We start from the raw sequence: 56,636 nt of genomic DNA on the forward strand, positions 1-56,636 counted from the left end.
GGTCTCGCTGCCGGTACGTTCCTGTGGTTTTACACGCTGATCCTGCCGATTGCCGCGCACAGTCTTGGCTGGTCGCTGAGCAGTTTTCCCGGGCTGGCGTGGCTGCATAGCAACCCGCTGAACCTGCCAATCACGCCGCTGACTCAAGGCGTGGTGCTGTCGCTGGCCGGTAACTTCACCCTCTTCGCGTGGGTCTCGGTGCTGTCCCGCACACGCGTCTCCGAGCACTGGCAGGCCGGGCGTTTTATCGGTCAGGAAATCAGTGCCCGGCCGAGTGCGCGCTCAATGCTCGCGGTACAAATTGACGATTTGCTGCAACTGGCGGCGCGTTTTGTCGGTGAAGAACGCGCACGCCAAAGCTTCATTCGTTTCGCCTACCGCCAAGGCAAAGGCTTCAATCCGAATCAGAATGCCGACGGCGAATGGATCGCCCACACCGAACGTCTGCTGGCCGGTGTCCTCGGCGCTTCCTCGACACGCGCTGTAGTAAAAGCCGCCATCGAAGGACGGGAAATGCAGTTGGAGGACGTCGTCCGAATCGCCGACGAAGCGTCGGAAGTCCTGCAATTCAACCGAGCCCTGTTGCAAGGCGCGATCGAGAACATCACCCAAGGCATCAGCGTGGTCGACCAGTCACTGAAGCTGGTGGCCTGGAACCGTCGTTATCTGGAGCTGTTCAATTACCCGGACGGCTTGATCAGCGTCGGCCGGCCGATTGCCGACATCATTCGCTACAACGCCGAACGCGGTTTGTGCGGGCCCGGCGAAGCGGAAGTCCACGTTGCCCGCCGCTTGCACTGGATGCGTCAGGGCCGCGCACATACGTCAGAACGGCTGTTCCCCAACGGCCGGGTGATCGAACTGATCGGCAACCCGATGCCGGGCGGCGGTTTCGTCATGAGCTTCACCGACATCACCGCGTTCCGCGAAGCCGAACAGGCACTGACCGAGGCCAACGAAGGGCTGGAGCAGCGGGTGAGTGAGCGGACACAGGAACTGTCGCAACTCAACGTCGCACTCACCGAAGCCAAAGGCACCGCCGAGGCGGCGAACCAGTCGAAAACCCGTTTCCTCGCCGCCGTCAGTCATGACTTGATGCAGCCGTTGAACGCCGCGCGCCTGTTCTCCGCCGCCCTCTCCCACCAGGACGACGGCTTGAGCAGCGAGGCGCAGAAACTGGTACAGCATCTCGACAGCTCACTGCGTTCGGCTGAGGATCTGATCAGCGACCTGCTGGACATTTCCCGGCTGGAAAACGGCAAGATCAACCCGGATCGCAAGCCGTTTGCAGTCAATGAGTTGTTCGACACTCTCGGCGCGGAGTTCAAGGCTCTGGCGCAGGAACAAGGCTTGACGTTCCGTGTGCGCGGCAGCCATATGCGTATCGACAGCGACATCAAGCTGCTGCGACGGATCCTGCAAAACTTCCTCACCAACGCTTTCCGTTATGCCAAGGGCCCGGTGCTATTGGGCGTACGGCGACGCGGTGGCGAGTTGTGTCTGGAAGTATGGGATCGCGGCCCCGGCATTCCTGAAGACAAACAGCAGGTGATTTTCGAGGAGTTCAAACGCCTCGACAGCCATCAGACCCGCGCCGAAAAAGGCCTTGGGCTGGGCTTGGCAATTGCCGACGGTTTGTGTCGCGTGCTCGGCCACACGCTGCGCGTACGTTCATGGCCGGGACGCGGCAGCGTGTTCAGTGTCAGCGTGCCGTTGGCGCGCACGCAAACCGTGCCAGCCAGCCCCGTCGCCGAGTTGAATGGCAAATTAATGAGCGGCGCGCAGGTGCTGTGCATCGATAACGAAGACAGCATTCTGATCGGCATGAACAGCTTGTTGAGCCGTTGGGGTTGTCAGGTCTGGACCGCGCGCAATCGTGAAGAATGTGCGGCGCTGCTAAACGACGGAGTGCGCCCACAATTGGCGTTGGTCGACTATCACCTTGATCACGGCGATACCGGGACTGAGTTGATGGCGTGGTTGCGCACCACGCTGGGCGAGCCGGTGCCGGGGGTGGTGATCAGTGCTGACGGACGCCCGGAGATGGTGGCGCAGGTGCATGCGGCGGGGCTGGATTATCTGGCCAAACCGGTTAAGCCAGCGGCGTTGCGGGCGTTGTTGAGTCGGTATGTGCCGCTTTAAAAGCACAAGATCGCAGCCTTCGGCAGCTCCTACCTGCGATCTCTGGTCTTTATTCTGGCAACTCGACCAAGCCGTCGACATCGGTCATCGCCCGTTCCAGCAGATCCGCCGGCAGGCTCTTGCTCGCCCGCGCGCCCAGCAATTTCAGCTGTTCACTGCGGCTGACCAGGTTGCCGCGCCCTTCTGTGAGTTTGTTGCGCGCGGAGCTGTAGGCCTTGTCCAGTTGCTGCAAGCGATTGCCGACTTCGTCCAGGTCCTGAATGAACAAGACGAATTTGTCGTACAGCCAGCCGGCGCGCTCGGCAATTTCCCGGGCGTTCTGGCTTTGGCGCTCCTGCTTCCAAAGGCTGTCGATCACCCGCAGCGTTGCCAGCAGCGTGGTCGGGCTGACGATGACGATGTTGCGGTCGAATGCCTCTTGAAACAGGCTCGGCTCAGCCTGCAAGGCGGCCGAAAACGCCGCTTCGATCGGCACGAACAGTAAAACGAAATCGAGGCTGTGCAGGCCTTCCAGGCGCTTGTAATCCTTGCCGGCCAGGCCTTTGACGTGATTACGCAGCGACAGCACGTGCTGCTTGATCGCGATTTGCCCGAGGCTGTCGTCATCAGCCGCAACGTATTGTTGATACGCCGTGAGACTGACTTTGGAGTCGACCACCACTTGCTTGTCACCCGGCAGGTAAATGATCACGTCGGGCTGGAAGCGCTCGCCGTCCGGGCCCTTGAGATTGACCTGCGTCTGGTACTCGCGGCCCTTTTCCAGGCCGGCGTGTTCGAGCACGCGTTCGAGGATCAATTCGCCCCAGTTACCTTGGGTCTTCTGACCTTTGAGGGCTCGGGTCAGGTTGGTTGCCTCGTCGCTCAGACGCAGGTTGAGGGCCTGCAACCGCTCCAGTTCCTTGGCCAGCGAGAAGCGCTCACGGGCTTCGGCCTGATAGCTTTCTTCCACACGTTTTTCGAAGGATTGAATGCGTTCTTTCAACGGATCGAGCAACTGCCCGAGACGCTGCTGGCTGGTCTCGGCGAAGCGCTGTTCACGTTCGTCGAAGATCTTCCCGGCCAGCTCGGCGAACTGCGCACGCAGCTCATCGCGCGAGCCTTGCAGATCGTTGAGACGTTGTTGATGGCTGTCCTGCTGCTCACGCAGTTCGGCGTTCAGCGAAGCGGCCTGAGCGTCGAGGCGGCGCAGTTCGGCTTCTTTGCTGGCACGCTCGAGGTTCCAGGCATGGGACGCGTCACGGGCGTCGTCGCGCTCGATCTGCAGCAACTCGACTTCGCGACGCAGGGCCGCCAGCTCGGCCTGCTTGGCGGCATTGGCCTGACCAAGGTCGGCTACTTCGTCACGACTGGCTTCAAGCTGAGCGTTAAGGCCATCCTGCGCCAGTTGCGCCATGGCCAGGCGCTCTTCGAGCACGCCAACCTCGGCCTGCCCGGTGCTTGCCCGGCGCTGTAGTTGCCAGGCCAGCGCCAACAGCGGCAACCCTGCGCCTGCGAGACCGAGCAACACGCTGGTCAAGTCCATAGCCATAGCGACTCCTGCCGATCCGATAAAGCCTGAAGGTTAACCAAGGTGTCAGAGCTTGGACAGCTCAGTCTTCGATGAGGCCCAGTTCCTGTTGCGCACGCAGGTCGCCGGCGCGGGCAGCCTGGCGCAACAGGTCGTGGCCGATACGTCGGTCACGGGCATTGCCACACTCGCGGCACATCAGCTGGCCGAGGCGGCTTTGTGCAGCCACAACGCCTTCGCGCGCCGGTTGCTTGAGCAGGCGGCCGGCGAGGTGCTTGGCATTATGGCTGTCACTCAGGCGCGGGCTGTCGAGTAGCCATTCGGCCACACGCACGGAAAATCGCTTGGGCGGGGTAACAGGAGGGAGTTGTGAGGTAACAGAGTCTGATACTGAGCGAAACTTCATAAAGCACTGTGGGACAGATCGGAAGGCGCGCCACTCTACTCTCTTTTTCTTACAGGTAAAGTCGAAAAATAACCCGGCACGCCCGTGCTAGAGCAAGCGCTCGGGACAATCCACAGAAGCTGTGGATAACTCAGTGGACAACCGTCCTTCAACCCTCGCAAAGCCTTGTAGAATGGGGCCCGCAGTCAAACTGACGATTTTTTCACCAACAAAAAAAAGCGATGTTTTTCATTGACTTAAACTTTCGATGCAGGCAGCCACCGGAGTCAGGTTTGGTGTGACAGCGTTGTTACAGCTCGCGCAACTAATGTGCACAAGTACCTGTTACCCGGTTATATCGATGCGCTTTTTCGGGTCGTTTGGAGCCTCATCTGGGGATAAACCGGTCTGGCACGCCACTTCATGACAAATTCTTCACCGACCGATGGTCGATAAATGAGCCAATACGGGGCGCACTTGCAACGGCGCGAGCAGACCTTCGCGGCACTTGCAATGTTTTTTCAACAAGGATTTGCTTTAGCCATTTCGATCCGTTACTATCCGCGGCGTTAGTACCAAGCTGAAAGTCAATTCCGGTCGAACACATCCCCACGGTCAGCCTTCTTCCAAGAAGCCCCTACCGAAAACAGCGGGAACGACCCCTCGATGGTTTCCAGGTAAATCTTGCGACAGCACTGCCTTTGATAAATGCAAAGGGTGTTGCGAAGGCCACTTACTCTGACCGAACCAACCTGCAAATTGATCAGGATCTTCACCCCGGGCCCAGAACCTTTGCCCTTGATGTGTTGCCTGCCCTCCTAAGTACCTACCTGCCAGCCCAAGCGCGCCAACTTATAAGCGCTTCAAACTGGCTGCTTTGTTCCAGTCGGGTTCTTCGTTCGACCAATGGTGGTCGACGTTACTGGAACGTTTTAACGTTGCACGGTTCTTATCCGTGTCATTTGTAGGAACACCTAATAACTATGTCTACTCAAATCCATACTCAGGATGCCATTCGCACCCTAACTAACGCTTTTGCTCCGATGAACTGCCTGATCATGGCCGCTCGCAAAGGCTGCTTCAGCTTCACATTGGTCAACGAACACGGTATCGCCCGCCACAGCGAGCGTCTGTACCCAGATCAATACTCCAGCGCTGAACCGCTGCAGGCCGTGATCGACCGTACACGTCAGGCACTGGTTGCCTGAAAGCCGAAAAGGCTGCAAAAGCAAAAGCCCCGCACAAAATGCGGGGCTTTTTATTGCCCGATGTTTCACTTTTTGCCGCTGGCGCTTAAGCACCAACGGATATAACGGTTATAACTCGGAGCCGGAAATATTTTAAAAACAGGCCTTTACGTCGCGAATATGACACTACACTTCAACTCAAGCGGCGTGATCCGCTTGCGGCGAGCCTGAACCGATCCACTGCTGCCAAGCCCCCTTCAGGTCTCGCCATTAATAACAAGAACCGAGGGTTTTATGGGTATCGCTGCCAGCGAACTGTGCCGCTACGTGATCCGTCCCACGCTGATCTATCTGGGACGCCACAGCGCGACTGCCGAATCTCTGCTGCTGGGCATCGCCGCCAGCCAATCCGCTCTCGGCTCCGCCCTGCATGACCGCCGGGGCCACGGCCTGTACCGCATCGCCGAGCACCGTCACCAGGCCCTTTGGGATGATTATCTGGCGCTCGACCCGGAACGCGCCAGCCTGGTTCGCGGCCTCGCCAGCCAGCATGCTTTCCTGACCGGCCCGCACCTGGAACTGACGGTCAATCTGCGTTACGCCACGGCCATTGCCTGGCTGCTGGTCGAAGAGCAAAACCCCACCCTCCCCGACTCAAACGATTTGCTGGGAATGGCGCGTATCTGGCGCCAGACCTTTCAACCCCAAGGTCGTCTGCGCGACTTCACTTACGCCTGGCAAACCTGTGTTTCAACATTGAATCAGGTCGCTTGCTGACCGACTGGTTTCAAAAGATCTGCCAACAGGTCGCGATTCTGGTCGGATTGTCCTACAAAACCGCTCTAACTCAAGGCATACGGACTATAGCGCTGGGACGAAAATCTTGGTAATTTTCGCCCCGGTGATCACCAGGAGTTCTAATAATGAAAAAAGTAATGCTCAAAACCACCCTTAGCCTCGCCGTTACCATGGCATCCACCCAGATCTTCGCAGCTGGCTTTGCCATCAACGAACACAGTATCAGCGGGATGGGCACCGGTTACGCTGGGCGATCCTCTTCTGCCGACGACGCAAGCACTGTTTATGGCAACCCTGCCGGCATGTCGCGCATCGAGCGTGAACAAGTCACTGGCGGTGTTGCATTCCTCGACGCAAAAACCGATATCAGCGATGCCAGCTCCAGCCCTAACGGCGGCAGCAACAAAGGCGACATGGTGCCCTTCACCTCCGTACCTATGGGCTTCTACGTCAAACCGATCGATGAGCATTGGGCATTCGGTCTCGGCGTCTACGTGCCGTTCGGCCTGATTACCGACTACGAAAACAACTTCGCCGGCCGCTACTTCGGCAGCAAGTCCGAAGTACAAGTCATCACCTTCCAGCCAACCGTGAGCTACAAGTTCAACGACGTGGTGTCGATCGGTTTCGGTCCGACCATCAACCGCATCGACGGCACCCTGGAATCGAACCTGTCGATCACTCAGGCCGCTCCGGACGGCAAGGTCAAGATCAAGGGTGACGACACCGCACTGGGCTACAACATTGGTGTGCTGGTGCAAGCCACTGACACCACTCGCCTGGGTCTGACTTACCACTCGAAAGTCGACTACAAGCTCGAAGGCAACACCAAGGTCAACTACGGTGTGCTGGGCGCAATCGGCCTGGGCGCCAACCAGAAGTACGACGCTTCGCTGAAGATCACCACGCCTGAATCCGTGGACTTCTCGGTCACCCAGGCCATCAACGACCAGTGGAACGTCTATGCCGGTTCCACCTTCACCCGTTGGAGCCAGCTGAAAAAGATCACCGTAGAAAACTCGGGCGTTCAGCCGCTGCTGGCCGGTCAGTTTGGCGAGATCACCGAAGACCAGAACTGGCACGACTCCTGGGCTTACGCCGTGGGTACGTCGTACCAGTTGAACAAGGAATGGGTACTGCGTACCGGTCTGACCTTTGACCAATCGCCGACCAACAACGTCGACCGCTCGCCACGTATTCCTACTGGCGACCGGACAATCTTCAGCATCGGTGCCGGCTGGAGCCCGACCGAAGACCTGACCATCGACGTTGCTTACTCGTACCTGAAAGAAGAGTCGGTGAAGATCCACAACGAAAACGATCGTGGCCAGACCTACGACGCCAAGTATGAAAACTCGGCGAACGGTTTCGGTGTCGGCGCTACTTACCGCTTCTGATGCTGCGCGGCGAGGCTAACCCCTCGCCCACTGAAAAGCCCCGCTCTCTTTGCAGAAAGCGGGGCTTTTTCATGCCTTCGCAACGGCTCCCCTGTAGGAGCTGTCGAGTGACACGAGGCTGCGATCTTTGGATCTTGATCTCAACACCAGGATCAAAAGATCGCAGCGTGCCGCAGCTCCTACAGAGCTATCGCAGGGGCGCCGGGGTTATGGTTTGAGGGGTTTCGAGGCGATGGCCTTTTCGATCGCGGCAATAAACTCCGGATCATCCGGCTTGGTCAGGCTGGAGAAATTGGCGATGACCTTGCCCTGGCGATCAATCACGTATTTGTAGAAATTCCACTTCGGCGCGCTGCTTTGTGCCGCCAGCACCTGGAACATATGCGTAGCGTCATCACCACGGACTTTTTGCGGTTCGGTCATGGCGAAGGTCACGCCGTAGTTGGCGTAGCAGACCTTGGCAGTCTCGGCGCTGTCCTTGGACTCCTGCTTGAAGTCATTGGAAGGAACGCCGAGCATTTCCAGCCCTTGCCCTTCGTAGCGCTTATGCAGCGCCTCAAGCCCTTCGAACTGTGGCGCGAAACCGCAGAAACTGGCGGTGTTGACCACCACCAGCGGTTTGTCGGCGTACTGCTTGCACAGATCAATGGACTCTTTAGCCCGCAACTTGGGCAACGAGCCTTGCAATACTTCCGGGCAATCGGCGGCCTGAGCCAATCCGGTCAACGCCATCAACAACGCGGGAACCGCACACCAGCGCATCAGCATCTCGAGCATCCTTGAGCGTTCGTCAGAACTCGACGTTACTCGCCGTGCCACGTTCTAGCAAATGCTCATGCCCAGTTGCATCAACGCCAGACCGCCCTGATGCCAACCCCACCACACCAGCGCCAGCAGGGCGACACCGAGTGCGGTGATGGCAATACGTGGCCAGACTCGGCTCATGCGGGGCTCGCACTGGCTTGCAGGCGAGCAACCGGGCGCTCGCGCACCGGCCAGTTCAACGCCGCCGCCAGCAGGCTGAGAAGAATCGCCACTTGCCAGATCAAGTCATAACTCCCGGTACGGTCATACACCACCCCGCCCAGCCAGCCGCCCAGAAAAGAGCCAAGCTGATGGAACAGGAACACGATGCCACCAAGCATGGACAGGTTGCGCACGCCGAACAAGGTCGCCACCGTACCGTTGGTCAACGGCACCGTCGACAACCACAGGAAGCCCATGGCCATGCCGAACAGATACGCCGATGTGGTGGTCACCGGCAGCCACAGAAACAGCGCGATCACCACTGCACGCAACAGGTACAGCGCGGTGAGCAAGCGTGGTTTCGACATGCGCCCACCGAGCCAGCCGGCGGTGTAGGTGCCGAAGATATTGAACAGCCCGATCAGCGCCAGAACGGTGGTGCCGACAGTTGCCGGCAGATGCTGATCGACCAGATAGGCCGGCAAATGCACGCCGATGAACACCACCTGAAAACCACAGACGAAAAAACCGAACGCCAACAGCCAGAACCCCGAATGCGAACATGCCTCACGCAGGGCTTCGGACAGCGTCTGTTCATGGCCGGCCAGCGGCAGCGGCTTGTCTTTGAGCATGCTCACCAGCGGCACGATCATCGCCACCAGAAGGCCCAGCACCAACAACGCAGCTGACCAGCCAAGCCAGCCAATCAACCCCAGTGTGCCCGGTAACATGGCGAATTGGCCGAAGGAGCCGGCAGCGCTGGCAATGCCCATGCCCATGCTGCGTTTCTCCGGCGGCACGGCGCGCCCGACCACGCCGAGGATTACTGAAAACGACGTGCCTGACAGGCCGATACCGATCAGCAGGCCGGCACTCAGCGACAAGGTTACCGCCGAATCCGACAGGCCCATGCACACCAGCCCCGCGGCGTAGAGCACACCGCCGACCAGCACCACTTTTGCCGCACCGAAACGGTCGGCCAGCGCCCCGGTGAACGGCTGCGCCAAGCCCCAGATCAGGTTCTGCAAAGCGATGGCGAAGGCAAACACTTCGCGCCCCCAGCCGAATTGCGCACTCATCGGCGACAGAAACAAACCGAAGCCGTGACGCACTCCCAGTGACAACGCCAGAATCAGCGCACTTCCGACCAACACCCAACCGCACGTACGCCACATCGATGTCATTGTTATTCTCCGGTCGCGGGTATATACCCGCTTGAACCTGAAAAAACTGGCGTCAGGCCAGTTCATCCAGCAATTTGAGCAAGGTTTCACGCTTCTCGGCGCCCAGACGGTCGATCAGCCGTTGCTGCGCCGCTTCCCAGGCCGGCAGCGCTGCTGCGAGGCGTTGCGCACCGGTTTCGGTGAGCCGGACGATGCGGTTGCGCATGTCTGCACCCTCCGCCAGCGCCACTAACCCTTCACCCTCCAGCACGCGCACATTGCGTCCCAGGGTGCTGCGATCCAGGCCCATGGCCTCGGCGAGTTCGGAGATGCTCGGTTGATCCAGACGTTGCAGGTTGCACAGCAGAGAATACTGGGCAACGTTGATCCCGAAGCCATCGAGAGCGCCGTCGTAATGCCTGCTGACGCCACGCGCGGCGCGACGCAGGTTGGTGCACAAACACTGAGAAGAAAGCATGATGCGTGTATATACCCGCGAATGTGTTAAATCAAGTTACAGATGAGTTTACCCATAACATTTGTGGCGCCTGGTACACCGATTTCGCGAGCAGGCTCACTCCTACAGGGGAATGCATTTCAAATTGTAGGAGTGAGCCTGCTCGCGATGGGGCCAGCCCATCCAGCAATAATCTCTTAGACCAGAACCAGCCCAACCAGCACCGCCATCTCCAGCAATTCCAGCAACGCCCCCGCCGTATCACCGGTCGTACCACCCAACCGCCGCACCATCACCCGCCGCAGCCAGACAAACACTCCGACAGCAATCACCAGCGCAACGACGGCGCTGAACCCGGCAATCACCACACAGGCCACGGCGCTAATCGCCAAAACCCACCAACCGACCCTGCGCGGCAAATGATCCGCCAACGCCTGGCCCAAGCCACCCGCACGCACATACGGCGTGGTCAGAAACAACCCCAGCAACGCCGCCCGTCCCAGCAACGGCACGATGATCAATGCCGCCCCCTGCTGTTGCTCGATCAACGCCAGCAGCGCGGCAAACTTCAGCAGCAACACCAACACCAGCGTCACCACCGCAATCGGCCCGCTGCGCGGATCCTTCATGATTGTCAGCGTGCGCTCGCGATCACCAAAACCACCGAGCCAGGCATCGGCGCTATCGGCCAGACCATCCAGGTGCAACGCGCCACTGAGCAGCACCCACACCGTCAACAGCAGCGCTGCGTGCAGCAACAGCGGCGCGCCAGCCAAGAACAGATTCAACCCCCAGAGAATCGCACCGAACAGCAGACCCACCAGCGGATAAAACAGCAGTGAACGCCCAAGCTGTTCGGGCTCGGGCATTCCCCGCAAACGAATCGGCAGGCTGCTGAGAAATTGCAGGGCGATCCACAGCGGCAACATATCAATGACCTTCCTTGAGCGAACCGTCGGCCTCAACCGTCAGGGAAAACAGCGCACCATGCGCCACTTCAACGCTGAGCAATTGTTCACGCGGCAAACCCCGCGCCTGTGCCAGCAGCAAACGCATCACACCGCCATGACTGATCAGCAACACCCGTTCACCGGCATAGGCCCCGTGCAGGCGCTTGACCGCCGCCAATACCCGCGCAGAAAAATCACTGACCGGCTCGCCCTGTGGCGGTGTAAACGAATAAGGATCAGCCCAGAACAGCCCGAGTGCTTGCGCATCCGTCTCCATCAACGCCGCCGCACTCTGCCCTTCCCACGCGCCGAAATGCAGTTCCTGCAGATCCTTGTCCCGTTGCACCGGCAGATTCAGTTGCTCGCCAAGTTCATCAGCGAAACGCGCACAACGCTGCAATGGCGAGCTGACCAGACGATCCCATGGCCCCGCCGCAACCACCGCCGTGCGCATCTGTGCCCAACCGGTGTCGGTGAGCGCATCGTCGAGACTGCCGCGCAACCCTCCGCCCAGTTCAGTCTCGCCGTGACGCAGCAGATCCAGACGCAACGTCATGCCGGGCGATCCGCCACTGCCGCTTCTGCGAACGTCGCCATCTGCCCGTGCAGGTCACAGGCCAGACGCAACAACGGTACCGCCAACGCAGCACCGCTGCCCTCGCCCAGACGCAGACCGAGTTCCAGCAGCGGCTCGGCTTGCAGAGCTTCCAGGACATGCCGATGACCCGGCTCGGCACCACGATGGCCGAACAACAACCACTCGCGGCACGCCGGATTCAGGCGCACAGCGACGAGCGCGGCGACCGTGCAGATAAAGCCGTCGACCAATACCGCAACGCCTGCCTGAGCGCAGGCCAGATAAGCACCGGCCAGCGCTGCAATCTCGAAACCACCGAGGTTGAACAGCGTCTGCAAGGCATCGCCCCGCTGCGCCGCATGCAGTGACAACGCGCGCTCGATCACTTGCGCCTTGCGGCTGACACCTTCGGCGTTCAAGCCAGTGCCCGGACCGGTCAGCAGCGCCACCGGGCAATCCAGCAACGCGCAAGCCACGGCGCTCGCCGCGGTGGTGTTGCCGATGCCCATTTCGCCGCCGATGAACAACTGCGCACCCGCCTCTTTCGCGCGCAGCACGCTGTCACGACCGGCCAGCAAAGCGAGCTCGCCCTGCGCCTGTGTCATCGCCGCGCCCTGCACGAAATTTGCCGTGCCCAGCCCAATGTTCAGATGACGCACACCGGGTAGATTCAGCGACGGCGTCACCGTGCCCAGATCCACCACTTCAAGCTGCGCACCGAGTTGTCGCGCCAGCACACTGATCGCCGCGCCGCCGCTGACAAAATTGAGCAGCATCTGCCCGGTAACTTCCTGCGGGAACGCAGAAACTCCTTCAGCGACCACGCCGTGGTCACCGGCAAAAATCGCAATCCAGACCTGTTCGAGCGTCGGTTTGACCTGCCCCTGCAGGCCAGCCAGTTGCACCGCAACCGATTCAAGCCGACCGAGCGAACCGGCCGGCTTGGTCAGTTGCTGCTGCCGCGCCGCCGCTTGTGCAACGACATTCGCATCCACCGGTTTGCACGGATTGAGCCACCACGATTGAGTCATAACGCAGGTCCTTTCAGAGTCAGGGGCAGGCCGGCGACGGTCAGTACGACACGCTGACAGCGCTCAGCCAGAGCTTGATGCAGCCAACCGGCTTCATCGACGTAGCGGCGAGTCAATTCGCCCAGCGGCACGACACCCATTCCGGTCTCGTTGCTGACAAAAATGATTTCGCCCGGCAGCGTTGCCAGGCAGTCCAGCAAGGCGTCGCGCTCGGTGGCGAGGCGTTCGACGTCCTCGAGCATCAGCAGATTGGTCAGCCACAGGGTCAGGCAATCGACCAGCAGACAGCGCTCGGCGCTGGCGGATTCACGCAGGATGCGAGCCAGTTCAAGCGGCTCTTCGATGAGTGCCCATTCGACAGGGCGACGGGCGCGGTGATGGGCGACGCGGTCGCTCATTTCACCGTCGAGCGGTTGGCTGGTGGCGATATAAGTGACCGCCAGGTGGCTTTCGCTGGCGAGTTTTTCTGCCAGGCGACTTTTGCCGGAACGAGCGCCACCGAGGATCAGTTGGAGCATGAGGGAATCCTGAAAATTATGTGTTGAGCCGACCAGCTCTTTCGCGAGCAGGCTCGCTCCCACAGGGATCTCGAACGGCCACTGATTGGGTGTACAGCTCAAATCCCTGTAGGAGTGAGCCTGCTCGCGAAGGGGCCGGCACAGGCCATTCAAATCCCACAGAGCTGACGCAACAAACCGGTATCGAGATGCTTCTCCACCAGATCCGCCAACCGCTCGATATCACGCTCGCGCAAGCCGTGGTAATCCACTTCCTGCACATCACTCAAGCCGGCCCAGCGCAACAACGCCGCACTGGCCGCCGGCGACTCGAACAAGCCATGCAGATACGTGCCGAACACTTGCCCATCAGCACTTTGCGCACCATCGCAGCGGCCGTCATCCAGATGCACCGCGGCGTTTTCCAAGGCCGGCCCGGTGGTCACGCCAGCATGAATTTCATAGCCGCTGACCTCGGCCTCTTCCAGCGCCAATCTTCCCCGCACATTGCGCAGCTGTTTCTCGGCCTCCAGCGTCGTATCAAACGCCAACAAACCCAAACCGGCACTGGAACCCGCCGCGCCCTCCAGCCCCAACGGGTCATGTACCTGCTCACCGAGCATTTGCAGGCCGCCGCAGATCCCCAACACTTTGCCGCCGTAACGCAAGTGCCGACTGATCGCCACGTCCCAGCCATTGGCGCGCAGATACGCCAGGTCACTGCGCACGCTTTTCGAGCCGGGCAGGATGATCAAATCCGCCGCAGGAATCGCCTGCCCCGGACCAACGAATTGCAGATCGACCTGCGGATGTAATCGCAACGGGTCGAAATCGGTGTGGTTACTGATGCGCGGCAGCACCGGCACCAGCACTTTCAACAGTTGCTCAGCCTTGTCGGTCTGGCGTTGATCAATGCCGTCTTCGGCTTCCAGATGCAGATCCATCACGTACGGCAACACACCTACGACCGGCTTGCCGGTGCGCTGCTCAAGCCAGTCCAGGCCCGGTTGCAGCAGGGCGATGTCGCCGCGAAAACGGTTGATGATGAAGCCTTTGACCCGTGCCTGCTCACTTGGCGAGAGCAGTTCCAGGGTGCCGACCAAGTGCGCGAAAACCCCACCGCGATTGATGTCGGCAATCAGCAGCACCGGGCAATCGACTGCTTCGGCAAAGCCCATGTTGGCGATGTCGCCGGCACGCAGATTGATTTCCGCTGGCGAGCCTGCGCCTTCGACCATCACCAGCGGATACGCCGCGCTGAGGCGCTCGTGCGAGGCGAGCACCGCTTTCATCGCGATGGCTTTGTAGTCGTGATAGGCGACGGCGTTCATGCTGGTGACCGCGCGGCCATGGATGATCACCTGCGCGCCAGTGTCGCTGTTGGGTTTGAGCAGCACCGGATTCATGTCAGTGTGCGGCGCGAGAAACGCCGCTTGCGCTTGCACCGCTTGCGCACGGCCGATCTCGCCACCGTCGGCGGTCACTGCGCTGTTGAGCGCCATGTTCTGCGGCTTGAACGGCACCACCGCTACACCCTGACGGGTTGCCCAGCGGCACAGTGCCGTGACCAGCGTACTTTTACCGGCATCGGAAGTGGTGCCCTGCACCATCAGGGTTGTCATGCTGACTGTTCCTTGGAGCAATCCTTGGTGAATGCTTGCAGCGCCTGTTCAAGACGCGCCTCTTCGGCGGCATCGGCAGGCAGGCCAAAACGCAGGCTGCTGTTATGCGTGAAGATGCGCAGGAGAATGCCGCGCCGCGCCATGAAGTCGTGCAGTGTCTGGGCGTGCTCGGTGATCAGCCACTGAAACAGCGCGCAGCCGCCCTGGGGCTTGAAGCCGTAGCGCTCCAGCAACGAGGCCAGTCTTGAGCTCGCTTCATCGCTGCGAATCCGTTGTCGGGTATGGCCCTCGGTGTCTTCCAGGCACGCCTGGCCGAGTACCCGCGTCGGCCCGCTGACCGCCCACGGCCCGACCTGTTCGGCAAGCAGTCTGAGCAACTTGCGCTCGGCCAGCACAAACCCCAGACGCACCCCGGCCAGACCGAAAAATTTGCCGAACGAACGCAACACGATCAAGCCGACCTGATGCGCATGGGCTGCCAGGCTGAGTTGTGGTGAGTTGTCCATGAACGCTTCATCGACCACCAGCCAGCCACCGCGCTGCGCCAGTCGCGCATGCCAGTCGAGCAGGCGCGCCGGGGTCAGGCTCAGGCCGGTCGGATTGTTCGGATTGACCACCACCAGCACGTCGAGGCTGTCGAGAAAAAACTCGACTTCTTGCTCCATGACCTCACGCACGATGTAACCGCTGCGGCGCCACGCCTCGGCATGCTCGGCGTAGCACGGCGACAACACGCCAACCTTGCCGGCCCGGCGCAAGCGCGGCAGCAACTGGATGGCCATCTGTGAACCGGCGACCGGTAATACCTGCGATGCACCGTAGTAGTCGCAGGCAGCTTGTTCCAGACCATCGTCGGTTTCCGGCAAACGTGCCCAGGCGCGCAGCGGGATATCCGGAACCGGAAATGGCCACGGTGCCAGACCGCTGGACAGGTCAAGCCAATCGCTTTCGGCGATGCCGTATTGCTGCGCCGCTTTGCGCAAGCGGCCACCGTGCTCAAGCATAGAATTCAGCCCCCACGCAAAGAATCAGCAGCCACAACCATACCCCGCGCTGCACCAATTGCCAGCCGCGATCAATGGAATCGGCATCGGCTGGCGCGCCTTCGCCGAGTTGCGGACGCTCATGCAATTCGCCGTGATAGATCGCTGGGCCGCCAAGCTCAACACCGAGCGCACCGGCACCCGCCGCCATCACCGGACCTGCGTTGGGGCTGTCCCACTGCGGCGCCTGAGTGCGCCAGCACTTCAACGCCAGTCGGGTTTTACCCAGCAGCGCGTAGGTCAACGCCACCAGACGCGCAGGAATGTAGTTGAGCACGTCGTCGATTTTTGCCGCTGCCCAGCCAAAACGTTCGAAACGTTCGTTGCGATAACCCCACATCGCATCGAGCGTATTGCTCAAGCGATAGAGCACCACGCCCGGCGCACCGGCGACGACAAACCAGAACAGCGCGGCGAATACCGCGTCGCTGCCGTTCTCCAGCACCGATTCGGTGGCGGCGCGGGCGACAGCGGTGCTGTCGAGTTCATCGGTTTGACGGCTGACCAGATAACCGACGCGCTTGCGTGCTTCGTCCAGATCATCCGCGCGCAACGCAGCGGCCACGGGTGCGACATGCTCACCGAGGCTGCGCATGCCAAGGGCGCAATACAGCGCGAGAATCTCGACGAGCCAACCGACATAAGGTGCCCAGGAAAATGCCGTCGCGAGCAGCGTCAACGGCAGCACCGCGATCACCCAGGCCGTGACGCCATGACTGCGCCAGCCTCGGCCGGCGGCATTGAAACGTTGCTCGATGCGCCCGGCAAAATTGCCGAACGCCACCAGCGGATGCCAGCGTTTCGGTTCACCCAGCAACGCATCCAGCGCAACTGCGGCGACACTCAACAACGCCACACTCATTGACTCACTCCCCAATAATTGTCGTACAGCAACTCATTGAGCGGACGCGCCTGCGCCCACCCTTCGAGTACCAGCATCGGCGCCGGATAAAATTCCTTGACCGGGCCCAGACATAACACCGCCAGCGGCTTGGCCCCGGCCGGCAATTTCAACAGATCGGCCAGCGCCTGTGGCTCGAACAACGAGACCCAGCCCATGCCCAGTCCTTCGGCACGGGAAGCCAGCCAGAGGTTCTGAATCGCACAGGACAACGACGCCATGTCCATTTCCGGTAGCGTGCGGCGACCGAAGATGTGTTTTTCGCGATCGTCCATCAGCGCCGCCACCAGCACTTCGGCGCAGTCGTTGATGCCCTCGACCTTGAGCTTCATGAATTCATCGCTGCGCTCGCCCAGGGCTTCGGCGGTACGGACGCGTTCTTCTTCGACGAGGTTCTGGATCTGGCCGCGCAGGGGACGGTCGCTGATGCGGATAAAACGCCAGGGCTGCATCAGACCGACGCTCGGCGCCTGATGGGCGGCTTCGAGCAAACGGCGCAGCAATTCGGGCTCGACTGTGCCGCCAGTGAAGTGGCGCATGTCGCGGCGTTCGGCGATGGCTCTATAGACGGCTTGGCGTTCGGCCTCTGTATATGCGTTATCTTTCATGGCCCCTTCGCGAGCAGGCTCGCTCCCACAGGAGACCGAGTTTCTTCAGACACTGCATCACTTACTGTGGGAGCGAGCCTGCTCGCGAAGGCGGCCTCGGCATCAGGCGCAAAGAGTGCCGCGACAGCCACAGGATTCGACGGGAAATAGAAGTGCACATAAGAAGCCGTCATCCGCCCTTCCCGATAAACCGCCTCAGCCCCGCGCCCGCCATTCGGGCTCAAGCCACGGGCAATCGGCGTCAGCTCAGTGGTGGTCAGCGAATGATGATAGGTGTGGCCACGCAGAGAGCCTTCCGGCAGATCCACCGCTTGCAGCGCCAACGCCGCCAGACGCTTTTGCATCACCGCATCGCCCGCCAGCAAACCGACCAGTTCGGCGCGAGTGCCTTCGACGTCGGTCAAGGAATCGAGCAGATACAACATGCCGCCACACTCGGCGAGTAACGGTTTGCCGGCCGCATGATGCGCACGGATCGCGTCGAGCATCGCGGTGTTTTGCGACAGCGCAACGTGATGCAACTCCGGGTAACCACCGGGCAGATACAGACTGTCCGCCGCAGGCAATTGCGTGTCGCGGATCGGCGAGAAGAAACTCAGTTCGGCGCCCATCGCCCGCAGCAGCTCGAGACTCGCGCCATAGGTGAAGGCAAACGCCTCATCACGTGCGACCGCGATACGCACGCCTTCAAGCAGCGGTTCTGCGACAACTACGTCAGGCGCGGCAAATTCCACAGCCGGTGGCAGCGCTACCTCGCAACTGCTGGCCAGCGCGTCGGCGGCCGCGTCGAGGCGCATATCAAGGTCATTCAGTTCGCTGGCCTGGACCAGACCAAGATGTCGACTCGGCAGTTCGATGCCGGTCTCGCGAGACAACGCGCCGTACCAGCGCAAACCTTCAGTGAGGCTGCCTTCGAGCAATTGTGCGTGGCGCAAAGTGCCGACACGGTTGGCCAACACTCCGGCAAACGGCAGATCCGGCTGATACTTCGCCAGGCCCAGCGCCAACGCACCAAAGGTCTGCGCCATGGCCGTGCCGTCGATCACTCCAAGCACCGGCACACCAAAATGTCGCGCCAGATCGGCGCTCGATGGCGTGCCATCGAACAACCCCATCACGCCTTCGATCAGGATCAGATCGGCCTCAGCGGCGGCTTCCCACAACAGACGACGACTTTCCTGCTCGCCGACCATCCACATGTCCAGTTGATACACCGGCGCACCGCTGGCGCGCTCGAGAATCATCGGATCGAGAAAGTCCGGGCCGCATTTGAAAACGCGCACCTTGCGCCCCTGATTGCGATGCAAACGGGCGAGCGCGGCGGTGACGGTGGTCTTGCCCTGACCGGAGGCCGGCGCGGCAATGAGTACCGCCGGGCAGTGACGTGGTTGATTCAAAGTTCGACGCCTTTCTGCGCTTTGATGCCAGCCTGGAAGGCGTGTTTGAGCATGCCCATTTCGGTGACCGTGTCGCCCATTTCGATCATTTCCGGCTTGGCCGCGCGACCGGTGACGATCACGTGCTGCATCGGCGGACGTGCCTGCAAATCGCTGAGCACCTGATCGAGATCGAGATAACCGTGTTTGAGGGCGATGTTCAATTCATCGAGCACCACCAGGCCGATCAATGGATCGCGCAGCAGTTCACGGGAGACGGCCCAAGCGGCTTCGGCGGCGGCGATGTCGCGTTGACGATCCTGGGTCTCCCAGGTGAAGCCTTCGCCCATGACGTGGAACCGTACCTGCTCCGGGAAGCGGCGGAAGAACAGCTCTTCGCCGGTGCTGTTGCGGCCCTTGATGAACTGCACCACGCCACACTGCATACCGTGGCCCATGGCGCGGGCGAGCATGCCGAACGCCGAGCTGCTCTTGCCTTTGCCATTACCGGTCAGCACCAGCACCAGGCCGCACTCGTCGGGCGAGTTGGCGATGCGTTCGTCGATCACGGCTTTTTTGCGCTGCATACGCGCCAGATGGCGCTCGTCGCGCTCGGGGGAATCAGTCATGGGGGAGCTCTCCGTTGAGGCTGGATAACGGCGGGCAGGCACAAGAATAGACGGCAAAAAGCCTGGCATCGCCCACCGTGATGCCGCTGGATGGATCAGGCCGGTCTCCGGGCTCATGAGCGGCATTCGCCAGACTGCGCGCCTTCCCGCTTCTTTCGAGGCAGTGGCTCAAGGCGCAGCTTTTACTCATTTACCGTTGCGGGGGCAGCGCCGGGATCGTGGTGACTTCGCTTGAAGACAACCCTCACCGGCTTCCCTGTTTCACTCTGTCGACGGGGGTCACAGAGCACCTGAAACAAGCCGCGAAGGTTAGAGGGTTGGGGGTGGAGCGTCAATTAAAGAGGGGGTCAGCGGGCGAATAACTGCCGCCGATCAATTATCTGGCGCCAATCTTGTGCCACACTGATACAAATGATATCAAAGAGCCATGCTTTTCTCCGAAAACGCCCATCACAACAATAAGGATGATTACGATGCAAGGCATGATCATCAGCAACCCGCGCCTGGAATTTCTGCGCCCGGTGCTTGAACGCTGGTTTGACTGTATCGACCGCTTTAACGCCGTACGGGGCGACAGCGACACACCGTACTGGCATGACGAGAAGGCCAATCTCGGTTCGCTCTCGGCAGCGGCCTGGATGGCCGAACTGGTCACCCTGAACGACACGCCTACGCGCAAACAAAATGAAGAAGGCGAGCGCAATGCCCGCGCTGATCTGTTCGTTGCCGGCGCCGAAGATCGCGCTTACATACAGGCCACACAGCGCTGGCCACGGGTCAACAACCTCAACCTGACCCAGGCCCTTCTCGACATCACCAACGATGCCAAACGCATCAGCTTTGCCAGCGACCTCAAACTCGGCTGCCTGTTTGTCGCCCCGCAAAAAGCCCAGCACAGCGCCAGCCCGGAAGAACTGCAGGACATGGTCGACGACCTGCAAAAAGAACACACCTGCGCGGTCGCCTGGTATTTCCCGTACGCCTACCGCAAGTTGCGCAGCGAAGCCGGCAACTATCACCCCGGCATTGCCGTGCTGTTCAAGGAGGCCCGCGGTTGAGCAGTTGAACCATCGGTCTTGCGCGCGCCTCTATGATTAAGAATGCATTCATAGGGAAGATCAGCAATGCGCAAGACCCAGCTCGCTCTCGTTATCGCGCTCGCCGGAGGGCTCGTCGCCTGTGGTGAATCCTCCAGCCTGCAAGTCTCCGACGGCACCGGCCCGTCACCGAAACTGCCCGAACCGAACAAGACCCTGGTCCCGACGGTGAACATCGCCCCGGCGATCGGCTGGCCCCAGGGTGGCAAACCCACCGCAGCGGCGGGCACGCAAGTCGCGGCATTTGCCGAAGGCCTTGACCACCCGCGCTGGCTCTATGTGCTGCCTAACGGCGATGTACTGGTAGCGGAAACCAATGCCCCACCGAAACCTGACGACAGCAGCGGCATTCGTGGCTGGGTCATGAAGAAAGTCATGGGCAAGGCCGGGGCCGGCGTGCCGAGTCCGAATCGCATCACATTGCTGCGCGATGCCGACCACGATGGCGTCGCCGAGACGCGCACCGTGTTTCTACAGAATCTCAACTCACCATTTGGCATGACCTTGGTCGGCAATGATCTGTATGTCGCCGACACCGATCGCCTGCTGCGATTCCACTACGAAGCCGGTGCGACCGAGATCAAAACCCAGCCGATCAAAGTGACCGACCTGCCGGGCGGCACGATCAACCATCACTGGACCAAAAACGTCATTGCCAGCAAGGACGGCAGCAAGCTGTACGTCACCGTAGGCTCGAACAGTAATGTCGGCGAAAACGGACTGGATAAAGAAGAGGGCCGCGCAGCGATCTGGGAAGTGGATCGTGCGACCGGCAATCACCGGATCTTCGCCTCGGGCATTCGCAACCCCAACGGCCTGGCCTGGGAGCCGACCAGTGGCGCGCTATGGACGGCGGTCAACGAGCGCGACGAGATTGGCAGTGATCTGGTGCCGGACTACATCACCTCGGTCAAGGACGGCGCGTTTTACGGGTGGCCGTTCAGCTATTACGGGCAGCATGTTGATGTGCGGGTGAACCCGCAGAATCTTGATCTGGTTGCCAAGGCCATCGCCCCGGATTATGCCGTTGGCCCGCACACCGCTTCGCTTGGCCTGACCTTCGCCGAGGGCAACACCCTGCCGGCGCAGTTCAAGGAAGGCGCGTTCATTGGCCAGCACGGTTCGTGGAACCGCAAACCGCACAGTGGCTACAAAGTGATTTTCGTACCGTTCGCCGCCGGCAAACCTACGGGCCAACCAGTGGATGTGCTGACCGGTTTCCTCGACAAGGACGAGAATGCATTGGGCCGGCCAGTGGGCGTGGTGATCGATCAGCAAGGTGGCTTGCTGGTGGCGGATGATGTGGGGAACAAGGTGTGGCGAGTGTCTGCCACGAAGTGATATTGAATTTGACCTGAAACAACTGTGGGAGCGAGCCTGCTCGCGAATGCGGTGTGTCAGCCTCCATCGAGTTGACTGACACACCGCTTTCGCGAGCAGGCTCGCTCCCACATTAAGATTGCTGCGATTTTCCTACGGGTTATGCGCCAGATGCTCTGGCTGCAACACTCGCTTGGCGCTCAGATAAGCCTTCTGCCAATACGCCTTCGACAAGCTATCAAGTTTCACCGTACCGCCCGTTGCCGGCGCATGCACGAACCGCCCTTCCCCAACGTAAATCCCCGCGTGACTGACCTGCGAGCCGCCATTGGTGGCAAAGAAGATCAGATCGCCGGTCTGCAAGCCTTCCTTGCCGACATTCGGCGCCTGCATCACGATCAGCTCGCGCGTGGATCGTGGCAGCGTGATGCCAGCCGCATCGCGGTAGACAAAGCCGATCAGGCCGCTGCAATCAAAGCCTGAATCCGGGGTGTTACCACCCCAGCGATAAGGCGTGCCGACCAGACCGAGCGCACGAAACAGCACGTCTTCAGCAGCGGGCGAGAATGATTGAGAGGGGCCGAACACCACCGGTGCGCGAACCACCGGCGCAGGAGGCGGTGTGCGACTGGCACAGGCACTGAGCAGCGCTGCGCAGAGCATCAATGTGAGGCGGGCCGACATCGTCATAAGCAGAACATCCTGATCTGGCTGCGGCTTTCTCTGCCGATGGACAGAAAACAAAACCGCCTGCGGAGCACGCAGGCGGTTTGCCATCAATATAGATTCAGGATTCTAGCGGCTACGCGGCAAACTTCAAGTAAGACTTTAACTTCACCTTGTAAAGTCTACGTCTACTCCGTTGCCGGGAGCCTGTTTGTCGCCACGAATGCAGCGACAACGGGGGATTTACTTGCGAGCAGTGACCACGGTCGGTGCCATCGCCAGAGCGCGTTTGGCTTCGATGAAGGTCTTGTTCCAGTAGCTGTCACCCAGGCTGTCGATGCGAACACCGCCGCTGCGACGACTGCTGGAGTGGATGAACTGGTTGTCACCCAGGTAGATCCCGGCGTGACTGACACGACCGCGACGACCGTTGGTGGCGAAGAACAGCAGATCGCCCGGCTCAAGGTTGCTGCGCGAGACCAGCGGCGCATCCACGTTGATCATTTCACGCGTGGAGCGTGGCAGGTTCATGCCGGCTTCTTCGCGGAACAGGTAACCGATGAAACCGCTGCAATCGAAACCGGCTTCAGAGGTACCGCCGAAACGGTAACGGGTACCGATCAGGGACATGCCGCGTTCGAGGATGCTGTCGGCCAGAACTGGAAGCTGGTAAGGCTTGCTGCCGTTGAAATCGGCCAGTTCTTTTTCGGTTGCCAGCTCTTCCTGATAAATAACGGAAGACTGGGCAGTGGCAGAATTTTTAACCTGTTGAGGCTGCTCTTGGACTGGAGAATGAGCAGCGCAACCGTACAACAGGGTGACGAGTGCGAGAGGCACGAGGGGTGCGAAGCGCTTTAGCATGGGCACGACCGTGGCTGATAGTTGTAAAGAAGCCGAGACTATGCCCGCTATCAGCCTCATTTGCAAATTCAATCGATCTTTTTGTGACTTCTCGGTTTCTCGTTTACATCTAAGCGCTTAAGCCCATTTGAGTCGATACGCAGCCCGCACACCGTGCAGGAAAGCGGATTTTCTGGCGCCTGAAATATGCCACAAAGCGCTGAAAGCCGCAGAACCAAAGGGATGGCTACCAGCCGAGGGTTTCTTTGAGGAAGGGAATAGTGAGCTTGCGTTGCGCCTGCAAAGAGGCCTGATCGAGCTGTTCGAGCAAGTCGAACAACGCACTCATGCTGCGGGTGCCGCGAGTCAAAATAAAATGCCCGACTTCGTCGGTCAGGTGCAGACCGCGACGCGAGGCGCGCAATTGCAGCGCACGCAATTTGTCTTCATCGGAGAGTGGGCGCATCTGGAAAATCAGCGCCATGGTCAGACGCGACTTCAAGTCGGCCAGTTTGACCGGCAGTTCACGCGGCGAAGTGGAGGCCGCAATGAGCAGACGTCGACCGCTGTCACGCAGACGGTTGAACAGATGAAACATCGCCTCTTCCCAGTCAGCCTTGCCGGCAATCACCTGCAAATCATCCAGGCAAACCAGCTCATACTGCTCAAGGTTGTCGAGAATTTCGACACCGCGATCCATCAACTCGGCCAATGGCAGATATACCGCCGGCTCACCCATCTGCTCGAAACGCAAGCAAGCCGCCTGCAACAGATGCGTACGCCCTACGCCGTGTTTACCCCACAGGTAGATCAGGCTTTCCGTCCACCCGGCGTCGGCTTCGCATAGACGCTCGACATAGCCGAGTGCAGCGGCATTGGCGCCTGGGTAGTAGTTGATGAAGGTGGCGTCGTCACGCAGACGCACACCTAGGGGCAGCTGAATCGGTTTCATGCTGACTGAACAGTTCCCAAGGAACCGTTAGTGGCCTCTGTGTGAAGTTTGCGAAGTTTATACCCGTGAAGCTGAGCGCACAATGCGACAGAGTCCAAGCAAAATCAAAGGTTTGCGTTAACGCACTGGTTTTATGAGCGTTTCGCTGACGGTATTTTGCCAGCATCGCCCGCAAGACACGGTCAACCCGGCTGTCCGCCGGGTCGCCCGCCACCCTTACAACTCGGGCTCATCCGTACCACTATAAATGTCGGAGTCCTTGTACAAGTCATGCACATGGCGCACCAGCACCATGATGACCGCCGCTACCGGCAATGCCAGCAGTACACCGGTGAAGCCGAACAGCTCGCCGCCAGCCAGAATGGCGAAGATCACCGCCACCGGGTGCAGACCGATCCGGTCGCCCACCAGCAATGGCGTCAGCACCATGCCTTCAAGGGCCTGGCCAACCATGAACACCGCGACGATGCCGACCATCGGATACAGATCGCCTCCGAACTGGAACAAACCGGCAATCAACGCCGCACCGATGCCGATCACGAAGCCCATGTACGGCACGATTGCCGCCAAACCGGCGATCAGGCCAATCAACAGGCCCAGTTCCAGCCCGACAATCATCAGGCCCGCGGCGTAAATCACGCCCAGTGCCAGCATCACCAACAACTGTCCACGAACGAACGCGCCGAGCACTTCATGGCACTCGCCAGCCAGCGACACGATGGTTTCTTCGCGATCACGCGGCAACAGGCTGCGGATCTTCGCCATCATCAGGTCCCAGTCGCGCAGCAGGTAGAAGCTCACCACCGGGATCAGCACCAGATTCGCCAGCCAGCCAATCAGCGCCAGACTCGACGCCGTCGCCTGGCTCAGTACCACACTGACAATGTCAGTGGTCTGGCCCATGTGCTCGCTGATAGCGGCTTTGACCTTGTCGAACTTCCAGAAGCCATCCGACAACCCCAGCTTGGCCTGAGCCCACGGCAGCGCCGTATGCTGCAACCAGTCGAGCATTTGCGGGGCCAGCTCATACAGGCGCACCAATTGCTTGGCGAGCATCGGTACCAGCACCAGCAACAGAGCGGTAACGATGAGGGTGAACAAGGCAAACACTGCAATCACGCCCCAAGTGCGCGACAGACCGAGCCGCTCCAGGCGATCCACCAGTGGATCGAACAGATAGGCCAGCAGCAGCGCCACCAGAAACGGCGTGAGGATCGGGTGCAGCAACCATACAAACGCGCAAAGCAGGACTACCCCACCGAGCCAGAACCAACGCCGCGTATCTGCCATGTACCACTCCTACTGCTTCTATATAAGGAAAGACTTACCAGCGAAACCGCAACGACGGCGCCGCAGGTGTCGGGGCTGGCGCCGCAACAGGTGCTGCACCGGCAACCGCAGGCTGCGGCGCATCGACCGGGGTCGGTGCCTCGGGCGGCAGCTCCTGCAACTTCGCCAGCGACAACTGCGCGCGCATCTGATCGGCACTGCCATTGACCCGATACACGATGCGATCGCCATCGACACTTTGCAGACGCACGCCGAACGGTTCGAGTAACCGCAACAGCGTTGCGTAATGCTCAAGATTCATGCCCTGCACTTCCAGAGTCTGCTGACCCGAAACGCCAGGCTTGGCGACAAAACGTGGCGCCAAGCGCTCGGCCACCGCGAGCATCACCGCGTCGGCTACGGCAGCCTGATCGGCGCCCTGCACGCTGCCCGCCTCTTTTTGATCGCCCAGCCACAGATGCCATTTGGCCTGCCACTGCCCGCCTTCTTCGCGAGCATGCACGGCAAGCAAGGCATCCGCGTTGTAGCGCTCCGAAGCGCCGCGCAATGGCGCAGGGTCCGTGCCCTCGAGCGCGGGCGCCGTGGCCACCAGTTGCTCGCTCAAATCCGCCAGCGGCAAACGCAACGGCAAGCCGCGATGTTGCGCCGCTGCACGCAGAGGCGCCGCAGCGGCCTGGCCATCACCGACCAGACTCGAACCTTCAGTCGAATCGTTGAGCCACCAGCTCAGGATCGACGGGCGACTGGCCCCCCACAGCGACAACCCGGCGCGGCGCAATGCCTGCTCGGTGGTCGTCGGATCGAAATCGACCTTGAGCACTTCCGGCGGTCCGGCATCAAAGCCGAACTGACTGATGATCTGCTGCGGATCCTTGCGAATCGCCGCCAACCCCGGGTTCTGCGGGGCTTTCGGATCGCCGGTCAGGCGTAGCACCAGCGTATCGAGCGCCGCCTGAGTGGCGCGATCACGTTCTTCCGGTGCCTGACCGTGCACCGGCTCTCGCACTTGATAAAGGCCTTTGAGGTTTTCGGCATGACTCGCCAGGCTGACCACAGACAAACAGCCCACAAACAACAATTTACAAAAACGCATGGAAAATTCCCGTCGACAGGAGCGGCTGGAACAGGCCGCGTGAACCGGTTGAGCAAGGCTGTGACCCTCGGCCGTTGCAAAACATTCACACGGCGGCGATAAGTTTTTGCACAGTGATAACGATAGACGGTTAATTGCCACACCTTATACAGGCACCCACGTCGCTCAATTGCAAAAAATTTCCGCTGATATGGCCCTGCCCGTCGGTGCGAGGATGGCCGCTGCCCCTCAAGCCTGATAAAATCGCGCGCCTTCGCAGACCGGCAACAGCCGGGCACCTCGAAACGCGCGTTAGGCCATCGCCCTCTCGATTTCGATGTTCCCGCTGAACTCGGTCGTTACCCCTGAATCCCCTCCCCTAAAGGCCTGGATCATGAGCAAGCAACCCTCCCTGAGCTACAAGGACGCCGGTGTAGACATCGACGCCGGTGAAGCATTGGTCGAACGCATCAAGAGCGTCGCCAAGCGCACTGCGCGCCCGGAAGTCATGGGCGGCCTGGGCGGTTTCGGCGCCCTCTGCGAAATCCCGGCCGGCTACAAGCAGCCAGTGCTGGTTTCCGGCACCGACGGCGTTGGCACCAAGCTGCGTCTGGCGCTGAACCTGAACAAGCACGACAGCATCGGCATCGACCTGGTCGCCATGTGCGTCAACGACCTCGTGGTTTGCGGCGCTGAGCCACTGTTTTTCCTCGACTACTACGCCACCGGCAAACTCAACGTCGAGACTGCGACCCAGGTTGTCACCGGCATCGGCGCTGGCTGCGAACTGTCGGGTTGCTCGCTGGTAGGCGGCGAAACCGCTGAAATGCCAGGCATGTACGAAGGCGAAGACTACGACCTGGCCGGCTTCTGCGTCGGCGTCGTGGAAAAAGCCGACATCATCGACGGCTCGAAAGTCGCCACCGGTGACGCGCTGATCGCTCTGCCATCGTCCGGCCCGCACTCCAACGGCTACTCGCTGATCCGCAAGATCATCGAAGTGTCCGGTGCCGACATCGAAAACATCCAACTCGACGGCAAACCGCTGACCGACCTGCTGATGGCACCGACCCGCATCTACGTGAAGCCGCTGCTCAAGCTGATCAAAGACACCGGAGCCGTCAAAGCCATGGCCCACATCACTGGTGGCGGCCTGCTCGACAACATCCCGCGCGTACTGCCAAAAGGCGCTCAGGCTGTTGTTGACGTGGCCAGCTGGACTCGCCCGGCCGTGTTCGACTGGCTGCAAGAGCAAGGCAATGTTGACGAAACCGAGATGCACCGCGTGCTGAACTGCGGCGTTGGCATGGTCATCTGCGTGGCTCAGGAGCACGTTGAAGTAGCACTGAACACTCTGCGTGACGCTGGCGAACAGCCTTGGGTCATCGGCCAGATCGCTGCCGCTGCCGAAGGCGCTGCTCAGGTTGATCTGCAGAACCTTAAGGCTCATTAATGTCCGCAACCTGTGATGTCGTGGTGCTGTTGTCCGGCACCGGCAGTAACTTGCAGGCCTTGATCGACAGCACGCGGACCGGCGACAGCCCGGTCCGCATCGCTGCGGTGATTTCCAACCGCGCCGACGCCTACGGCCTGCAACGCGCCAGTGATGCGGGTATCGCCACCCGCTCGCTGGATCACAAGGCATTCGAAGGTCGCGAGGCCTTCGATGCTGCTCTGATCGAACTGATCGACGAATTCCAACCCAAACTCGTGGTACTGGCCGGCTTCATGCGCATCCTCAGCGCTGATTTTGTTCGCCACTACCAAGGGCGCCTGCTCAACATCCATCCGTCGCTGCTGCCCAAATACAAAGGGTTACACACTCATCAGCGCGCGCTGGAGGCCGGCGACACGGAACACGGCTGCTCCGTACACTTCGTCACCGAGGAACTCGATGGCGGACCACTGGTCGTACAGGCAGTATTACCGGTAGAGTTGCACGACACGCCGCAGAGTCTGGCGCAGCGAGTGCATGTTCAGGAACACCTGATCTACCCGATGGCAGTACGCTGGTTTGCCGAAGGCAGGCTGGCACTCGGTGAGCAAGGTGCTTTACTGGATGGCCAGTTACTCGCGGCCAGCGGCCACTTGATTCGAAACTAGGAGATATTATGCGTCGCGCCCTGCTCTTCGCTTGCGCTCTGCTCGCCCTGCCTTTCGCGCAGGCAGCGGACCTTCAACCGTTCTCCGCCAGCTACACCGCCGACTGGAAGCAGTTGCCCATGAGCGGCACCGCTGAACGCAGCCTGACCAAGGAAGCCAACGGCGTCTGGAAACTCAGCTTCAAGGCCTCGATGATGATCGCCAGCCTGACTGAAGAAAGCACCCTGACCCTGGACAAGGACACTTTGCTGCCACAGTCCTATCACTTCGAACGTGGTGGTCTGGGCAAGGCCAAGAAGGCTGATCTGGATTTCGACTGGAACAGCAAAATGGTCACCGGCACCGACCGTGGCGACGCGGTGAAAATCCCGCTCAACCGTGGCATGGTCGACAAATCCACCTATCAACTGGCGCTGCAGCATGACGTCGCTGCCGGCAAGAAGACCATGAGCTACCAAGTGGTCGATGATGGCGAAGTCGATACCTATGACTTCCGCGTGCTGGGTTCGGAAAAAGTCGACACCAAGGCTGGCAAGATCGATGCGATCAAAGTCGAGCGCGTGCGCGACCCGACACAGAGCAAACGCATCACCGTCCTCTGGTTCGCCAAGGATTGGGATTACCTGCTGGTCCGTCTGCAACAGGTTGAAACCGACGGCAAGGAGTACAACATCATGCTCCAGGACGGCACGGTCAACGGCAAGGCTGTCAAAGGCAGCTGATCCGCCGCGATATCAAAAAGCCCCGCGAAATGCGGGGCTTTTTTTCGCCTGCAACACGCCTCCTGTAGGAGCTGCGGCACGCTGCGATCTTTTGATCTTGAAAAACAGAATCAAAAGATCGCAGCGTGCCGCAGTTCCTACAGGGATGGCATTTCAGACCGAAAACTTCGCCACCATATTGTTCAAATCCACCGCCAGCCGTGACAACTCCTGGCTCGCCGCACTGGTCTGATTGGCACCCGCCGACGTCTGCATGGCCAGATCACGAATGTTCATCAGATTACGATCCACCTCCCGCGCCACCGCCGCCTGCTCTTCCGACGCGCTGGCGATCACCAGGTTGCGCTCGTTGATCAGGGTAAACGCCGAAGCAATCTCCTCCAGCGCCGTACCGGCAGCCTTGGCCAGCTCCAGCGTCGAACGTGCCCGCACATTGCTCTGCTGCATCGAACTGACCGCCGAATCGGTGCCTTGCTGAATGCCACCGATCATCTGCTCGATTTCCTGGGTCGACTGTTGCGTACGATGGGCCAATGCCCGTACTTCGTCCGCAACCACCGCAAATCCGCGCCCGGCATCGCCAGCGCGGGCCGCTTCAATCGCCGCGTTCAATGCCAGCAAATTGGTTTGCTCGGCAATCGAGCGGATCACGTCGAGCACTTTGCTGATGCCATGAACCTTGTCCGCCAGATCTTCAACCAGGGACGCGTTATTGGTCACGTCTTCGGCAAGAAACTCGATCGACGACACGGTCTGCTGCACTTGCTCACGACCATGCTGGGCAATGCGATCAGATTCACGCGAAGCTTCGGAAGTCGCCACCGCGTTGCTGGCCACCTCTTCCACCGCCGCCGTCATCTGATTGACCGCTGTGGCCGCCTGTTCGATCTCCAGGCTCTGCTGATGCAAGCCGCGAGTGGCATCTTCGGTGACGCAACTCAGCTCTTCCGAGGCCGAGGCCAATTGACTGGAGGACTCCGAGATTTGCCGAATCGTGTCACGCAGGTTGTGCTGCATGCTCTTGAGTGCATGCAGCAGTCGCGCCGGCTCATCCTTGCCACTGATGTCGATATCGCCGGTCAGATCGCCACCTGCGACCACTTCCGCCACGCCCAGCGACTGCGCCAACGGCAGCACAATGCTTCGAGTCAGGAGTAGCGCCAGACCAATGGTGATCAGCGCGGTAACGCCGATCATCACCCCGACCCACACTCGCGAATTGATGAACACCAGCCGTGCGGCTTCAGTGGCGAGGTTGGCGTTGTGCTTATTCATCTCGACCAGTTCGCGCAGGACCACCGCGATTTCATCGGCCAACGGGCTCATCTGGCCATTGAGAATCGCCGCCGCGTCCTCGACGCGATTCTGCGCAGACAACTGCATGACCTGCGCCTGAAGCTCCAGATATTGGTGCTCGGCGACCTTGAAGCGATCAAACAGCTTGCGTTCCTCGGGCAACACGATCAGCACGTCGTAACGCTGCTGGGCTTCGCTGAGCACACCGCGCAGTTCGTTGAGCTTGGTGACATTCTGCTCAAGCGCCTGCGGATCGCGATTGAGCAACAGGCGCATGGTCAGGGCGCGCAGGCGCAGCATGTCCTGACTCATCTCGCCGACCGCCATCACACTGGGCAGCCAATTTTTATCGACCTCGTCAGACTGGGCGCGCATGTTCGACATTTGCAGCAGGGCAAACGCCCCGAGAGCAAACACCATGAGCGCCAACAGACCAAAACCGAGGCCGGCGCGCGGGGCAATATTGAGACTACGGATACTCATGGCTCTGGTTCCTTCCAAAAGCGCTGCATCAACCCTGCAGCTGGTTGCTCTAGAAGGTATCGGCCCGGCGAAAATTTGCGTAAGACCAAAAGCTGATATCAAAAGGCCTTGATACTTCGAACCGTCGGAATTAACGATTCAGCGGGTTTTGCCGGACTTTAGCTCTGTTCGCGGCAAGATCGCCAGAAAGTTGTCCCGCGCGACTTTACGAGCGACGTCTTCGGGCAATGCATCAAGGAATGGCTTGAAGCTGCGCATCTCGTCCCCCAGCTTATTGAAACGCCCTACCACGTCCGAGCCGAGCATGAAGCGCTGCGGGTATTTCTCTACCAGCGCTAACCACTCCGAACGGGGCTTGCCCTGCTCGTCCAGCAGGTATGGGGTGAGCATGCTCCAGGAAAGGTCGACAAACAGGTTGGGATACGCCTCAAGCAGGCGTGTCAGGGTGGGCAGCAAAAATTTCAGCTGTGTTTGATGCCGATGAATCTCGGCGCTGGTCCCGGCGTGAGCCCAAATGAATCGCGTGTGTGGATGATTACGCAGCGGCTCTTCGATTTCCCTCAGGTAAAGCGGATTTCTCTCACGCTTGGAGGTGATGTTGGAATGCAGCATCACCGGCAGATCATTTTCCGCTGCCAAGTGATAGATCTTGGTCATCGCCTCGTTATTGGCGCGCGGCGTGTCACCGGAGGTCAGCGCCGTCAGATCGTCATGCCGAGTGAACACCTCGCCGATACCCTGCCAAAGCCCCGGATAAAGCTCGAGCATGCGCTGGATATGCGCGGCGGAATTCTTGTCGTTGGGGTTGAAGCCTGACAGGAACGGATGAAAGTACACGCGTTGTTCAGGCGTCAGCTTTTGCACCGCATCGGCAACGATCACGTCGGTGGCGCTGTACCAATAGGCATCGGCGTCGTCACCGGCGTAATAACGCGGACGCTTGGGTTCGTCTTCGTGCCATTTCTTCGCGACGGGAATGCCGGAAATCATCACATGCTCGACGGAGCTTTCCTGCATGGCTGTGAGCAATTTCACCATACCGGCGGTTTCCTGGAAAAAATCCACGTAATGCAAGTGCGCGTCACTGTAGGTGTATTCGCGGGCGCTGGCAGTGCTGGCGAATGCCAGGAGGCAGGCGAGACTCAAACGATACAGGCACACAATTAATCTCCGGGAAGTAGGCATAGCCTAGACCTCAGCGTGACAACAAGGGTTCATCCCGCAGGAAAGTGGAACGCGTGCCGGCGGGAATGCTCTATAACTGCAAGGTCTTTTTAGATCGAACGACTTTTCCTACTGCCCGTGAGGTTCACATGACTGTCACCGTCAATACCGTCTCCGCTGAAGGTTTTCGTCACTCTGTAAAAATCGATGATCTCGAATTATTTGCCGACGTACCGGCCTCTGCCGGCGGCGAAGGCTCGGCACCCGAGCCGCACGATTACTTCGACGCCGCCCTCGGCGCCTGCAAGGCCCTGACCCTGAAGATGTACGCGAAGAAGAAAGACATCCCGCTGACGGGCGTGGGTGTCGAGGTCAAACGCGACAACAGCGAAGAGCAGAAAGGCAAATACGTCCTGCACGTCACCCTGACCCTTAAAGGCGTGTTGACTGACGCTCAGCGCGAAGAACTGCTGCGCGTTGCCGACCGTTGCCCGATCCACAAGCTGATGACCACCAGCGAAGTCAGCATCGAAACCCACGCCCCACAAGGCTTCGATAGCCAGTAATCACTACAGCGCCAGCGGCGGGTTATGCTTCTGGCATCACCCGCTCAGCCTGGAATGCACCATGCACACGCAACCTCTGATCATCCGCCCGCGCGCCGAAGACGTTGAGGGCCAACCGATTCTGCGCCCGCTGCCGTCAGCCAAATGCCGCAGTGTCGGGCCTTTCGTGTTTTTTGATCACATGCTCGAAACGGTTTATCCGACAGGCAAAGGCATGAACATCCGACAGCATCCGCACATCGGGCTGTCGACCCTCACCTATCTGTTTGATGGGCAGATTCAGCACAAGGACAGCCTCGGCTCCGATCAGCTGGTCAATGCCGGCGATGTCAGCTGGATGACCGCCGGCAGCGCCATCGCGCACGTCGAGCGCACGCCGGAACCTTTGTGGGACCAGAGCTTCACAATGCACGGCTTGCAGATCTGGCTGGCGTCGCCCAAGGATCATGAGCAAGGCCCGGGACATTACAGCCACCACCCCGCTGCAACATTGCCGGTCAGCGATAACCTTGGCGTACAGATCCGCATGATTGCCGGGTCAGGCTTTTGCCTGGAATCGCCGGTGCCGGTGCTTTCTCCTACGCTGTATGCCGAAGTGCAGATGCAGACGGCGACCACGCTACTGATTCCGACCGAGCATCAGGAACGTGCGGTGTATGTGTTGAGTGGTGATGCACAGCTGAATGGCGAAACGATTGAGCCGCACGCGCTGGTGGTGTTGCCGGCCGGGGAAGAAATGAGCCTGTTTGCCGAGAGCGATGTGCACGCCGTGGTGTTCGGCGGTGCGCCGCTGGACGGGCCTCGGCGAATCAACTGGAATTTTGTTGCGAGCGATCCGGCGGCGATCGATGAGGCGCGGCGCAAGTGGGCGGCCGGGGATTGGCCGACGGTGCCGGGGGAAATTGAGCGGATTGAATTGCCCTGAGTTTTGTATCGCCTGAAAAATCGCCATCGCGAGCAGGCTCACTCCTACAGGGGAACGCATTCCAACTGTAGGAGTGAGCCTGCTCGCGATGAGGCCAGGTCAGGCACCACAGAATGGGCGCCGGTTACCAGAATCAGCCCTTGAACACTTCATCCAGCAAATCATGCATCGACTTGAATGCGCGCTTGGCGGTCTTCTCGTCATACATCATCTTGCCCGGCACATTCGCATGCGGATCAGTAAACGAATGCACCGCACCGCCGTAGCTCAGCAATTGCCAATCGACGTTCGCCGCATTCATTTCGTCTTCAAATGCCGGCAGTTGCTCTTTCGGCACCAATGGATCGGAAGCACCGTGCAGCACCAGCACCGAGCCTTTGATGTTCTTTGCATCGGCCGGGTTCGGTGAGTCCAATGTGCCGTGGAACGACACAGCCGCTTTAACCGGCGCGCCCGTACGGGCCAGATCCAGCGCACAGCAACCGCCGAAGCAGAAACCAAACACCGCCAGCTTCGAAGTATCAACCGCCGCCTCGCCCTGCTTCTGCAACTGCTCGAACGCCGCTTGCATACGCGTGCGCAGCAGTGCGCGATCGTTCTTCAGCGGCATCATCGCCGCGCCAGCCTCATCGCCGTTCTGCGGGCGCACGGCCTGCCCGTAAACGTCAGCAATCAGCACCACGTAACCCTTGGCCGCCACCGACTTGGCGATTTCTTCGGCACCGGCGCTAACGCCCATCCAGTTCGGCGCCATCAACAAACCCGGACGCGCGCCTTTGTGCTCGGCATCGAACGCCAGACGACCTTCATAAGGCTGGCCATCAATCTGATAGACCACGGAACGTACAGTGATTTGGCTCATTTCTGACTCCTGATTGCTTAAACACCAGAATGAAAAAACCCGCCGAAGCGGGTTTTTCTACAACTTGATTAAACCGACAGTTCAACCAGCAGCTTGTTCAGTCGGCGCACGTAAGCCGCCGGGTCTTTCAAGCTGTCGCCGGCCGCGAGTGCGGCCTGGTCGAAGAGGATGTGCGACAGATCGCCAAAACGCTCTTCGCTCTGCTCGCCGTCAAGTTTCTCGATCAGCGGGTGGCTTGGGTTGAACTCGAAGATTGGCTTCGAATCCGGCACTTTCTGACCGCTGGCTTCGAGGATCTGACGCATTTGCAGACCCAGGTCCTGCTCGCCGATGGCCAGAATGGCCGGCGAATCGGTCAGACGATGCGATACGCGGACTTCCGCCACGGAATCGCCCAGTGCGGTTTTCAGACGCTCAACCAGACCTTCTTTGGACTTGGCGACTTCTTCTGCGGCTTTCTTGTCCTCTTCCGAGTCCAGGTTGCCCAGATCGAGGTCACCGCGCGCCACGTCGACAAAGCTCTTGCCGTCGAACTCGCTGAGGTAGCTCATCAGCCACTCGTCGATGCGGTCGGTCAGCAGCAGCACTTCGATGCCTTTCTTGCGGAAGACTTCCAGGTGCGGGCTGTTCTTGACCTGCGCGTAGGTTTCGCCGGTCAGGTAGTAGATCTTGTCCTGACCTTCCTTGGCACGCGCCAGGTAGTCGGCCAGACCAACGATCTGCTCGCCGTCGTCGCCATTGGTCGATGCGAAACGCAGCAAACCGGCAATTTTCTCTTTGTTGGCGAAATCTTCTGCCGGGCCTTCTTTCATGACCTGACCGAAGTTTTTCCAGAAGCCCTTGTATTGCTCAGGCTCGTTCTTCGCCAGTTTTTCCAGCATGTCGAGCACGCGCTTGGTCAGCGCGGTCTTCATCGAATCGATGATCGGGTCTTTCTGCAGGATTTCCCGCGACACGTTCAGCGACAGGTCGTTGGAATCGACCACGCCTTTGATGAAGCGCAGGTACAACGGCAGGAACGACTCGGCCTGATCCATCACGAACACACGTTGCACGTACAGCTTCAGGCCTTTCGGCGCTTCACGCTGGTACAGGTCGAACGGTGCGCGGGCCGGCACGTACAGCAGCGAGCTGTATTCGAGCTTGCCTTCGACTTTGTTGTGGCTCCAGGCCAGCGGGTTTTCAAAGTCGTGGGCGATGTGCTTGTAGAACTCCTGGTATTCCTCATCCTTGACTTCAGTGCGAGGACGGGTCCACAGCGCGCTGGCGCGGTTGACGGTTTCCCATTCAACGGCTGGAGCTTCTTCACCTTCAGCTGCGGCCGCTTCTTTCGGCAGCTCGATCGGGAGCGCGATGTGGTCGGAGTACTTCTTGATGATGTTGCGCAGACGCCAGCCATCGGCGAATTCGTCTTCAGCCGCTTTCAGGTGCAGAACGATACGGGTGCCGCGCTCTGGCTTGTCGATGTTGGCAACTTCGAACTCGCCCTCGCCTTTCGACGACCAGTGCACGCCTTCGCTGGCTGGAGTGCCGGCGCGACGGCTGTACACGTCAACCTGGTCGGCAACGATGAATGCCGAGTAGAAACCCACACCGAACTGACCGATCAGGTGCGAATCTTTCTTCTGATCGCCCGAGAGGTTTTTCATGAAATCGGCGGTGCCGGATTTGGCGATGGTCCCCAGGTGGGTGATCACATCGTCACGGTTCATGCCGATACCGTTGTCTTCGAGGGTGACGGTCTTGGCGTCTTTGTCGAAGCTCACACGGATTTTCAGATCAGCGCCACCTTCAAGCAACTCTGGCTTGGCCAGGGCTTCGAAGCGCAGCTTGTCGACAGCGTCAGAGGCGTTCGAGATCAATTCGCGAAGGAAAATTTCCTTGTTGGAATACAGCGAATGGATCATGAGGTGCAGCAGCTGCTTTACCTCGGTCTGGAAGCCCAGGGTTTCCTTTTGAGTTTCCACACTCATGGTCATCAAACTCCAATCAGATGGCAGTGGCCGCGACCCGAAATGGTCGGCGGCGGGTTGTCATCAGAGTTGGGGGCGCTGTTCAGGATTTCAAGGGCTCATCGATTTTGAAGTGCGCACGGGCTGTCGCAATCGGTTCGCCCTCGGTGCTTTGCCAAGCCGTAATGGCGACGTTGGCGACGCGCCGTCCCTGGCGGCAGACCTGACATTTGGCCCAAGTGTCGCGAAACTGGCCGGCACGCAGGTAATCGAGAGAGAAGTCGATGATCTTCGGCACCCCTGGCGCGCCCGTGAAAATCAGCAGATGCAGGGCCGCTGCCAGCTCCATGAACCCGGCAATCACCCCGCCGTGAATCGCCGGCAATAAAGGGTTACCAATGTTGTCTTTGTTCGCCGGCAGCTTGAACAACAGTTCATCACCGACCCGCGAGCACTCAATACCGATTAAGCCGGCGTACGGAATCAGTTTCAGCAGCGGTGCATAGTCGCCCTGAGCGTGAGCCTGTTGCAGTTGTTCCTTGAGATCATCACTCACGAGCCTTCTCCCTTGACCACGCCGCCGAAACCTTTGGTGCCTTTGAGGCCTTTGCCCATACGCATGAACGTGCCAACGACATGGGCGATTGGCTGCTCGGGATCGTCCTGGTAGGCAAAACCCCGGGCGAAGATCACATCCGTCGTGACCCGGTAGCACTGGGCGAAGCCGTAAACGTCTTTATTCGGTTCGGCAGCGTGCATGTAGTCGATGCGCAGATCGAGGGTTGGGCAGACCTCGAATTCCGCCAGCACGCACAACGTCGACATCCCGCAGGCGGTGTCCATCAACGAGGTGATGGCCCCGCCGTGAATGACGCCGGTTTGGGGGTTGCCAACGATTTTTTCGCTGTACGGCAAGATCACTGTCAGCCCTTCGCTGGAGGCGCTATGCACCCGCAAACCGAGTACCTGACAGTGACGCAACGCCGAAAGAAATCGCGTCGCACGCTCAAAAACGGGGTTCTCGGTCATTTGATAATTACTCGCGTTAGAGCCTTTGGCCAGTAGTGACAAACACAGCAAAAGTTCCGTTGAAAAACAAACTTATATATCTGAAAGAAATGAGGAACTTAACCTTGAGGGCAACGTTCTTAAGGCCAGTAGTTATTTTCCATAAGGAGAAACACCCCATGCGTAAGACTTTAGCTATTGCCTTGATGTTGACCGCTTCCCTCGGTCTCGCTGCCTGCGATAAAAAATCCGAGGACAAAGCTCAAGATGCAAACCAACATGCTGAACAAGCTCAGCAAGACATGAACAAAGCTCAGGATAAAGTGAACGACGCCGCAAAAGAAAACGCCGAAGCTGCCAAAGCTCAGGCTGAATCGAACCAGGCTGCACAAGACGAAGCTGCCAAGAAGCAATAATTTGCCTCTTGATGCAGAGAAAAGAAAACCCGCCAAGTGCGGGTTTTCTTTTGCCTGTGACTTTTCGGTCATCCCGCCTTAGAGCAAGACTGTTCTAAAAGTCGGACTAATCATTAGCAACAACGAACACACTAAGCCGACCAGCCAGACCAAACTGCGCAGCTTTGGTATATCCGCCAGATAGAACCACAAGTAGACAATCCGCGCGATGACGAAAATGATCGCCAAGGCATCGATCAACCATCCTTGGGTTTGCGTGGTGTGCGCCATCAGCACACCCACCGCAAACAGGATAAATGCCTCGATGCTGTTCTGGTGAGCCGCCAGCGCCCGTGCGCCGTAACCGGTCAGTTGCGCCTGCTGCTGACGTGGCAGGTGATTGTTGTAACCACCCTGCTCTTTCATGGCCTTGGCCACGGGCATGCGCGCGATATAAATCAGCAGCGCACTGATAAACACACACCAGAACGGAATACTCATCAAACGACCTCTTTGTTCGCCTCGGGGATAGGCGCCTCTGTAGGGGTATAGACCATTACATCGAGAACGTCGGAATGAAACTCGCGACGGTACAGGACCAGCACCACACCCGCGCTCAGTAACATGAACAACCACGGGCTGACGAACCACGCCAGCATGGTCATGCCGAAGTAGTAAGAGCGCAGGCCGAAGTTGAACTGGTTGGCCGCCATCGAAATCACCCGCGCCGCGCGTGCAGCAAACGCCTTGCGCTCCTGCTCGGAGACATGGCGCTCACCGATCATCGGCGCCGAACCGACCAGTACCGCCGCAAAATTGTACTGGCGCATGCACCAACTGAACGTGAAGAAGGCGTAGACAAATACCATCGCCAGGCACAGCAGTTTGATCTCCGACATGCCCTGCGATGCCTGTTGCACCATCGGGATATCCGCGAGCAATGACACCGCGCGCTCGGAAGCACCAAGGACGGTGAGAATACCGGCGAGGATGATCAACGTGCTGGAAGCGAAAAACGAGGCGTTGCGCTCCAGATTGCCGATCACGCTGGCGTCGGCAATGCGGTTATCACGCAGCAGCATGCGGCGCATCCAGTCTTCGCGGTACAGGTGCAGCACGCTGGCCAGGCACGCGGTATCACGGCCCTTCCAGGTGGCATAGCGGGTGTAACCGCCCCAGCAGATGACAAACCAGCACGCGGCAAGCAGGTGGATCAGATTGGCTTGGATGAACGACATGCAATTCCTTGTGGAGTGTGAACACGGGACCTGTGGGGGTGAGCCTGCATAAAAGCGATGCAACCCTTCGACGTTAGTTCAGGGAAAAAGACACTGCCTGACGCCCATAAAAATGCCCCGTATCGTTTGATACGGGGCATTTCTGTTTAAGCGCTGAAGACCCGCTTGTGGCGGGTCAGCCAACCTCAGGCAACGGCTTCGCTGCGCTTGCCCAGCAGGCGATCGCAAACCACTGCAACCACCAGGGTCATCACGCATGGCACCAGCCACGCCAGGCCCTGCTCGCTCAGCGGCAGGTGCGACAGTTGCGTTGGCAGCCAGTCGGCCAGACCGGCGCCTTTCAGCGCATCGATGCCGCCGAACAGGAACGACACCAGCATCACTGGGCCGAGAATACGACCGTGTTCGTGCCAGAAGTCTTTGCAGAAGCTCAGCGCGACCAGAACGATGCATGGCGGGTAGATCGCCGTCAGCACCGGGATGGAGAAGGCGATCAGCTTGGTCAGGCCCAGGTTGGACACCAGCAGCGAGAACGCCGCCAGAATGATCACCAGAGTCTTGTAGGACAGTGGCAGCACACGGCTGAAGTACTCGGCACAGGCACAGGTCAGACCGACAGCCGTTACCAGGCACGCCAGCGAGATCAGCACGGCAAGGAAACCGCTGCCCAGCGAACCGAAGGTGTGTTGCACGTAAGCGTGCAATACCGCCGCGCCGTTGGTTGCACCGACGGCCACTTCATGGCTGCCCGAACCGAGGCGGAACAGGCTGATGTACACCAGCGCCAGACCGACACCGGCAATCAGTCCGGCGATGATCGCGTAACGGGTGATCAACTTCGGCGACTCGACGCCACGGGAGCGGATCGCGTTAACGATGACGATACCGAACACCAGCGCGCCAAGGGTATCCATGGTCAGGTAACCATTGATGAAACCCTGCGAGAACGGCGCCGCGACGTATTCCGGCGTGCCCTGGCCGATGTCACCCGCCGGCAAGGCGAATGCAGCGATACCGAGCACTGCCAGCGCGATGATCTTCAGCGGCGCGAGGAAGCGGCCGACTGTGTCCAGCAAACGCCCAGGGTAGAGCGAGATGAAGAACACCAGCAGGAAGTACACCGAGCTGTAGAGGAACAGCGCCAGCGGGCTTTCGCCGGTCAGCGGCGCCAGGCCTACTTCAAACGATACGGTCGCGGTACGCGGGGTGGCGAACAACGGACCGACCGCCAGGTAGCACGCAGCCGCCAGAATGCCGCCGGCGACTTTACCGATGGGGCTGCTCAGCGCGTCCATCGCCCCACCGACCTTGGCCAGTGCAACGACGGTGATCACCGGCAGACCCACTGCGGTGATCAGGAAGCCCAGCGCGGCCATCCAGACGTGAGGTCCGGCCTGCAAGCCAACGATAGGCGGGAAGATAATGTTGCCAGCCCCGACGAACAGGGCAAATGTCATAAAGCCAAGTGCCAGGATGTCCTGACCTTTCAAAACTTTCATTAAGGTAATACCACACTACTGAATCGGAATTTAGAGGGGGATTGCCCTGTGTAATTAGGGAAATGCTGTCGATCCGTATGGGACTGACCCTTAAAGCGCGTTGCATGCCTTGTGGGCGGCAGACGCAAAAATGGCTGCTAGCCTAACGAATTTGGCTTACAAACGCACTGTTAGAGGGCGAACTATCCGATACGCGACGTTTCTGTGTCGCGTTTACGTATCTATTTTTCCTACAGGGAACTCTGTAGGTAGAGCCCGACCCCTGTGGCGAGGGGATTTAGCGAAACGTCGCACCGCCCCGTTGGGGTGCGAAGCAGCCCTGATTGAGAACTTCTAGCGCTTTTCGATTGGCTGGATACATCGGGTCTGGGGCCGCTTCGCAGCCCAACGGGGATAAATCCCCTCGCCACAAAAATCCTTTGCAAAACTCCATATTGCAGAAACGACAAAGGCCACCCGAAGGTGGCCTTTGTTTGGTAAAGCGTCAGCTAAGCGCGAGGCTTACTTGACGGCCCAACCAGTCAGCTCGGCCAGGGCCTTGCCGATGTCTGCCAGCGAACGCACGGTTTTAACGCCTGCGTCTTGCAGTGCAGCGAATTTCTCGTCTGCAGTGCCTTTGCCGCCAGAGATGATTGCGCCAGCATGGCCCATGCGCTTGCCCGGAGGAGCAGTCACACCAGCGATGTAGGAAACAACCGGCTTGGTCACGTGTGCCTTGATGTAGGCAGCCGCTTCTTCTTCAGCCGAACCGCCGATCTCACCGATCATTACAATCGCTTCGGTCTTCGGGTCTTCCTGGAACAGCTTCAGGATGTCGATGAAGTTCGAACCCGGGATCGGGTCACCACCGATGCCGACGCAAGTCGACTGACCGAAACCGGCGTCAGTGGTCTGCTTCACAGCTTCGTAGGTCAGGGTGCCGGAACGCGAAACGATACCGACCTTGCCTGGCAAGTGAATGTGACCTGGCATGATGCCGATCTTGCACTCGCCCGGAGTGATCACGCCTGGGCAGTTAGGGCCGATCAGGACAATGCCCAGATCGTCGCAAACTACTTTGGCATCCAGCATGTCCAGGGTAGGAATGCCTTCGGTGATGCAGACGATCAGCTTGATGCCGCCGAAAGCAGCTTCCAGGATCGAATCTTTGCAGAAAGGAGCCGGAACGTAGATCACGCTGGCGGTAGCGCCAGTGGCCGCTACTGCGTCTTTAACGGTGTTGAACACTGGCAGACCCAGGTGCTCGGTGCCGCCTTTGCCTGGAGTTACGCCGCCAACCATCTTGGTGCCGTATTCGATGGCTTGCTGGGTGTGGAAACTACCTTGCGAACCGGTAATACCCTGGCAGATAACTTTGGTGTCTTTATTGATCAGGACGCTCATTATTTGCCCTCCGCAGCTTTGACAACTTGTTGAGCAGCGTCGGTCAGGCTGGTAGCAGCGATGATGTTCAAACCGCTTTCTGCCAGTACTTTAGCGCCCAGCTCAGCGTTGTTACCTTCAAGGCGAACAACAACCGGGATTTTCACGCCGACTTCTTTCACTGCACCGATGATGCCTTCGGCAATCATGTCGCAACGAACGATGCCGCCGAAGATGTTAACCAGTACTGCAGCGACGTTGGTGTCGGACAGAATGATTTTGAACGCTTCGGTAACGCGTTCTTTGGTAGCGCCACCACCTACGTCGAGGAAGTTGGCTGGTTTGCCGCCATGCAGGTTGACGATGTCCATGGTACCCATGGCCAGGCCAGCACCGTTGACCATGCAGCCGATGTTGCCTTCCAGTGCTACGTAGTTCAGTTCGAACTTGGCAGCGTGCGCTTCGCGCGGATCGTCTTGCGACGGATCGTGGAAAGTCTTCAGCTTAGGCTGACGGTACATTGCGTTGGCGTCGATGTTGATCTTGGCGTCGAGGCAGTGCAGATCGCCGTCAGCCTTGATCACCAGCGGGTTCACTTCCAGCAGAGCCAGGTCGTGATCCTTGAACAGTTTGGCCAGACCTACGAAGATCTTGGCGAACTGAGCAACCTGCTTGCCTTCCAGACCCAGCTGGAATGCCAGCTCGCGACCCTGGAATGGCTGAGCGCCAACCAGTGGATCGATAGTGGCTTTGAGAATTTTTTCTGGAGTGTCGTGAGCGATTTTCTCGATGTCCACGCCACCTTCGGTGGAAGCCATGAACACGATGCGACGGCTCGAACGGTCAACGACAGCGCCCAGGTACAGCTCTTTAGCGATATCAGTGCACGATTCAACCAGGATCTTGGTGACTGGCTGGCCATTGGCATCAGTCTGGTAAGTCACCAGACGCTTGCCCAGCCACTGCTGTGCGAAGGCTTTGGCGTCTTCTTTGCTGCGAACCAGCTTGACGCCGCCCGCTTTACCGCGACCACCGGCGTGGACCTGGGCTTTGACAACCCACTCACTGCCGCCAATTTTGTCGCAAGCTTCTGCTGCTGCTTCCGGGGTGTCTACTGCGTAACCAGTGGAAACTGGCAGGCCGTATTCAGCGAACAGCTGCTTACCCTGATACTCGTGAAGATTCATGCTTTTTACCGTCTTCGTTAGGTACTGCGCATTCGGCGCTGCGCTCGTTTGAGTGCCGCGCCACCTGTGACTGCTGCTTGCGTAGCTGAGCTACGCAAGACTGCGTCCAGCGGACATTCCGCGGTGAGTCTTGCTCGCAAGGCTCACGACGGGCCGTTACCGCCGTGGTTTCTTATTGTCTGTTAACGCTTCTTGCGGTTGGCAATGTGGATGGCGCCGCCATTCACAGCCAAAGCAGCTTCGTGCAAGGCTTCAGACAGGGTCGGATGGGAGAAAACCATCATGCCCAGGTCTTCAGCGCTGGTGCCGAATTCCATACCGATCGCGCCCTGCTGAACCAGCTCTGCAGCGCTCGGGCCAATCACGTGCACGCCCAATACGCGGTCAGTCTTGGCATCAGCGATGACCTTGACGAAACCACCGGTATCGTTGGCGGCCATGGCACGGCCGGAAGCGGCGAACGGGAAGGTGCCGACGTTAACTTCAACGCCTTCAGCTTTCAAGGCCTGCTCGGTTTTGCCAACCCACGCGATTTCCGGGTGAGTATAAATAACCGAAGGGATCAGGTCATAGTTCATCTGGGCTTTGTGGCCCTTGATGCGCTCGACAACCATGATGCCTTCTTCGGATGCCTTGTGAGCCAGCATCATGCCGCGAACCACGTCACCGATGGCGAAAACGCCCGGTACGGTGGTCGCGCAGTGATCGTCAACGTGCACGAAACCGCGCTCGTCGAGGGTCACGCCGCTGTCGGAAGCCAGCAGATCAGTGGTCACCGGACGGCGACCAACGGCTACGATCAGCTTGTCGAAAGTGATGGTCTGTTCGCCGTTGGCATCGGTGTAGTTAACAACGACTTCGTCGCCGTTGACTTTCGAACCGGTTACGCGAGCGCCCAGCTTGATGTCCAGACCTTGTTTGGTCAGGGTTTTCAGCGCTTCCTTGGAAACAGCGGTGTCCGCTGCCATCAGGAAAGTGTCCAGTGCTTCCAGAACAACTACTTCGGAGCCTAGACGCGACCATACCGAACCCAGTTCCAGACCGATTACGCCAGCGCCGATCACGCCCAAACGCTTAGGTACGGTCTGGAATTCCAGTGCGCCCGTCGAATCGACGATGACTTTCTGGTCAACCGGAGCCGGTGGAATGTCGATTGGACGCGAGCCTGGAGCCAGGATCACGTTTTCAGCTTCGATGACTTCAACCGAGCCGTCCGGCTTGGTGACTTCGACTTTCTTGCCAGCCAGCAGTTTGCCGTGGCCCTGGATCGAAGTAACGCCGTTGGCCTTGAACAGGGTGGCAACGCCGCCGGTCAGGTTCTTGACGATGCCAGCCTTGCGGCCAACCATCGCAGCGACGTCCATTTTGACTTCGCCAGTCGAGATACCGTGAACGTTGAAGCTTTCTTTGGCTTCCTTGTATTTCCAGGAGCTGTCCAGCAGCGCCTTGGAAGGAATGCAGCCGACGTTCAGGCAGGTACCGCCCAAGGCTTGCTTGCCTTCGGCGTCGGTGTACTTCTCGATGCAGGCAGTGGTCAGACCCAGCTGCGCGGCCTTGATGGCAGCTACGTAACCGCCAGGGCCGGCACCGATCACTACTACGTCAAATTTCTGCGACATTCAAAAAATCCTCTTTTTTGCAGCAAGCGTGAAGCCGCAAGCCTCAAGCCAAACTGCGGTTACTCGCAGCTTGCAGCTTGAGACTTGCAGCTGCTTCTATCAAATATCCAGCAACAGACGAGCCGGATCTTCCAGCAGGTTCTTGATGGTCACCAGGAAGGTCACAGCTTCTTTGCCATCGATCAGACGGTGATCGTAGGACAGTGCCAGGTACATCATCGGACGGATAACGACCTGACCATTGATGGCCATAGGACGCTGGATGATGTTGTGCATGCCCAGAATCGCTGCCTGCGGCGGGTTGACGATCGGGGTCGACATCATCGAACCGAAGGTACCACCGTTGGTGATGGTGAAGGTACCACCGGTCATCTCGTCCATCGACAGTTTGCCGTCACGGGCTTTTTTGCCGAATGTTGCGATGCCGCCTTCGATTTCAGCCAGGCTCATCAGTTCGGCGTTACGCAGAACCGGAACAACCAGGCCACGGTCGCTGGAAACGGCAACGCCGATGTCCGCGTAACCGTGGTAAACGATGTCGCCGCCGTCGATCGACGCGTTGACAGCCGGGAAGCGTTTCAGCGCTTCGGTGGCCGCTTTCACGAAGAACGACATGAAGCCCAGGCGTACGCCGTTGTGGGACTTCTCGAACAGATCCTTGTACTTCGAACGCAGGGCCATGACTTCGGTCATGTCGACTTCGTTGAAAGTGGTCAGCATCGCCATGTTCGACTGAGCTTCAACCAGACGCTTGGCCACAGTGGCACGAACGCGGGTCATCGGTACGCGCTTCTCGATGCGGTCGCCAGCGGCGAACACAGGAGCGGCAGCCGAAGGAGCAGCAGCCTTGGCAGGTGCGGCAGCCGGTGCGGCTTTCTTGGCAGCAACAGCAGCAACCACGTCTTCCTTGGTCACACGACCGCCCTTGCCGGTGCCGGCAACGGAAGCGATGTTGATGCCGTTTTCTTCAGCCAGCTTGCGCGCGGCTGGAGCAGCAACAGGATCGTCTTCGCCTTCACCAGCAGCCGGTGCAGCGGCTGCAGCGGCCGGAGCAGCAGCGGCGGCTGGAGCAGCGGCAGCAGCGCCGCCCGCTTCGATGGAGCCCAGGACTTCGTCGGACAGAACGGTGTCGCCTTCGTTCTTGACGATTGCGCCCAGCACGCCGTCAGCAGTAGCCAGAACTTCCAGTACGACCTTGTCAGTTTCGATGTCAACGATCAGATCGTCGCGCTTGACAGCGTCGCCCGGTTTTTTGTGCCAGGTGGCAACGGTGCCATCGGCAACCGATTCCGGGAAAGTGGGGGCTTTGATCTCGATAGCCATTATCTGTAGTTCCTTAAATTCGGTTTCAGGTGCGCGAAGGCATTAAACGGTAAACGCGGCTTGCAGGAGACTTTCCTGCTGCTCGGCGTGCATCGATGCGTAACCACAAGCAGGTGCAGCAGAAGCCTCACGGCCCGCGTACTCAAGTACGAGAGACTTGTCGAGGTTGCTGATGCTACGACGCAAGTGATGCTGGCTGCAGTACCAGGCACCCTGGTTCATCGGCTCTTCCTGACACCAAACGGCATGCTTGACGTTGGTATAAGGAGCCAGGACTTCTTTCAAGTCGTCCTCAGGGAATGGGTACAGCTGCTCGATACGCACGATGGCAATATCGTCACGGCCTTCGGCACGGCGTTTTTCCAGCAGGTCGTAGTAAACCTTGCCGCTACACAGAACAACGCGCTCGACCTTTTTCGGGTCCAGAGTATCGATTTCCGGGATCACGGTCTGGAACGAACCTTCGGCCAGATCTTCCAGTGTCGAGATGGCCAGCTTGTGGCGCAGCAGCGACTTCGGCGTCAGTACGATCAACGGCTTGCGCAGTGGGCGAATCACCTGACGACGCAGCAAGTGGTAGATCTGAGCTGGCGTGGTCGGAACGGCGACCTGAATATTGTGCTCGGCACACAATTGCAGGTAACGCTCAAGACGTGCCGAGCTGTGCTCAGGGCCCTGACCTTCATAACCGTGTGGCAACAGCATGGTCAGACCGCAGAGACGGCCCCACTTGTGCTCGCCACTGGTGATGAACTGGTCGATTACAACCTGTGCACCGTTGGCGAAGTCGCCGAACTGGGCTTCCCAGATCACCAGCGCATCCGGCGTGGTGGTCGAGTAGCCGTATTCGAAAGCCAATACCGCTTCTTCCGACAGGAACGAGTCGTAAAGGTCAAAACGTGGCTGACCGTCGTACAAGTGCGCCAGAGGAATGTAGGTACCCGCGTCCTTTTGGTTGTGCAGCACAGCGTGACGGTGCGAGAACGTACCGCGGCCGATGTCCTGACCCGTCATGCGGATCGGGTGACCTTCGAACGCCAGAGTCGCGTACGCCATGGTTTCGGCGTAACCCCAGTTGATCGGCAGGCCGCCGGCTTGCATCTTCTGACGGTCTTCGTAGATCTTCGCAACCTGACGCTGAACCACGAAGCCTTCCGGAATTTCCAGCAGCTTGGCGGACAGTTCCTGCAGGGTCTTCAGATCAAAGCGAGTGTCGTGACGCGCAGTCCAGGCGTGGCCCAGATACGGACGCCAGTCCACGAACAGCTCTTTGTTCGGCTCTTTGACCAGCGATTTCACTACGTGCAGACCGTTGTCCAGCGCGTTGCGGTATTCGTCGACCTTGGCCTGAACACGTTCAACGTCCAGTACACCGGACTGGGTCAGACGATCAGCGTACAGCTCACGCGTGGTGCGCTGTTTGGTGATCTGCTGATACATCAGAGGCTGGGTGCCGCTTGGCTCGTCGGCCTCGTTGTGGCCGCGACGACGGTAGCAGACCAGGTCGATCACCACGTCACGCTTGAACTGCATGCGGTAATCAATGGCCAGCTGAGTCACGAACAACACGGCTTCCGGATCATCGCCATTCACATGGAGGATCGGCGCCTGGATCATCTTCGCAACGTCGGTGGCGTACTCGGTGGAACGCGAGTCCAGCGGGTTGCTGATGGTGAAACCAACCTGGTTGTTGATCACGATGTGCACGGTGCCGCCGGTTTTGAAACCGCGGGTCTGCGACATCTGGAAGGTTTCCATGACCACGCCCTGACCTGCAAATGCAGCATCACCGTGGATGGAGATCGGCAGAACCTTCTCACCAGTCGGGTCGTTACGACGATCCTGACGGGCGCGAACCGAACCTTCTACCACCGGGGAAACGATTTCCAGGTGGGACGGGTTGAACGCCATGGCCAGGTGAACTTCACCGCCGGCGGTCATCACGTTGGAAGAGAAGCCCTGGTGGTATTTAACGTCACCGGAACCCAGCTCGACCTTTTTCTTGCCTTCGAACTCGTCGAACAGCTCACGCGGGTTCTTGCCGAAGGTGTTGACCAGCACGTTCAGACGGCCACGGTGAGCCATGCCGATGACGACTTCCTTGGTGCCGTAGGAACCGGAACGCTGGATCAGTTCGTCGAGCATCGGAATCAGGCTTTCGCCGCCTTCCAGACCGAAACGCTTGGTACCCGGGTATTTGGTGCCCAGGTATTTCTCCAGGCCTTCACCGGCAGTCACGCGCTCAAGCAGGTGGCTCTTGATGTCGGCGGAGTACGTCGGACGACCACGCACGCTTTCCAGACGCTGCTGGAACCACTGGCGCTGCTCGGAATCGGTGATGTGCGTGAATTCAGCGCCGATGGTGCGGCAATATGTCTGCTGCAACGCTTCGTGAATTTCGCGTAGGCTCGCTTCCTCTTTGCCGATGAACAGGTCGCCGGCACGGAAGGTCGTATCAAGATCGGCATTGGTCAAGCCGTAATGATTGATCGACAGGTCTGCAGGTGCAGGACGCTGCCACAGCCCCAGCGGGTCAAGCTGGGCTGCCTGGTGGCCACGCATACGGTAGGCCTGGATCAATCGCAGCACTTCAACTTGCTTCTTCTCGTGCTCACTGCTCACGCTGCCGGCGGAAACCGGTTGAGCGCGGCGCTGGTTCTTTGCCAGCAGCACAAAATGATCGCGAATTGTGGAGTGCGAAACATCAGTGGCAGAGTTGCCGTCGGCAGGCAACTTCTGAAAGTAGGTGCGCCACTCTTCTGGCACAGCGTTAGGGTCGTGCAGGTAGAGCTCATAAAGCTCTTCCACATAGGCAGCGTTTCCACCTGAAAGGTAGGCGCTGTTCCACATGCGCTGCATCACGCTTTCTTGCATGCTTGGTCACCCTCGGTTAGGGGAACACCATCGATGTCGACACCGAGCAAACTTGCAGAAGTCCGAATGCAGCGACTAAAACAAGCCACTTAGGATCACACTGATAGTCCGGGTACCAGCCCGGATGCCCCTGCTTGTCTCATTTCTTCAAAATAAGAGCGGCAGCTTGTGGCTACTGCTCTGGTTATAGCCATGACGCGGGTTGAAGCCCGCGCCACAGCCTCTACGGTACAGCGGTTACAGCAGCTGAATCACACGCCACTCGAAAGCAGCATGTTACGGATGTGACCGATGGCCTTAGTCGGGTTCAGGCCTTTCGGACATACGTTGACGCAGTTCATGATGCCCCGGCAGCGGAATACGCTGAACGGGTCATCGAGCGAAGCCAGACGCTCGCTGGTCTTGGTGTCACGGCTGTCTGCCAGGAAGCGATAAGCTTGCAGCAGTGCAGCTGGACCCAGGAACTTGTCCGGGTTCCACCAGAAGGACGGGCAAGAGGTCGAGCAGCAAGCGCACAGGATGCACTCGTACAGACCGTCGAGCTTTTCACGCTCTTCAGGCGACTGCAGACGCTCGATGGCCGGAGCCGGCGTGTCGTTCTGCAGGTAAGGCTTCACCTTCTCGTATTGCTTGTAGAAGATGCTCATATCGACGACCAGGTCACGGATAACCGGCAAACCTGGCAGCGGACGAACAACCAACTTGTTACCTTTTACAACGGCAGACAGCGGCGTGATGCACGCCAGACCGTTCTTGCCGTTGATGTTCATGCCGTCGGAGCCGCAGACGCCTTCACGGCAAGAGCGACGATAGGAGAAACCCTCGTCCTGCTCTTTGATCAGGGCCAGCACGTCCAGCACCATCAGGTCTTTACCACCGGTATCGACCTGGAATTCCTGCATGAACGGCGCAGCGTCCTGATCAGGGTTGTAGCGATAAACACTGACTTTCAACATGGCGGTCACCCTTAATAAGTCCGGACTTTAGGTTCGAAAGTCGGAACAGTCTTCGGCGAGAAGTTCACGGCACGCTTGGTGACGCGCTTGTCACCCGGGAAGTACAGGGTGTGGCACAGCCAGTTTTCGTCGTCACGATCTTCGAAGTCTTCACGGGCGTGAGCACCGCGCGACTCTTTACGGACTTCGGCAGCGATGGCGGTAGCTTCAGCCACTTCCAGCAGGTTTTGCAGTTCCAGCGCTTCGATACGGGCAGTGTTGAACGCCTGCGACTTATCGTTGATCTTCACGTTGGCGATGCGGGTACGCAGATCAGCGAGCTGAGCGATACCTTTCTGCATGTATTCGCCAGTGCGGAATACGCCGAAGTAGTTCTGCATGCAGCTTTGCAGCTCGCGACGCAGGGTTGCAACGTCTTCGCCATCGGTACGGCTGTTCAGCGCGTTCAGACGCGACAGTGCAGCTTCGATATCGGCTTCGGTAGCGTCGTCGTATTCGATGCCGTCGGTCAGCGCTTTTTCCAGGTGCAGGCCGGCAGCGCGGCCGAATACCACCAGGTCGAGCAGCGAGTTGCCGCCCAGACGGTTGGCACCGTGAACCGATACGCAAGCCACTTCACCTACCGCGAACAGACCAGGAATGATCTGATCCACGCCTTCGGCGTTCTGGGTGATCGCCTGGCCATGAATGTTGGTGGCAACGCCGCCCATCATATAGTGGCAAGTCGGAACAACCGGAACCGGCGCAACAACCGGGTCAACGTGAGCGAACGTCTTCGACAGTTCGCAGATGCCTGGCAGACGGCTGTGCAGCACTTCCTCGCCCAAGTGGTCGAGTTTGAGCATTACGTGGTCGCCATTCGGACCGCAACCGTTGCCGGCGATGATTTCCTTAACCATCGAGCGAGCAACCACGTCACGACCGGCAAGGTCTTTGGCGTTCGGAGCATAACGCTCCATGAAACGCTCGCCGTGCTTGTTGATCAGGTAACCACCTTCACCACGGCAACCTTCTGTAACCAGTACACCGGCGCCGGCGATGCCGGTTGGGTGGAACTGCCACATTTCAATGTCTTGTACCGGCACGCCAGCACGCAGAGCCATGCCGACGCCGTCACCGGTGTTGATCAGGGCGTTGGTGGTGGATGCATAGATACGACCTGCACCGCCGGTAGCCAATACGGTGGCTTTAGCGCGGATGTAGGTGGTTTCGCCGGTTTCGATGCAGATCGCGATCACACCGACGAAGTCGCCTTCCTGGTTTTTCACCAGATCGACAGCGTAGTACTCGTTCAGGAACGTGGTACCGGCTTTCAGGTTGCCCTGATAAAGGGTGTGCAGCAGCGCGTGACCGGTACGGTCGGAAGCGGCGCAAGTACGGGCAGCCTGCCCGCCTTTACCGTAGTCCTTGGACTGACCACCGAACGGACGCTGGTAGATACGGCCTTGCTCGGTACGCGAGAACGGCATACCCATGTGGTCCAGCTCGTAAACGGCAGCCGGGCCTTCCTGACACATGTATTCGATAGCGTCCTGGTCACCGATGTAGTCGGAACCCTTGACGGTATCGTACATGTGCCAGCGCCAGTCATCGTTCGGGTCAGCGGACGCGATGGCGCAAGTGATACCGCCCTGGGCGGACACCGTGTGCGAACGGGTCGGGAAGACCTTGGTGATCACGGCAGTCTTGTGACCGCCCTGCGCCAGTTGCAGCGCAGCGCGCATGCCGGCACCGCCACCACCAATAATGATGGCGTCGAAAGAAATCGTTGGAATGTTAGCCATGAATCAGATACCCCAGAGAATCTGCACACCCCAGACGAAGTAAGCGAACATCGCGACGCCGCATACTGCCTGGAAAAGGAAACGTACTGCAGTCGCGGACTTGCCCAGCGCCATCGGCGTCAGGTAGTCGGTCGCGATGGTCCACATGCCGACCCAGGCGTGAGCGCCAAGGGCAACGAGGGCCAGCAGACTGAAGATACGCATCCCGTTGTGAGCGAACAGGCCGTGCCACTGGTCGTAGCCAATGCCCGGATTCGCTGCAAGGTATCCGATCAGGAAGATGAAATAAGCCGCGAGAACAACCGCAGACACACGTTGCGCCATCCAGTCATAGAGGCCCGAACGCGAAAGGTTCGTAACGCTGGTTACCATATCCAAACTCCTGCCAGAACGATCAGCACCACGGAAATGGCGATGATGATTTTCGAGCCCAGGCGGCCGCCTTCCAGCGTCTCACCGATGCCCATGTCCATGATCAAGTGGCGCACACCGGCTACCAGGTGATACAGCAGAGCGGACAGGAGGCCCCATGCTACGAACTTGGCCAGCGGGCTGGTCAAGCATGCCTTCACTTCGGCAAAACCTTCCTCGGAACCCAGGGATTTGCCCAATGCATAAAGCATGAAGCCGAGGCCCAGGAAGAGGATGATGCCGGAAACACGGTGAAGAAACGACGTAACGCCGGTGATGGGGAGTTTGATGGTCCTTAGGTCTAGGTTTACAGGTCGTTGGCTTTTCACGGCTTTTTTTTCACACTGAAGAGCCCCTAACAATCAGGGCAAAGTTGTTGGGGAGTGCACTGGTCAGGTAACCACCACCCAGGGATGCGACCCCCAATAAAGCAGGCCCAAAAGCCCTTGGCGGTCGGTGGCCGAGTATAGACAGTTAGGCTACTAATGACAACGCAATCACCTACCCCAAATAGCTGATTGCACAAGTCGTATAAAAGGCGTAAATGGCAGTCAATTTCGAGGAAAAAGTGCGCTTAAAGCCTTCTGGAGCAAGACTTTAGGCAAATTGACATTCGAATTTATCTCACTATAGTGGTGCGGGCCCTGCGTGGGGGGTCTGTCTGATGGTTCAAGCATAAATAGGAGGCCACATGGCTGACAAAAAAGCGCAGTTGATCATCGAGGGCGCAGCCCCCGTCGAGCTGCCCATTTTAACCGGCACCGTTGGTCCCGATGTAATCGATGTTCGGGGCCTGACGGCCACGGGCCGCTTCACTTTCGACCCTGGTTTCATGTCGACCGCCTCGTGCGAGTCGAAGATCACCTATATCGACGGCGACAACGGCATTCTGTTGCACCGCGGCTACCCGATCGAACAACTGGCTGAAAAGTCGGACTACCTGGAAACCTGCTATCTGCTGCTCAACGGCGAATTGCCGACTGCAGAACAGAAGGCCCAGTTCGTCAGCACCGTGAAAAACCACACGATGGTTCACGAGCAGTTGAAAACCTTCTTCAACGGTTTCCGTCGCGACGCCCACCCGATGGCCGTCATGTGCGGTGTAGTCGGCGCCCTCTCGGCCTTCTACCACGACTCCCTGGACATCAATAACCCGCAGCATCGCGAAATCTCCGCGATCCGCCTGGTTGCCAAGATGCCGACCCTGGCAGCGATGGTTTACAAGTACTCCATGGGCCAACCCATGATGTACCCGCGCAACGATCTGACGTACGCGGAAAACTTCCTGCACATGATGTTCAACACCCCTTGCGAGATCAAACCGATCAGCCCGGTGCTCGCCAAGGCCATGGACCGGATCTTCATCCTCCACGCCGACCACGAGCAGAACGCATCGACTTCCACCGTACGCCTTGCGGGCTCTTCGGGTGCCAACCCGTTCGCCTGTATCGCCGCCGGTATCGCCGCACTGTGGGGCCCTGCCCACGGCGGTGCGAACGAAGCTGTGCTAACCATGCTCGATGAAATTGGCGATGTTTCGAACATCGACAAGTTCATCGCCAAGGCCAAGGACAAGAACGATCCGTTCAAACTGATGGGCTTCGGTCACCGCGTTTACAAAAACCGCGATCCGCGCGCCACTGTAATGAAGCAGACCTGCGACGAAGTGTTGAAAGAGTTGGGTATCAAGGACGACAAGCAACTCGAACTGGCCATGCGCCTGGAAGAGATCGCCCTGACCGACCCGTACTTCATCGAACGCTCGCTGTACCCGAACGTCGACTTCTACTCGGGGATTATCCTCAAGGCGATCGGCATTCCTACCAGCATGTTCACTGTGATTTTCGCCCTGGCACGTACTGTTGGCTGGATTTCGCACTGGAAAGAGATGCTTTCGAGCCCGTACAAGATTGGCCGTCCGCGCCAGTTGTATACCGGTTATGAGTCGCGTGATCTGACCAAGCTGGAAGACCGCAAATAAGACCTGTCTTGCGATAATGTCTTGAAGTTGTACCGGGAACGGCCTCTATTTATATAGGGGCCGTTTTTGTTTGTCTGGGATTTCGGGATTTGATTGTATATCCGTTGCTGCGGTTGCTGCCGCTGGCGGTTTCGCTCTTACAGCGAGTCACCTTTTCCAAACGCCGAAAAGGTAACCCAAAAGGCTTGGCCCCGGCGTACGGCACTTCGCTTGGGCTCAGTGTTCCCTCGCTACGGTGTCCATCCGGGGGCATCGCCTACGGTTGGCTGCGCTGCACCTCCTCTCGATGTGTTTGGCTTCGCCAAACGGCGCTGCGCGCCTACCCCCGGATGAACACCTTCGCTCGGCCTGCCGAAGGGGCTGGAGATCAACAGCCAAAGCAGATCAAAAGATCGCAGCCTGACTTTTCCCCTGTAGGAGCTGCCGAAGGCTGCGATCTTTTGATTTTGTTGTTTGGAGGGGGGATTGGGGTTGGGGGGCATATCCGTTGCTGCGGGTGATGTTTCTGGCGGTTTCGCTCTTACAGCGAGTCACCTTTTCCAGACGCCGAAAAGGTAACCCAAAAGGCTTGGCCCCGGCGTACGGCACTTCGCCTAGGCTCAGTGTTCCCTCGCTACGGTGTCCATCCGGGGGCATCGCCTACGGTTTGCTGCGCTGCACCTCCTCTCGATGTGTTTGGCTTCGCCAAACGGCGCTGCGCGCCTAACCCCCGGATGAACACCTACGCTCGGCCTGCCGAAGGGGCTGGAGAGCAACAGCAAAGCTAAAGCCAAAACAGATCAAAAGATCGCAGCCTTCGGCAGCTCCTACAGGGAATGGGTACACCTGCCAGAGCTTGGTCGGCTGTCATCGCTGGCTAGCCAGCTCCCACAGGGGTCGAGTACAACCGGCAGAAACAGGTCGGATGTCAGGCCGTCATCGCGAGCAGGCTCACTCCTACAATGGGATCGTATGCAGTCTGCTAGAGACTGGTCGGCTGTCAGGCCGCCATCACTGCCAAAAAAATGAGTACACCTCAAAACGCGGCGCATGCCGCCCCACTCAACACAATGAGCGTTAGCTAGAGTACCGCTCTTGATCCAGAAGGCCCGTCGGAAGGCTGAGTGGAGGGATTGATCCGGGGGTGGGAGCGCAGCGACCGTTTGGCGCAGCCAAATGCATCGAGAGGAGGTGCAGCGAAGCAAACCGTAGGCGATGCGCCCGGATCGATCCCGGAGCGAAGGAACCCGAGCCTCAGCGAGGGCCGTACGTCAGGGTAAAGCCTTTTGGGTTACCTTTTCGGCGTTTGGAAAAGGTGACCCGCCGTAAGGGCGGAACCCCGAGCAGCCGTTACCGCAGCAACGGATATGTACACAATCAAAAAAACACAGCCCACAAAAAAATGCCCCGATCTCTCGACCAGGGCATTCAGTAAAACGCTACAACTTACCGATAAGCATCAAACGATCAATGCGAAACCGCCCCACTCGCCCCCAACCCCGTCTGCGAACGCACAAACTGCGGGAAGAACAGCGCGCGCTCTTTGTCCGCTGCCGCTGACTTGTCAGTAATCGAGAAGAACCAGATACCCACAAAGGCAATGATCATCGAAAACAGCGCCGGATACTCGTAAGGGAAGATCGCCTTCTCATGATGCAGAATCTGCACCCAAATGGTCGGACCAAGAATCATCAGCCCCACCGCACTCACCAGACCCAGCCAACCGCCGATCATCGCGCCACGCGTGGTCAGCTTCTTCCAGTACATCGAAAGCAACAACACCGGGAAGTTGCAGCTCGCCGCAATCGAGAACGCCAGGCCAACCATGAACGCGATGTTCTGGCTTTCGAACAGGATGCCCAGGCCAATCGCCAGGATCCCCAGTGCGATCGTGGTGATCTTCGAAACGCGAATCTCATCCTTGTCGTTGGCTTTGCCCTTTTTGATCACACTGGCATACAGGTCGTGAGATACCGCCGAAGCACCGGCCAGGGTCAGACCCGCCACAACCGCCAGAATGGTCGCGAACGCTACCGCCGAGATAAACCCAAGGAAAATACTGCCGCCCACCGCGTCAGCCAGGTGCACCGCCGCCATGTTGTTGCCGCCGAGCAGAGCGCCCGCTGCATCTTTAAAGGCCGGGTTGGTGCTGACCAGCAGGATCGCGCCGAAGCCGATGATGAAGGTCAGGATATAGAAGTAACCAATAAAGCCAGTCGCGTACAGCACGCTCTTACGGGCTTCCTTAGCGTCACTCACAGTGAAGAAGCGCATCAGGATATGCGGCAGGCCAGCGGTACCGAACATCAGCGCCAGACCCAACGAGAACGCCGAAATCGGATCTTTCACCAGACCGCCCGGGCTCATGATCGCCTCACCTTTGGGGTGAACCTTGATCGCCTCGGAGAACAGCATGTTGAAGTCGAAGTTGACGTGCTTCATCACCATCAGCGCCATGAACGAGGCACCGGACA

At 59.0% G+C, this 56,636-nt stretch carries 53 protein-coding genes, 1 pseudogene and 1 riboswitch (2 of these 55 running past the window's edge); of the genes and pseudogenes, 13 read left to right on the forward strand and 41 right to left on the reverse strand.

Features of this window, described 5'->3' with window-relative positions; genetic code table 11:
- On the forward strand, positions 1–2,142 hold the 3' portion of the coding sequence (locus tag JFT91_RS26850) for a hybrid sensor histidine kinase/response regulator (RefSeq protein WP_201227356.1). 1,329 nt of this gene lie to the left of the window's left edge; 2,142 of the gene's 3,471 nt are visible here — the last part of the coding sequence; the start codon falls outside the window, past its left edge; the stop codon is at positions 2,140–2,142.
- 49 nt (positions 2,143–2,191) lie between these two features.
- On the opposite strand, the gene JFT91_RS26855 is transcribed toward JFT91_RS26850, so the two are convergent.
- The gene (locus JFT91_RS26855; protein ID WP_201228085.1) at positions 2,192–3,556 is read right to left on the reverse strand and encodes a DNA recombination protein RmuC; all 1,365 of its coding nucleotides are present in this window, start codon (positions 3,554–3,556) and stop codon (positions 2,192–2,194) included.
- A 175-nt stretch (positions 3,557–3,731) separates the two neighbouring features.
- Positions 3,732–4,055 (reverse strand): SEL1-like repeat protein, encoded by a 324-nt coding sequence (locus tag JFT91_RS26860; protein WP_201146755.1) that lies wholly within the window; start codon positions 4,053–4,055, stop codon positions 3,732–3,734.
- 962 nt (positions 4,056–5,017) lie between these two features.
- On the opposite strand from JFT91_RS26860, the gene JFT91_RS26865 reads away from it, so the two are divergent.
- From JFT91_RS26865 to JFT91_RS26875, 3 genes are all read left to right on the forward strand, one after another.
- Positions 5,018–5,242, forward strand: a complete 225-nt coding sequence (locus tag JFT91_RS26865; protein WP_003214941.1) for a hypothetical protein — start codon at positions 5,018–5,020, stop codon at positions 5,240–5,242.
- Positions 5,243–5,515: 273 nt separating this feature from the next.
- On the forward strand, positions 5,516–5,998 hold the full coding sequence (locus tag JFT91_RS26870) for a hypothetical protein (protein ID WP_201227357.1): 483 nt from the start codon (positions 5,516–5,518) through the stop codon (positions 5,996–5,998).
- 146 nt (positions 5,999–6,144) lie between these two features.
- Positions 6,145–7,416 carry an OmpP1/FadL family transporter gene (locus tag JFT91_RS26875; protein WP_201234382.1) on the forward strand — a complete coding sequence of 424 codons (1,272 nt, stop codon included), beginning with the start codon at positions 6,145–6,147 and terminating at the stop codon, positions 7,414–7,416.
- Positions 7,417–7,623: 207 nt separating this feature from the next.
- Here JFT91_RS26875 and JFT91_RS26880 read toward each other — a convergent pair whose 3' ends face one another.
- The 14 genes from JFT91_RS26880 to cobO all read right to left on the reverse strand — a co-directional run bounded on the left by JFT91_RS26880 (position 7,624) and on the right by cobO (position 19,236).
- Positions 7,624–8,184, reverse strand: coding sequence for a glutathione peroxidase (locus JFT91_RS26880; protein WP_201234383.1), 561 nt, complete (start codon positions 8,182–8,184; stop codon positions 7,624–7,626).
- A gap of 54 nt (positions 8,185–8,238) precedes the next feature.
- Positions 8,239–8,361 (reverse strand): hypothetical protein, encoded by a 123-nt coding sequence (locus JFT91_RS29895; RefSeq protein WP_277952777.1) that lies wholly within the window; start codon positions 8,359–8,361, stop codon positions 8,239–8,241.
- Positions 8,358–9,566, reverse strand: a complete 1,209-nt coding sequence (locus tag JFT91_RS26885) for an MFS transporter (protein WP_201227360.1) — start codon at positions 9,564–9,566, stop codon at positions 8,358–8,360. The genes JFT91_RS29895 and JFT91_RS26885 overlap by 4 nt, the downstream gene beginning before the upstream one ends.
- Positions 9,567–9,618: 52 nt before the next feature.
- On the reverse strand, positions 9,619–10,023 hold the full coding sequence (locus JFT91_RS26890) for a MarR family winged helix-turn-helix transcriptional regulator (RefSeq protein ID WP_201227361.1): 405 nt from the start codon (positions 10,021–10,023) through the stop codon (positions 9,619–9,621).
- 176 nt (positions 10,024–10,199) lie between these two features.
- Positions 10,200–10,931 (reverse strand): adenosylcobinamide-GDP ribazoletransferase, encoded by a 732-nt coding sequence (locus tag JFT91_RS26895; protein ID WP_201234384.1) that lies wholly within the window; start codon positions 10,929–10,931, stop codon positions 10,200–10,202.
- Between the two features lies 1 nt (position 10,932).
- The gene (gene cobC, locus JFT91_RS26900; RefSeq protein ID WP_201201913.1) at positions 10,933–11,508 is read right to left on the reverse strand and encodes an alpha-ribazole phosphatase family protein; all 576 of its coding nucleotides are present in this window, start codon (positions 11,506–11,508) and stop codon (positions 10,933–10,935) included.
- On the reverse strand, positions 11,505–12,560 hold the full coding sequence (gene cobT, locus JFT91_RS26905) for a nicotinate-nucleotide--dimethylbenzimidazole phosphoribosyltransferase (RefSeq protein ID WP_201234385.1): 1,056 nt from the start codon (positions 12,558–12,560) through the stop codon (positions 11,505–11,507). The genes cobC and cobT overlap by 4 nt, the downstream gene beginning before the upstream one ends.
- Entirely contained in the window at positions 12,557–13,078 is a 522-nt protein-coding gene (gene cobU, locus JFT91_RS26910) for a bifunctional adenosylcobinamide kinase/adenosylcobinamide-phosphate guanylyltransferase (protein ID WP_201234386.1), read from the reverse strand. The genes cobT and cobU overlap by 4 nt, the downstream gene beginning before the upstream one ends.
- Positions 13,079–13,227: 149 nt before the next feature.
- On the reverse strand, positions 13,228–14,679 hold the full coding sequence (locus JFT91_RS26915; protein WP_201234387.1) for a cobyric acid synthase: 1,452 nt from the start codon (positions 14,677–14,679) through the stop codon (positions 13,228–13,230).
- The gene (gene cobD, locus JFT91_RS26920) at positions 14,676–15,683 is read right to left on the reverse strand and encodes a threonine-phosphate decarboxylase CobD (RefSeq protein WP_201234388.1); all 1,008 of its coding nucleotides are present in this window, start codon (positions 15,681–15,683) and stop codon (positions 14,676–14,678) included. The genes JFT91_RS26915 and cobD overlap by 4 nt, the downstream gene beginning before the upstream one ends.
- Positions 15,676–16,584: an adenosylcobinamide-phosphate synthase CbiB gene (gene cbiB, locus JFT91_RS26925; protein WP_201227368.1), complete on the reverse strand. Its 909-nt coding sequence runs from the start codon at positions 16,582–16,584 to the stop codon at positions 15,676–15,678. The genes cobD and cbiB overlap by 8 nt, the downstream gene beginning before the upstream one ends.
- Complete coding sequence (gene bluB / locus JFT91_RS26930; protein ID WP_201234389.1) at positions 16,581–17,231, reverse strand: 5,6-dimethylbenzimidazole synthase; 651 nt, start codon at positions 17,229–17,231, stop codon at positions 16,581–16,583. The genes cbiB and bluB overlap by 4 nt, the downstream gene beginning before the upstream one ends.
- Positions 17,228–18,628: a cobyrinic acid a,c-diamide synthase CobB gene (locus tag JFT91_RS26935; protein WP_201234390.1), complete on the reverse strand. Its 1,401-nt coding sequence runs from the start codon at positions 18,626–18,628 to the stop codon at positions 17,228–17,230. The genes bluB and JFT91_RS26935 overlap by 4 nt, the downstream gene beginning before the upstream one ends.
- Positions 18,625–19,236 carry a cob(I)yrinic acid a,c-diamide adenosyltransferase gene (cobO, locus tag JFT91_RS26940; RefSeq protein ID WP_201234391.1) on the reverse strand — a complete coding sequence of 204 codons (612 nt, stop codon included), beginning with the start codon at positions 19,234–19,236 and terminating at the stop codon, positions 18,625–18,627. Before cobO ends, JFT91_RS26935 begins: the two co-directional genes overlap by 4 nt.
- Positions 19,237–19,317: 81 nt before the next feature.
- Positions 19,318–19,545, reverse strand: a riboswitch (cobalamin riboswitch).
- Between the two features lie 164 nt (positions 19,546–19,709).
- On the opposite strand from cobO, the gene JFT91_RS26945 reads away from it, so the two are divergent.
- Both JFT91_RS26945 and JFT91_RS26950 read left to right on the forward strand, forming a co-directional pair.
- Positions 19,710–20,294: a hypothetical protein gene (locus tag JFT91_RS26945; RefSeq protein WP_201234392.1), complete on the forward strand. Its 585-nt coding sequence runs from the start codon at positions 19,710–19,712 to the stop codon at positions 20,292–20,294.
- Positions 20,295–20,360: 66 nt separating this feature from the next.
- Positions 20,361–21,674: a PQQ-dependent sugar dehydrogenase gene (locus JFT91_RS26950; RefSeq protein WP_201234393.1), complete on the forward strand. Its 1,314-nt coding sequence runs from the start codon at positions 20,361–20,363 to the stop codon at positions 21,672–21,674.
- A 132-nt stretch (positions 21,675–21,806) separates the two neighbouring features.
- On the opposite strand, the gene JFT91_RS26955 is transcribed toward JFT91_RS26950, so the two are convergent.
- The 5 genes from JFT91_RS26955 to JFT91_RS26975 form a co-directional block, all read right to left on the reverse strand.
- Positions 21,807–22,343: a C40 family peptidase gene (locus JFT91_RS26955; RefSeq protein ID WP_201227373.1), complete on the reverse strand. Its 537-nt coding sequence runs from the start codon at positions 22,341–22,343 to the stop codon at positions 21,807–21,809.
- Between the two features lie 219 nt (positions 22,344–22,562).
- Positions 22,563–23,180: a C40 family peptidase gene (locus tag JFT91_RS26960; protein WP_201227374.1), complete on the reverse strand. Its 618-nt coding sequence runs from the start codon at positions 23,178–23,180 to the stop codon at positions 22,563–22,565.
- A gap of 226 nt (positions 23,181–23,406) precedes the next feature.
- A complete protein-coding gene (gene hda, locus JFT91_RS26965; protein ID WP_008082931.1) occupies positions 23,407–24,111 on the reverse strand; it encodes a DnaA regulatory inactivator Hda in 705 nt (234 codons plus the stop codon).
- A 216-nt stretch (positions 24,112–24,327) separates the two neighbouring features.
- Positions 24,328–25,401 (reverse strand): AI-2E family transporter, encoded by a 1,074-nt coding sequence (locus JFT91_RS26970; protein WP_201227375.1) that lies wholly within the window; start codon positions 25,399–25,401, stop codon positions 24,328–24,330.
- A gap of 34 nt (positions 25,402–25,435) precedes the next feature.
- A complete protein-coding gene (locus tag JFT91_RS26975; RefSeq protein ID WP_201234394.1) occupies positions 25,436–26,494 on the reverse strand; it encodes a DUF2066 domain-containing protein in 1,059 nt (352 codons plus the stop codon).
- A gap of 373 nt (positions 26,495–26,867) precedes the next feature.
- Between JFT91_RS26975 and purM the strand changes: the two genes are divergently transcribed.
- Genes purM through JFT91_RS26990 form a run of 3 tightly spaced genes read left to right on the forward strand, consistent with a single transcriptional unit; the run spans position 26,868 to position 29,298 of the window.
- The gene (gene purM, locus JFT91_RS26980) at positions 26,868–27,926 is read left to right on the forward strand and encodes a phosphoribosylformylglycinamidine cyclo-ligase (RefSeq protein ID WP_201234395.1); all 1,059 of its coding nucleotides are present in this window, start codon (positions 26,868–26,870) and stop codon (positions 27,924–27,926) included.
- Positions 27,926–28,576 carry a phosphoribosylglycinamide formyltransferase gene (gene purN / locus JFT91_RS26985; RefSeq protein WP_201234396.1) on the forward strand — a complete coding sequence of 217 codons (651 nt, stop codon included), beginning with the start codon at positions 27,926–27,928 and terminating at the stop codon, positions 28,574–28,576. The genes purM and purN overlap by 1 nt, the downstream gene beginning before the upstream one ends.
- Positions 28,577–28,584: 8 nt before the next feature.
- Positions 28,585–29,298, forward strand: a complete 714-nt coding sequence (locus JFT91_RS26990; RefSeq protein ID WP_201227379.1) for a DUF3108 domain-containing protein — start codon at positions 28,585–28,587, stop codon at positions 29,296–29,298.
- Between the two features lie 153 nt (positions 29,299–29,451).
- Here the strand turns inward: JFT91_RS26990 and JFT91_RS30335 are convergent, their stop codons facing one another.
- From JFT91_RS30335 to JFT91_RS27000, 3 genes and pseudogenes are all read right to left on the reverse strand, one after another.
- Complete coding sequence (locus tag JFT91_RS30335; RefSeq protein ID WP_518524902.1) at positions 29,452–30,315, reverse strand: methyl-accepting chemotaxis protein; 864 nt, start codon at positions 30,313–30,315, stop codon at positions 29,452–29,454.
- Positions 30,307–31,077, reverse strand: a pseudogene (locus JFT91_RS30340) (MCP four helix bundle domain-containing protein); the annotation flags it as partial. The gene JFT91_RS30335 and the pseudogene JFT91_RS30340, both read right to left, overlap by 9 nt.
- A 138-nt stretch (positions 31,078–31,215) precedes the next feature.
- Positions 31,216–32,262, reverse strand: coding sequence for an amidohydrolase family protein (locus JFT91_RS27000; protein WP_201234398.1), 1,047 nt, complete (start codon positions 32,260–32,262; stop codon positions 31,216–31,218).
- A gap of 128 nt (positions 32,263–32,390) precedes the next feature.
- On the opposite strand from JFT91_RS27000, the gene JFT91_RS27005 reads away from it, so the two are divergent.
- Both JFT91_RS27005 and JFT91_RS27010 read left to right on the forward strand, forming a co-directional pair.
- Positions 32,391–32,807 carry an OsmC family protein gene (locus JFT91_RS27005; protein ID WP_201227382.1) on the forward strand — a complete coding sequence of 139 codons (417 nt, stop codon included), beginning with the start codon at positions 32,391–32,393 and terminating at the stop codon, positions 32,805–32,807.
- Positions 32,808–32,868: 61 nt separating this feature from the next.
- Positions 32,869–33,732, forward strand: a complete 864-nt coding sequence (locus JFT91_RS27010; RefSeq protein WP_201234399.1) for a pirin family protein — start codon at positions 32,869–32,871, stop codon at positions 33,730–33,732.
- Positions 33,733–33,865: 133 nt separating this feature from the next.
- On the opposite strand, the gene JFT91_RS27015 is transcribed toward JFT91_RS27010, so the two are convergent.
- The 4 genes from JFT91_RS27015 to JFT91_RS27030 form a co-directional block, all read right to left on the reverse strand.
- Positions 33,866–34,594: a dienelactone hydrolase family protein gene (locus JFT91_RS27015; protein ID WP_201234400.1), complete on the reverse strand. Its 729-nt coding sequence runs from the start codon at positions 34,592–34,594 to the stop codon at positions 33,866–33,868.
- A gap of 68 nt (positions 34,595–34,662) precedes the next feature.
- Entirely contained in the window at positions 34,663–36,567 is a 1,905-nt protein-coding gene (htpG, locus tag JFT91_RS27020; protein ID WP_201227385.1) for a molecular chaperone HtpG, read from the reverse strand.
- Positions 36,568–36,649: 82 nt separating this feature from the next.
- Positions 36,650–37,102, reverse strand: coding sequence for a hotdog domain-containing protein (locus JFT91_RS27025; protein WP_201227386.1), 453 nt, complete (start codon positions 37,100–37,102; stop codon positions 36,650–36,652).
- Positions 37,099–37,575, reverse strand: a complete 477-nt coding sequence (locus JFT91_RS27030; protein WP_201227387.1) for a PaaI family thioesterase — start codon at positions 37,573–37,575, stop codon at positions 37,099–37,101. The genes JFT91_RS27025 and JFT91_RS27030 overlap by 4 nt, the downstream gene beginning before the upstream one ends.
- Positions 37,576–37,733: 158 nt before the next feature.
- Between JFT91_RS27030 and JFT91_RS27035 the strand changes: the two genes are divergently transcribed.
- Positions 37,734–37,970, forward strand: coding sequence for a hypothetical protein (locus JFT91_RS27035; protein ID WP_123465870.1), 237 nt, complete (start codon positions 37,734–37,736; stop codon positions 37,968–37,970).
- Between the two features lie 78 nt (positions 37,971–38,048).
- Here the strand turns inward: JFT91_RS27035 and JFT91_RS27040 are convergent, their stop codons facing one another.
- The 12 genes from JFT91_RS27040 to sdhC form a co-directional block, all read right to left on the reverse strand.
- The gene (locus JFT91_RS27040; RefSeq protein WP_201227388.1) at positions 38,049–38,450 is read right to left on the reverse strand and encodes an MAPEG family protein; all 402 of its coding nucleotides are present in this window, start codon (positions 38,448–38,450) and stop codon (positions 38,049–38,051) included.
- Positions 38,450–39,187, reverse strand: coding sequence for a DUF599 domain-containing protein (locus JFT91_RS27045; protein WP_201148222.1), 738 nt, complete (start codon positions 39,185–39,187; stop codon positions 38,450–38,452). Before JFT91_RS27045 ends, JFT91_RS27040 begins: the two co-directional genes overlap by 1 nt.
- A 185-nt stretch (positions 39,188–39,372) precedes the next feature.
- Entirely contained in the window at positions 39,373–40,686 is a 1,314-nt protein-coding gene (gene brnQ / locus JFT91_RS27050) for a branched-chain amino acid transport system II carrier protein (protein WP_201227390.1), read from the reverse strand.
- Positions 40,687–41,187: 501 nt separating this feature from the next.
- Complete coding sequence (sucD, locus tag JFT91_RS27055) at positions 41,188–42,069, reverse strand: succinate--CoA ligase subunit alpha (RefSeq protein WP_158830677.1); 882 nt, start codon at positions 42,067–42,069, stop codon at positions 41,188–41,190.
- The gene (sucC, locus tag JFT91_RS27060) at positions 42,069–43,235 is read right to left on the reverse strand and encodes an ADP-forming succinate--CoA ligase subunit beta (protein ID WP_007919879.1); all 1,167 of its coding nucleotides are present in this window, start codon (positions 43,233–43,235) and stop codon (positions 42,069–42,071) included. The genes sucD and sucC overlap by 1 nt, the downstream gene beginning before the upstream one ends.
- Before the next feature lie 182 nt (positions 43,236–43,417).
- A complete protein-coding gene (gene lpdA / locus JFT91_RS27065) occupies positions 43,418–44,854 on the reverse strand; it encodes a dihydrolipoyl dehydrogenase (RefSeq protein ID WP_034156249.1) in 1,437 nt (478 codons plus the stop codon).
- A 99-nt stretch (positions 44,855–44,953) separates the two neighbouring features.
- Positions 44,954–46,177, reverse strand: a complete 1,224-nt coding sequence (gene odhB / locus JFT91_RS27070; protein WP_201234401.1) for a 2-oxoglutarate dehydrogenase complex dihydrolipoyllysine-residue succinyltransferase — start codon at positions 46,175–46,177, stop codon at positions 44,954–44,956.
- Between the two features lie 42 nt (positions 46,178–46,219).
- Positions 46,220–49,051 carry a 2-oxoglutarate dehydrogenase E1 component gene (locus JFT91_RS27075; RefSeq protein WP_201227392.1) on the reverse strand — a complete coding sequence of 944 codons (2,832 nt, stop codon included), beginning with the start codon at positions 49,049–49,051 and terminating at the stop codon, positions 46,220–46,222.
- 251 nt (positions 49,052–49,302) lie between these two features.
- A complete protein-coding gene (locus JFT91_RS27080; RefSeq protein WP_201148226.1) occupies positions 49,303–50,007 on the reverse strand; it encodes a succinate dehydrogenase iron-sulfur subunit in 705 nt (234 codons plus the stop codon).
- Positions 50,008–50,018: 11 nt separating this feature from the next.
- Positions 50,019–51,791, reverse strand: a complete 1,773-nt coding sequence (gene sdhA, locus JFT91_RS27085; protein ID WP_201148227.1) for a succinate dehydrogenase flavoprotein subunit — start codon at positions 51,789–51,791, stop codon at positions 50,019–50,021.
- 3 nt (positions 51,792–51,794) lie between these two features.
- A complete protein-coding gene (sdhD, locus tag JFT91_RS27090) occupies positions 51,795–52,163 on the reverse strand; it encodes a succinate dehydrogenase, hydrophobic membrane anchor protein (RefSeq protein WP_007977503.1) in 369 nt (122 codons plus the stop codon).
- Positions 52,157–52,531, reverse strand: a complete 375-nt coding sequence (gene sdhC / locus JFT91_RS27095; protein WP_045122948.1) for a succinate dehydrogenase, cytochrome b556 subunit — start codon at positions 52,529–52,531, stop codon at positions 52,157–52,159. Before sdhC ends, sdhD begins: the two co-directional genes overlap by 7 nt.
- A gap of 362 nt (positions 52,532–52,893) precedes the next feature.
- On the opposite strand from sdhC, the gene gltA reads away from it, so the two are divergent.
- Positions 52,894–54,183, forward strand: a complete 1,290-nt coding sequence (gltA, locus tag JFT91_RS27100; RefSeq protein WP_008077946.1) for a citrate synthase — start codon at positions 52,894–52,896, stop codon at positions 54,181–54,183.
- Between the two features lie 1,446 nt (positions 54,184–55,629).
- Here gltA and JFT91_RS27105 read toward each other — a convergent pair.
- Positions 55,630–56,636, reverse strand: the 3' portion of a protein-coding gene (locus JFT91_RS27105; RefSeq protein ID WP_158831984.1) for a cation acetate symporter. The gene runs 652 nt beyond the window's last position; the window shows 1,007 of its 1,659 coding nt (coding positions 653–1,659); its start codon lies beyond the right edge, outside the window; the stop codon is at positions 55,630–55,632.

It is taken from the genome of Pseudomonas sp. TH08, assembly GCF_016651275.1.
Lineage (GTDB): Bacteria > Pseudomonadota > Gammaproteobacteria > Pseudomonadales > Pseudomonadaceae > Aquipseudomonas.

Excerpts from the sequence above, each read along its gene's own strand:
- JFT91_RS26890 (WP_201227361.1), bottom strand. The coding sequence starts at position 10,023 with ATGCTTTCTTCTCAGTGTTTGTGCACCAACCTGCGTCGCGCCGCGCGT.
- cobO (WP_201234391.1), bottom strand. The coding sequence starts at position 19,236 with ATGACTGATTCCCCCGAGCGCGACGAGCGCCATCTGGCGCGTATGCAG.
- cobT (WP_201234385.1), bottom strand. The coding sequence starts at position 12,560 with ATGACTCAATCGTGGTGGCTCAATCCGTGCAAACCGGTGGATGCGAAT.
- sucC (WP_007919879.1), bottom strand. The coding sequence starts at position 43,235 with ATGAATCTTCACGAGTATCAGGGTAAGCAGCTGTTCGCTGAATACGGC.
- JFT91_RS27015 (WP_201234400.1), bottom strand. The coding sequence starts at position 34,594 with ATGAGCCAAATCACTGTACGTTCCGTGGTCTATCAGATTGATGGCCAG.
- JFT91_RS26865 (WP_003214941.1), top strand. The coding sequence starts at position 5,018 with ATGTCTACTCAAATCCATACTCAGGATGCCATTCGCACCCTAACTAAC.
- sucD (WP_158830677.1), bottom strand. The coding sequence starts at position 42,069 with ATGAGCGTCCTGATCAATAAAGACACCAAAGTTATCTGCCAGGGTATT.
- bluB (WP_201234389.1), bottom strand. The coding sequence starts at position 17,231 with ATGAAAGATAACGCATATACAGAGGCCGAACGCCAAGCCGTCTATAGA.
- cobC (WP_201201913.1), bottom strand. The coding sequence starts at position 11,508 with ATGACGTTGCGTCTGGATCTGCTGCGTCACGGCGAGACTGAACTGGGC.
- JFT91_RS27040 (WP_201227388.1), bottom strand. The coding sequence starts at position 38,450 with ATGAGTATTCCGTTCTGGTGTGTGTTTATCAGTGCGCTGCTGATTTAT.
- JFT91_RS26915 (WP_201234387.1), bottom strand. The coding sequence starts at position 14,679 with ATGACAACCCTGATGGTGCAGGGCACCACTTCCGATGCCGGTAAAAGT.
- brnQ (WP_201227390.1), bottom strand. The coding sequence starts at position 40,686 with ATGAAAGTTTTGAAAGGTCAGGACATCCTGGCACTTGGCTTTATGACA.
- JFT91_RS26950 (WP_201234393.1), top strand. The coding sequence starts at position 20,361 with ATGCGCAAGACCCAGCTCGCTCTCGTTATCGCGCTCGCCGGAGGGCTC.
- purM (WP_201234395.1), top strand. The coding sequence starts at position 26,868 with ATGAGCAAGCAACCCTCCCTGAGCTACAAGGACGCCGGTGTAGACATC.
- JFT91_RS26875 (WP_201234382.1), top strand. The coding sequence starts at position 6,145 with ATGAAAAAAGTAATGCTCAAAACCACCCTTAGCCTCGCCGTTACCATG.
- odhB (WP_201234401.1), bottom strand. The coding sequence starts at position 46,177 with ATGGCTATCGAGATCAAAGCCCCCACTTTCCCGGAATCGGTTGCCGAT.
- JFT91_RS27030 (WP_201227387.1), bottom strand. The coding sequence starts at position 37,575 with ATGACCGAGAACCCCGTTTTTGAGCGTGCGACGCGATTTCTTTCGGCG.
- JFT91_RS30335 (WP_518524902.1), bottom strand. The coding sequence starts at position 30,315 with ATGCAGCACAACCTGCGTGACACGATTCGGCAAATCTCGGAGTCCTCC.
- JFT91_RS26945 (WP_201234392.1), top strand. The coding sequence starts at position 19,710 with ATGCAAGGCATGATCATCAGCAACCCGCGCCTGGAATTTCTGCGCCCG.
- JFT91_RS27000 (WP_201234398.1), bottom strand. The coding sequence starts at position 32,262 with ATGCCTACTTCCCGGAGATTAATTGTGTGCCTGTATCGTTTGAGTCTC.
- JFT91_RS26975 (WP_201234394.1), bottom strand. The coding sequence starts at position 26,494 with ATGCGTTTTTGTAAATTGTTGTTTGTGGGCTGTTTGTCTGTGGTCAGC.
- JFT91_RS27035 (WP_123465870.1), top strand. The coding sequence starts at position 37,734 with ATGCGTAAGACTTTAGCTATTGCCTTGATGTTGACCGCTTCCCTCGGT.
- JFT91_RS27010 (WP_201234399.1), top strand. The coding sequence starts at position 32,869 with ATGCACACGCAACCTCTGATCATCCGCCCGCGCGCCGAAGACGTTGAG.
- purN (WP_201234396.1), top strand. The coding sequence starts at position 27,926 with ATGTCCGCAACCTGTGATGTCGTGGTGCTGTTGTCCGGCACCGGCAGT.
- sdhD (WP_007977503.1), bottom strand. The coding sequence starts at position 52,163 with ATGGTAACCAGCGTTACGAACCTTTCGCGTTCGGGCCTCTATGACTGG.
- cbiB (WP_201227368.1), bottom strand. The coding sequence starts at position 16,584 with ATGAGTGTGGCGTTGTTGAGTGTCGCCGCAGTTGCGCTGGATGCGTTG.
- JFT91_RS27005 (WP_201227382.1), top strand. The coding sequence starts at position 32,391 with ATGACTGTCACCGTCAATACCGTCTCCGCTGAAGGTTTTCGTCACTCT.
- sdhA (WP_201148227.1), bottom strand. The coding sequence starts at position 51,791 with ATGGCTAACATTCCAACGATTTCTTTCGACGCCATCATTATTGGTGGT.
- JFT91_RS27045 (WP_201148222.1), bottom strand. The coding sequence starts at position 39,187 with ATGTCGTTCATCCAAGCCAATCTGATCCACCTGCTTGCCGCGTGCTGG.
- JFT91_RS26895 (WP_201234384.1), bottom strand. The coding sequence starts at position 10,931 with ATGTTGCCGCTGTGGATCGCCCTGCAATTTCTCAGCAGCCTGCCGATT.
- lpdA (WP_034156249.1), bottom strand. The coding sequence starts at position 44,854 with ATGTCGCAGAAATTTGACGTAGTAGTGATCGGTGCCGGCCCTGGCGGT.
- JFT91_RS27075 (WP_201227392.1), bottom strand. The coding sequence starts at position 49,051 with ATGCAAGAAAGCGTGATGCAGCGCATGTGGAACAGCGCCTACCTTTCA.
- JFT91_RS26990 (WP_201227379.1), top strand. The coding sequence starts at position 28,585 with ATGCGTCGCGCCCTGCTCTTCGCTTGCGCTCTGCTCGCCCTGCCTTTC.
- JFT91_RS26885 (WP_201227360.1), bottom strand. The coding sequence starts at position 9,566 with ATGACATCGATGTGGCGTACGTGCGGTTGGGTGTTGGTCGGAAGTGCG.
- cobD (WP_201234388.1), bottom strand. The coding sequence starts at position 15,683 with ATGCTTGAGCACGGTGGCCGCTTGCGCAAAGCGGCGCAGCAATACGGC.
- JFT91_RS26955 (WP_201227373.1), bottom strand. The coding sequence starts at position 22,343 with ATGACGATGTCGGCCCGCCTCACATTGATGCTCTGCGCAGCGCTGCTC.
- gltA (WP_008077946.1), top strand. The coding sequence starts at position 52,894 with ATGGCTGACAAAAAAGCGCAGTTGATCATCGAGGGCGCAGCCCCCGTC.
- htpG (WP_201227385.1), bottom strand. The coding sequence starts at position 36,567 with ATGAGTGTGGAAACTCAAAAGGAAACCCTGGGCTTCCAGACCGAGGTA.
- JFT91_RS26870 (WP_201227357.1), top strand. The coding sequence starts at position 5,516 with ATGGGTATCGCTGCCAGCGAACTGTGCCGCTACGTGATCCGTCCCACG.
- hda (WP_008082931.1), bottom strand. The coding sequence starts at position 24,111 with ATGAAACCGATTCAGCTGCCCCTAGGTGTGCGTCTGCGTGACGACGCC.
- JFT91_RS26860 (WP_201146755.1), bottom strand. The coding sequence starts at position 4,055 with ATGAAGTTTCGCTCAGTATCAGACTCTGTTACCTCACAACTCCCTCCT.
- cobU (WP_201234386.1), bottom strand. The coding sequence starts at position 13,078 with ATGCTCCAACTGATCCTCGGTGGCGCTCGTTCCGGCAAAAGTCGCCTG.
- JFT91_RS27080 (WP_201148226.1), bottom strand. The coding sequence starts at position 50,007 with ATGTTGAAAGTCAGTGTTTATCGCTACAACCCTGATCAGGACGCTGCG.
- JFT91_RS26960 (WP_201227374.1), bottom strand. The coding sequence starts at position 23,180 with ATGCTAAAGCGCTTCGCACCCCTCGTGCCTCTCGCACTCGTCACCCTG.
- JFT91_RS26880 (WP_201234383.1), bottom strand. The coding sequence starts at position 8,184 with ATGCTGATGCGCTGGTGTGCGGTTCCCGCGTTGTTGATGGCGTTGACC.
- JFT91_RS26970 (WP_201227375.1), bottom strand. The coding sequence starts at position 25,401 with ATGGCAGATACGCGGCGTTGGTTCTGGCTCGGTGGGGTAGTCCTGCTT.
- JFT91_RS29895 (WP_277952777.1), bottom strand. The coding sequence starts at position 8,361 with ATGAGCCGAGTCTGGCCACGTATTGCCATCACCGCACTCGGTGTCGCC.